Origin of the sequence: Promicromonospora sp. NPDC023805, assembly GCF_040639635.1 — a bacterium.
In the GTDB taxonomy this organism is placed as follows: domain Bacteria; phylum Actinomycetota; class Actinomycetes; order Actinomycetales; family Cellulomonadaceae; genus Promicromonospora.
In genome coordinates this window covers 1-56,322 of the sequence record NZ_JBFAAH010000004.1, presented here as the reverse complement: position 1 = coordinate 56,322, position 56,322 = coordinate 1, and the positions used below count along the sequence as shown (strand labels likewise).

Here is a 56,322-nt window from a genome sequence, read left to right as displayed (position 1 = left end):
CGTGCTGGCGCTGCTCTCCACCCGGCCGGAGACCGCGCGCGCCTACGACTCGCCCACCGGCGTCGCGGTGCTGGTCATCGGCGGTCTCTGCGCCCTGATCGCCTACCGGATGATGCTCCGGATCGGCAGGCTGCCCGCCGAACGCCGGGTGCTGCGGTGACGGGCTGGATGGCAGGGGCGCTCGCCGGTCTCGGCGTCGCCCTGGGACTCCTGATCGTGCTCGCCCGACTGCGGGCGCGCGCCGTGACCCTCGACGAACGGCTCGCGCCGTACCTCCGCCCGCGTGACGCGACCTCGACGCTCCTTCGAGAGGTCAGCCGCACCTCGGCGGTGGTCCGCCTGCTCGGCCTGCACGACGTCGGCGCCCGCCTCGAACGGTTCGGCTCGCCCCGCGTGGAGGTACGGCGAAGGCTCGACCGGGCAGGATCCGCCGAGTCGGTGGACCACTTCCGGGCACGGCAGGTCGTGTGGACGGTCGCCGGGCTGGCCACGGGGCTCGGACTCGCGCTGCTGCTCGCGGCGACCCGCGGGGCGGCGGTCGTGCCGCTGCTGGCGCTCGTCGTCGTCGCCGGCGCATGCGGCTACGTGGCCTGTGACCAGGCCCTCACCCTCCGCGTCCGGCGGCGCGAGGAACGGCTGCTGGCCGAGCTGCCGACCATCGCAGAGCTGCTGGCCCTCGCGGTCGCAGCGGGGGAGAGCCCGCCCGCCGCCCTCGAACGCGTGGCCTCGACGGCACGCGGCGAGCTCGCCGCCGAGATCCGGCGCATGGTCGCCGAGGTGCGCGCCGGCGCGCCCGTCACCACTGCCCTGACCGCGCTCGCGGACCGGTCGGGCCTCCCGCCCCTGTCGCGGTTCGCCGAGGGGGTGGTCGTGGCCCTGGAGCGAGGAACACCGTTGGCCGACGTGCTGCGCGCGCAGGCGCGCGACGTCCGCGAGGCCGGCCGCCGTTCCCTCCTGGAGGCGGGCGGACGCAAGGAGATCCTGATGATGGTCCCGGTCGTGTTCCTCGTGCTCCCGGTGACCGTCGTCTTCGCTGTTTTCCCCAGCCTGGCCACCCTCCGGATCGGGCTCTGACATGACCCTCCAAATGACCCCCTACGAAAGGAAATGACATGCGCGACGGCGATGATCCCGGCTCAGAGGCGGGTTCCGAACCGGACAGTGAACGGGGCGACGTGCCGGGGTGGGTCTTGATCACTCTCATGACGGCGGGATTGGTCGTCGCCCTCTGGGCCATGGCCGGCCCGCTGCTCGAGAACGCGTTCCGGCAGGCGATCAGCAGCGTCACGGGCCAGGGATGAGTTCCGACCGGCCGGAGCACGGCTCCGCCGCGGTCGAGTTCCTCCTGGTGTCCGTGCTGGTCCTGGCTCTGCTGCTCGGCGTGGTCCAGGTGGCGCTCGCGGTGCACGTGCGGTCCCTCGCCATCGACGCGGCCGCGGAGGGCGCCCGTGTGGCGGCCCGCGCCGACCGGGGCCCTGCCGACGGCGTCGCGCGTACGCGTGCGCTGCTGGCCGAAGCCCTGACCGGGGCCTACGCCCGCGACGTCACGGCGGGCCGCACCACGGTCGACGGTCTCGTGGTGACCGAGGTGACGGTCCGCACGCCGCTGCCCGTCGTCGGCCTGCTCGGTCCCGGCGGGACACTCACCGTGCGGGGCCACGCGCTGGCGGAGGCGCGATGACGGCGGGGGAGCCGGAGCGCGGTTCGGCGATGGTCGAGTTCCTCGGGGTCGCGCTGATCCTGCTGATCCCTCTTGTCTACCTGGTGGTGACCCTGGGTCGGGTCCAGGCCGCCGCGTTCGCCGCCGAGGGGGCCGCGAAGGACGCCGTCCGCGCGATGGTGACCGCCGAGTCGTCGGCGGCGGGCGCGGCGCGTGCCGAGGCCGCTGTCGGGATCGCCCTGACGGACCAGGGCTTCGACCGCGGGAGCGGCGCACTCAGCCTGGAGTGCTCCGCCTCCCCGTGCCTGACGCCGGGCGGCGCGGTCAGCGCCGTCGTGCGGGTCGAGGTGCCGCTGCCCCTCCTGCCCGACGCCGTACGCGGCTGGGTGCCCCTGTCGGTCCCGGTAGAGGCAACCCGCACGGGCACGACGGACCGCTACGCCCAACCTCGTCCGTAGTCGGTGGTGGGCGTGACCGTCGCGGCTCTCACGAGCACAAGGCCGCAACGGTCACGCCCTCCACCACGCCGCTCGTGCCGACCTGCCCCCAGTGGCAGGTCGGCGGGTCAGCGGGTCACGGGACCGTGCAGGTCGCCGTCGGGAGGTTGGTGTTGCCGTTCTTGTAGACGGTGATGCCGAAGTTGTTGCCGGCGCCGTTCGGTGTCGCCGTCAGCGTGCCAGAGGTGCCGGAGACGGTGGCGTTCCATGAGTTCTGCAGGGTCTGTCCGCCCTGCAGCTGGATCGAGACCCGCCACGTCGAGCTGCCGGAGACCGCCAGCGAGACGTTGAACCGGTCGGACCAGTCGGTCGACCGGGTGACCGCGACCGTGCAGCCGCCCGGCTGGGGGTTACCGGTGCCGCCTCCGTTCAGAGCGTTGAGCGTGGAGGTGTAGGCGGCCTTCTTGTTGCCGCTGCCGTCGAAGAGCAGCGGGGTGCCGCTGGCGCGCCACGAGTCGGTGTCCCGAACTCCCCAGACGCTGATACCGGTGCAGCGCGAGACGGCGAGGCAGGCCTGGACGACGCGGCGATAGTTGTCCGCCTGCGCGGTACCGGATCCCTCGATGTCGAGCTCGGTGATCTGGACGTCGACGCCCAGTGCCGCGAAGCTCGAGATCGTGGTCTGGTAGTTGCTCGGTACGGGGCTCTGCGCGTTGAAGTGGGACTGCAGGCCCACGCAGTCGATGGGTACGCCGCGGGCCTTGAAGTCGCGCACCAGGTTGTACACGGCCTGGGTCTTGGCGTGCGACCAGTCGTCGGTGTTGTAGTCGTTGTAGCAGAGCTTGGCGTTCGGGTCGGCGGCATCGGCGGCGCGGAACGCGGCCTCGATCCAGTCGTTCCCGGTGCGCTGCAGGTTCGAGTCGCGGCGGGCGCCCGAGGAGCCGTCCTGGAACGCCTCGTTCACCACGTCCCAGGAATGGATCTGGCCCCGGTAGTGGGTGGCGACCTGGGTGACGTGGTTGAGCATGGCGTTCCGCAGGGCGGAGCCGCTCATGTTCTGCATCCAGCCAGGCTGCTGCGAGTGCCACGCCAGCGTGTGGCCACGCACCTGCTTGCCGTTGCTGCGTGCCCAGCTCACGATCCGGTCGCCGTTGGTGTAGTTGAACTGGTTCTGGTTCGGCTCGGTCGCGTCGATCTTCATCTCGTTCTCGGCGGTGATCATGTTGAACTCACGGTTCGCGATGGTCGTGTACACCGAGTCGGAGAGCTTGCCCGCTGAGATCGCGGTGCCGAAGTACCGGCCCGACTCCGCGGCCGCTGCCTGCAGCGTGCTGCCGGCGGCCTGTGCGGTGGTGGCTGCGACACCGCCGGCGAGGACCACCGCGGTCAGAGTGGCGAGCGAGATGGCTCGCAACCTGCGCCGCGCGGGTGGTGTGAGCGTTCGGGTCATCGTTGATCCCTTCGTGCTGGACGGGCCGTCGTTGGCCCGTCGGACGTGGAAAAGGATTTCGATCCACAGTGCTGCCTGTCAAGAGGTTCTGCTAAACGTTTTCAAAGATCAGAGAAAGTGAAACGTTTAGGCCGGCTCGGGGCACTCGGCAGGGCGGGCTGTGGACAACCGCCGCCGTCGTCCGGCAGGTGTGGGCCGCCCGCTGGACAATGAGGGAATGCGCCTCGCGGACCCTGCCATCGCCGCCGGACAACGGGAGAGCGGCCGCATCATGCTGCTGACCTCGGCGTTCGTCGCGTTCGCCCTGATGCTCGTCGCGGTGGTCGCCTCGGCGAGCGCGGTCCACCTGGACCGCAAGACGCTCTACGACGTAGCGGATCTCGCCGCGGCCGACGCCGCGAGCGCGATGTCCCCCGACTCGTTCTACGCGGGTGCCGGTGCGCCCGCCGAAGGCGCTCCGCTCACCCTGTCAGACGCCGACGTGCGCACCGCCGTCGAGCAGTACCTCGCCGAGCACCCGCCGGGCATCCCGCTGGCGGTGACCGGTGCGTCGTCGCCCGACGGTCGCTCGGCCCGGGTGTCCCTCGCGACGGTGTCCCGGCCGCCGCTGCTGCGGTGGTTCACCGACGCGTTCGGCGGCGGGATCAGGGTGACGGCGTCGTCCACGGCACGCGCGTGGTGAGCCGGGTTAAGTTGTGGCCATGAGCGACCTGAACGAGCACGGCACGAACGACCCGGAGGCAGGCACGCGCCTCGAACCCCAGCAGATCTTCGACCTCGCCCGGCAGGGGGCCGACGTCCTGCTGGACCTGGTGGACGCGGGGCTCCCCGTCGACCTGGCCGACGAGTCGGGCAACACGCTGCTGATGCTCGCCGCCTACCACGGACACGCTGACCTGACGGCGGGCCTGGCCGAGCGGGGCGCGGACGTGAACCGGCTGAACCGCAAGAACCAGGCGCCGCTCGCGGGGGCCGTGTTCAAGAACGAGGCGGACGTGATCCGGGTGCTCGTCGAGCATGGCGCGGACCCCGACGCCGGGAACCCGAGTGCGCGGGCGACGGCTCAGATGTTCGGCCGCGAGCTGCCGGAGCCCGGGGCTCACTGAGCAGGCCCCCGCGCCGGCGCCGGATCTTCCGGCGTCGGGCACGACGATGCGCGGGTAACCTTGAACATCGTGGCAACCAACGACTTTCCCGCAGAGATCAAGGCGCTCCGCGCCACCCTCGATTCCATCGAGGCAGTGAGCGACCCCACCGCCCTGCAGGCGAAGATCGCCGAGCTGTCCGAGCAGGCGTCGGCTCCCAACCTCTGGGACGACCCGGACGAGGGCCAGCGTGTCTCCTCCGCGCTCTCGGCCGCGCAGTCCGAGCTCGACCGGGTGGAAAAGCTCCGCGCCCGGATCGACGACGTCGAGACGCTCGTCGAGCTCGGCAACGAGATGGACGACGCCGACTCGCTCACCGAGGCCGAGGAGGAGGTCGTCAAGATCCGCAAGGATCTCGCCGCCCTCGAGGTGCGCACGCTGCTGAACGGTGAGTACGACTCCCGCGAGGCCGTCGTGACGATCCGCTCGGGTGCGGGCGGCGTCGACGCCGCCGACTTCGCCGAGATGCTGATGCGCATGTACCTGCGCTGGGCCGAGCGCCACGGCTATCCCACCAAGGTCGGTGACACCTCGTACGCGGAAGAGGCGGGCCTCAAGTCGGCCACCTTCGAGGTCAACGTGCCGTACGCCTTCGGGAACCTGTCCGTCGAGGCGGGCACCCACCGCCTGGTGCGCATCTCGCCGTTCGACAACCAGGGCCGCCGGCAGACGTCGTTCGCGGCGGTCGAGGTGATCCCGCTCATCGCGCAGACCGACCACATCGACATCCCGGACTCCGAGCTCAAGATCGACGTCTACCGCTCCTCGGGCCCGGGCGGCCAGTCCGTGAACACCACCGACTCCGCGGTGCGGATGACGCACATCCCGACCGGCGTCGTGGTGGCCATGCAGAACGAGAAGTCGCAGATCCAGAACCGCGCTGCCGCCTACCGCGTCCTGCAGTCGCGCCTGCTCCTGCTGCGCAAGGCGGAGGAGGCGGCCACGCGCAAGGAGATGGCCGGCGACATCAAGGCGAGCTGGGGCGACCAGATGCGCTCCTACGTGCTGCAGCCGTACCAGATGGTCAAGGACCTGCGCACGGAGCACGAGTCGGGCAACCCCCAGGCTGTGTTCGACGGCGCCATCGACGACTTCATCGAGGCCGGCATCCGCTGGCGCCGGGGCGGCGGCGAGAGCTGACGGTCGCGCGGGGCGCCTAGCCCTGGATGAATTGCCGCTTGCCAAGCGTTTTGACCGATATGGCGTCCGGACTTCGCGGACCGGGTGAGTTTTGTCGGCGTGTCCGGCCGACACGCCACCGGTTCACCCCCCTAGTCTCGGGCTCGTGATCAGGTTCGAGAACGTGTCGAAGGTCTACGCGCGGGGCGCACGGCCTGCCCTCGACCAGGTCTCCGTGGATGTCGAACGTGGCGAGTTCGTCTTCCTCGTGGGGGCCTCGGGCTCGGGCAAGTCGACGTTCCTGTCGTTGGTGCTGCGCGAGCAGCGGCCGACGCGCGGCCGGGTGTACGTGGCAGGGCGGGACGTCGCGAACCTCTCGGGGTGGCGCGTGCCCACGCTGCGCCGTCAGCTCGGCGTGGTGTTCCAGGACTTCCGCCTGCTGCAGAACAAGACGGTCCACGAGAACGTGGCCTTCGCCCTGCAGGTGATCGGCAAGCCCCGCCACGTCATCCGGGACACCGTGCCCGAGGTGCTGGAGATGGTCGGCCTGACGGGCAAGGGCAAGCGCATGCCTACCGAGCTGTCGGGCGGCGAGCAGCAGCGTGCGGCGATCGCCCGCGCGATCGTGAACCGGCCGCAGATCCTCCTGGCCGACGAGCCCACGGGAAACCTCGACCCCACCACCTCGCTGGGCATCATGCGCCTGCTGGACCGCATCAACCGGACGGGCACCACGGTGGTCATGGCCACGCACGACGACGAGATAGTCAACGAGATGCGGCGCCGCGTGGTCGAGCTGTCCGACGGCGTCGTCGTCCGCGACGAGGCACGGGGCGGCTACGGCGAGCGCGAGGCGATCCTGCCCGACGTCGGCGCGTCGCCGGTGCTCGACTCCCCGGGCAGCGGCACCCGTGCGCCGGTCCAGACCGTGCGGGGGGTGTGACCGTGCGGTTCCAGTTCGTGCTGGGTGAGGTCTTCTCCGGCCTGCGCCGCAACACCACGATGGTCGTGGCAGTGGTGCTCGTGACGTTCGTGTCGCTGACGTTCGTCGGCGCGGCAGCCCTGCTCCAGGCCCAGATCGGCAAGCTGAAGGACGACTGGTACGACCTCGTCGAGGTCTCCGTGTTCCTCTGCCCGCAGGGCTCCGTCGTGCCGACGTGCGCGGGCGGCGAGGCCACCCGCGCCCAGGTCGACGCCGTGCGCCAGATCATCGACACCGAGCTGTCCGACGAGGTCAGCGCCGTCTACTTCGAGTCGAAGGAGCAGGCGTTCGAGGCGTTCAGCGAGCGCTACCCCGACGGCTACCAGGGCACGCAGCTCACCGCCGCCGACATGCAGGCCTCCCTGCGCCTCAAGCTGGCCGACGCCGAGCAGTTCGCCGTCGTGAGCGACGTGCTCTCCGGCCGGGACGGCGTGGAGATCGTGGAGGACCAACGGGCCGTCTTCGAACCGTTGTTCCGAACGCTCAACGTCGCCACGCTGCTCGCGGCCGGGCTAGCCGGCGTCATGCTCCTGGCGGCGGTGCTGCTGATCACGACCACCATCCGGCTGAGCGCTGTCTCGCGGCGCAAGGAGACGGAAATCATGCGTCTGGTGGGCGCGTCGAACCTGTTCATCCAGCTGCCGTTCCTGCTGGAGGGGGCGCTGGCGGCAGTGCTGGGCTCACTGCTGGCCGGAGGTGGGCTCTGGCTCGCCGTCCGGTTCATGGTCAGCGACTGGCTCGAACGGTCGGTCGACTGGGTGGCCTACGTCTCGGAGGTCGACGTGCTCCGCGTCGCGCCTCTGCTCGTGATCATGGCCGTCGCCCTGGCCGCGCTCTCGTCCTTCTTCACCCTGAACCGGTATACGAGGATCTGATGCCTACTTCACGAAGCCTTCGGTTCTGGACCGTCGCACGCAGGACCGTCGCACGCAGGGCCGTAGCACGCAGGGCGGTAGGACGCGGCCCGGTCGCGGCGGTGCTCGCGGCGGTCCTCCTGCTGGGTGGCGCCACCGTCGGGTACGCGGACGACCTCGACGACCGCCGCGCCGCCGCCGAGCGGAAGCAGCAGGCCAAGGAGGACGAGCGTGAGAACCTCGAGGCCGAGCTGGAGCACACGGACACGCAGCTGGCCGACGCCGTCCTCGAGCTGAACCAGGTCGAGGGGCGCCTGCCCGTCGCGGAGGCCGAGCTCGCCGTGGCCGAGGCCGAGCTGGAGCGCGCGGAGCGGGAGGCGGCGATCCTCGCCCAGCGCCTGGCCGACGCGCAGCTGGAGGAGGCGACGGTCACCCAGCTCCTCCAGGACGGCTCCGGCAAGGTCGACGGGGCGCGCGACGACATCGCGCAGATGGCGCGCGAGGAGTTCCGCGGCGCGGGCAACGCCTCGACGATCGGCCTCGTGACCGGCGCGCAGAGCACCAAGGAGTTCATCGACGGGTACTCGGTCTCGTCGTCGGCCGCGCGGATCCGGGCGCGCACGCTCGCCGAGCTGCAGAGCGCCGAGGCGACCGCCCGCAACCTGCAGGCGCGGCTGTCCGCCATCCGCGAGGTGGTCACGGAGCTCAAGCGCCTGGCGGACGAGAACGTACGGTCCAAGGAGCAGGCCAGGCAGTCGGCGGCGGCGCGCAAGGCAGAGATCGTCGAGCTGATCGCCGAGCAGGAGCGGCTCAAGTCCCGTATCGAGCGGCGCAAGCACGTCGCGGTGCAGAACATGCAGGACACCGAGCAGGAGCTCAGCTCCATCGAGTCCGACCTCAAGGGCATCATCAGCGAGCAGCGGGAGCGGGACGAGCGCCTGGCCCGGGAGCAGGCCGAGCGGGAGGCGGAGGGGAACAACACGGGCGGCGGGTCCGGAGGCGGCGGTTCCTCGGGCGGCGGATCGGGCGGTGGCGGATCGTCCGGCGGCGGCACGGGCACCGTGTCGTTCCTCAGCTACCCGACGGCGAGCCCCGTCGTCACCTCCTCGTACGGCATGCGGTTCCACCCGGTGCTGCAGTACTACCGCCTGCACGCCGGAACCGACCTCCGGGCGTACTGCGGTACCCCGATCCTGGCGCCGGCGGACGGCACGGTGCTCTACGCGCGCTACCTGGACGGCCTGGGCAACCAGGTGCTGATCAACCACGGCTACTCGTCCGGCGGCAGCAGCGTGATGACGAGCTCCAACCACCTCACCTCGTTCGCGGTGTCGCCCGGCCAGCAGGTCTCGCGCGGCCAGGTGATCGGGTACTCGGGCACCACCGGCACGTCGACGGCCTGCCACCTGCACTTCGAGGTATACATCAACGGTTCGACGGTGGACCCGATGAGCTGGCTGTAAAAGCCTGGTCCACCGAGGTCGGACGCGTAAACTGGGGCGTCGCGCTGCCCGCATGGGGCATGCCGCACCAGTAGATCCCGGAGGGAGACCATGGCCAAGAAGGACGATCCGCGCAAGATCGTGGCGAACAACAAGAAAGCCCGTCATGACTACGTGATCGAGGACGTCTTCGAGGCCGGGCTCGTGCTGTCGGGTACCGAGGTCAAGGCGCTGCGGATGGGGCGGGCTTCCCTCACGGACGGCTACGCCAACATCGATCGTGGCGAGGCGTGGCTCGAGAACGTGCACATCCCCGCGTACTTCCAGGGCACGTGGAACAACCACGCGCCGCGGCGTCGGCGCAAGCTGCTGCTGCACCGCGAGGAGATCCTCCGGCTGGAGTCGAAGTCACGCGAGAAGGGGCACACCCTGATTCCCCTCGCGCTGTACTTCCTCGACGGCCGGGCCAAGGTGGAGATCGCCCTGGCCCGCGGCAAGAAGGAGTACGACAAGCGGCAGACCCTGCGTGAGCAGCAGGACATGCGCGAGGCTCAGCGGGCGATGCGGCAGAAGGAGCTCCGCTGACCGGTCGCGGTAGCGGCCACGGGTCTGCGGGCAGTAACGGAAATAACGTTCCCGTCTGCGGGGTTGTCGCATAGGATGGAGATGTTCCGCACGGGCGCAGCTCGTGCGGGGCAGTTGAAAACAACATAGGGGCTGATCGGTTTCGACGGTGGTCGTGCTTCGAGGAGAAGCGGGCCGAGGATGCAGGCTTATCTCGTAAACGATGCCTGCAAACACATAGTTGCCGATAACTCGCGCAACGACTTCGCCCTCGCCGCCTGAGCGAGCCCGAAGTCCGTCGGCCTGGGAGATGCTTCCGTCCCAGTAGCCGGCGTCATCTAGGAAGCCACTGCTCGTAGCTCTCGTCATCGGGGCTACGGGAACATTTAGATGACTGGGCCTGTCCGCGAACGTGTCTGTGCGAGTGCGGGGGCCGAGAAAATCCATAGCAGACTGCGCCCGGAGAAGTACTCGAAAAGCGTCACCGGACCCGGGTTCGATTCCCGGCAGCTCCACCCCTATGACAGCAGGCCCGCCTCCATCGGAGGCGGGCCTGCTGTGTTGCCGGCGCGTGGGCAAGCGGCGCGGCCTACTGCCTCGACAGGTCCGAGACGGGTATGGCTACCTCGCGCGACCGCAGGATGCCGGTCACCAAGACCACTGCCTCGTTGCCCGCCCAGCCCCGTCGGACTGCCGTCACGATGCCCTCTGTGCCGCGCTCGGTGCTCGACGCCCCGGTGACCCTCACCATGACGCCTGTGGCGATCCCGTCGCCCATAACTCTCTTCTTTCTGTAGTCAGTTCGGGCCGGGACGATCAATTCACACATGCGTCTGGTAATCGCTCAGCTCGGTGGGTGCCTGAGCCTGCCAGCGGTTTGGTGCGGCGTCAAGATGAATGTGCGATGTTGATTTATGGCGCCAGGTCGCCATCTGTGTCGTGCATTTTCTTACCGCTGAATGGCAATTCTCGTCGCTATCCAACTATGGTTCATGACGCTTCAAAGGTTATTCGCAATTCCGGCCAATCCGCCAGATATCACCCACGGTTGTCCGGCCGGACTACCACCGGAGCGCGGGGTCCCAACGCAGCTGCGCGCCCCCGCGTTCGAGGTCGCTCTGGAAGCCCCTGAGCTCGCGCGCATCGGCGCGCACCGCAGCCGGCTCGACCTTGCGGTCGAGGCAGTAGGAGGCGAGAGCGCCTGCTGCTTCACCGATGGACCACTCGACGGGCTGCAGTCGGTAGCTGCCGTTCGAGATGTGGGTGGTGCCGATGTTCTTGGCAGCCGGTAGCAGGTTCCGCACCCGCTGCGGCAGGAGTGCGCCGAGCGGTATCTCGAACGGCTCCGGCAGCCCGCCGCCGCCTGCGCTGCCGCCGGTCGTGGCATGCCTGTCGATCCAGTAGTAGTGCCCGACCCCCACCGTGTCCGGATAGCGTTCCGCTCCCCGCCCGTCGCGAAGGTTCCGGTCGAAGTCCTGCTCGAGAATCGTGCGCTGCGCTCGAATGCGCCGCGACTCGCGGAAGTACGGCGTCATCGCGAATCCGTCCGCGGTGCCCGTCACCCGCGGCGTGAGTCGAAGGCCCGGCCACCCGATGCCGCCGTCCGGCCTCGGGGCTTCCGTCTGCAGCCAGTAGAGCAGCGACCTGCTGAGCTCCTTGGAACGGTCCCAGTGTGTTGCTGCGTCCTCGGTGCCGAAGAGTGGTCCGCCGACGTAATCGTTCATGGGCCAGTTCACGATCACGATGTCGCTCTCGTACGCGCCGTCCTCGAACTGACGCCGCGCGGCGATGCGGCGATAGTTCCACAGCTCGGGAGCCTCGCCCATGTTGCGATGATCCACGTCGATTCCGAATGGATCATCGTCGGCGTTCACGTTCAGCGTGTACTCGCGGGCGATCGACCCGTCGTGGGCGGCTCGGCGGAACCCCAGCATCTTCTCGCCCCCGAGCTGCGGAGGGCGCCAGTCACGGAAGACGTCGTAGTCGTCCGGACGGCCGATGGTGTGGTCCTCGCCTTCCAGGTGCTCGACCGCGAAACACCACGTGGCGCTCTGCATGTCGAGGGGATCGCCGGTCTCCGGGGCGCCAGGCTCACCGGTCTCGTCTCGACTTTCACGCCCGGTGACGAACTCGACGCCGCCCAGCTCCAGCAGGTCGCCGAGCTCGGTCGCATCGAGAACGAACGGCGCGGTGAGCTCGAGTCCGTTCCCGTCGCGGTCCCGCACCACGACGGCGTTCACGAGGTCACGGTCGGCGTGCACCGCGATGGGTGTCGTGTCGAGCATCAGCGTCAGCTGCCCGGACGCCTCGTACGGGCGCAGCAGGCTGTGGATCACCGCGAGGATGACCTTGGGTTCGACACTCAGCGGGCTGACCCACGCCGCACCTGGGTTGAGATGCTCGTCGGCTCGCGCCGCGGCGGACAGAGGGTAGTAGGTCCGGTAGTGCTCGCGGACGAGGTGGCGGAAGTGCGCGTAGCTGCGGTTGCGGCCGGTCGTCTCGATGCGTCGATGCTCGTCGCTCGGCACCAGCTGGGTGGTCAGCTGCCCCCCCAGCCAGGACGTCCGCTCGGTCATGATCACCGATCTGCCTCGGCGCAAGGCGGCCAGAGCGGCGGATACCCCGCCGACTCCGCCGCCGACGATCAGAAGGTCTGCCTGCTGCTGTGTCACGTAGAACACCTCTCGTTCCCGGGAACTTTAGACATTTTTCTCGAAGAGTTGCAAGTAGAATCTCTATGGCGACGCGTTCGCCATGGATCTCAGGACTCGAAGCGAACCGAAGGGGTGCCCATGCACGCGAAGGAGCGTCGACCGTCGCTCGCCGAGGTCGCGGGCGAGGCGGGTGTTTCGATCTCGACCGTGTCGAAGGTTGTGAACGGCGCGCCCGACGTCGCCGCCGCCACCCGGGTGCGCGTCGAGTCCGTGCTGCGTGACAAGCAGTACCTGTCACCCAAGCAGCGCTCCCGCAGCGACCTGGCCACGGTGGTCGTCGTGCTGGCGAGCTCCAGCATGTCGTCGCCGCTGACGGTGGAGATCCTGCGCGGCACCATGCGTGCGGCGCACGAGGCAGGCGTCGAGCTCGTCCTCCTCGACCTCCCCGACGGGGCGCCCGCTGCGGGGTGGCTGGAGCGCACGAAGCGAAACGGTCCGACGGCGGTCATCGCGTTGAAGTCCCGACTGCGGACCAAGGAGCGGGCGAAGCTCGCGAAGAACGGCGTCCCGCTCGTGGAGGTGGACACCTACCAGCTGCCCGACAGTGACTCCTACTCGGTCGGGGCGACGAACTTCGCAGGTGGGATGGCGGCGACACAGCACCTGCTCGCGCTCGGGCACACACGCATCGGCTTCCTCGGGGGTGTGGCGGACACGCAGGCGTCGCTCGCCCGCAAGCACGGGCACCTCGCCGCGCTCGCTTCTGCCGGGATCGAGGCCGGTGCCGACGTCGTCGGCGAGGGAGACTTCACCTACGAGTCGGGACTGGAGGCTGCGCACGAGCTCCTGAGCCGGACCGATCGGGTCACGGCGATCTTCGCTGCGAGCGACGCTCAGGCCGCCGGCGTGCTGGAGGCCGCTCGCCGGGCTGGACTGTTGGTCCCACGGGATCTGAGCGTCATCGGATTCGATGACCAGCTGGTCGCGCGGATGACGGCACCGCAGCTGACGACCATCCGACAGCCGTCCGAGGCGATGGGCTCGTATGCGGTCGAGGTCGCCCACAAGCTCCTCCTCGGTGTAACGCCCCCCGCGCTCCACACCGACCTCGCGACCGAGCTCGTCGTCCGCGATTCGACGGCTCCGCCGCAACATCTCGAAAATTCTTCTTGATTTTCCCGGGAGTTCTGCTACCTTCTCGCTCAGCGTGCAACGAGGCGCGTCAGGAGTTCGAAGGAGTACTTCATGCGAGCCACTCGATCCCGAGGCGTCGCCATCGCGCTCACCGGAGTTCTTGCCCTGTCCTTCAGCGCATGCGCGGGCGGCGGTAGCTCCAGCACGTCAGGGCCGGTCGATCTGAAGATGGCGCTCTGGTCATCGAACGAGGACCACCTGGCCCTGATGCAGGAGATCGGCGACGCCTATGTGGCAGAGCACGGTGACGAGGTCGCATCGCTCACGTTCGAGCCGGTCACCAACCCGGACTACATCGCAGGCCTGACGACGCAGATCGCGGGCGGCGACATCCCCGACCTCGCCTGGATCCCCGAGGCGAGCGGCCCCGAGTTCGTCGACGCAGGCATCCTGCACGACGTGCGCGACACGCTCGAGGGCACCGACGGGTACGACCTCGGCGACATCCTCCCTGTCGCGCTCGAACCGTGGCAGGACGACGACGGCGGAATCTACGCGTACCCGTTCTCCAACTCGCCGTTCGCGCTCTACGTCAACGAGGACCTCCTGGCGGAAGCCGACCAGCCCGACGTGCAGGAGCTCGTCGGCACACCGGAGTACACGTGGGAGACGATCACCGACGTCGCGGCGGCGACGAACGACGCGACGGGGGCGGTGGGGCTCAACGTGCCGGGTTTCAGCCCCACGAACTGGAGCGCAGTGACCATGCTCGGGAACGCCTGGGGGGCGGCGCCGTGGTCCGAGGACGGCGCGACGTGCGAGTTCGCGTCGCCCGAGATGATCGCCTACCTCACCTGGTACCAGGAGCAGACGAGCCGAGGCGCCATCCCAGCAGTCTCCGGGAATGCCGCGCCTGCCGCCTTCGCGAGCGGCGAAGTGGCGTTCAGCGTCGCCCAGCTCAGCCAGTCGGGCAGCCTCGACGACAGCTTCGAGTGGTCGTTCCTTCCCCTCCCGGCAGGACCTGAGGGCTACCACCCCATCGTCGGACAGGCTGGGGTGAGCGTGCTCGAGCGCAGCGCACACAAGGAGCAGGCGGCCGGGTTCCTCGCCTACCTGACGAACCCGACGAACGCCGAGCTCCTCGCGCAGTTCTTCCCTCCGCCCCGCGCGTCGCTCCTCGACGTGGAGACGCTCTCCCAGGCCGCGCCGAAGCTCTCGCCCGAGGAGATCCAGACGGCCATCATCGACGTGGTCCCTGAGGCGCAGGTGAAGCCGCAGCACGCGGTGCTCTCGCAGTTCACCGACCTGGTCCGTGCCGGCCTCGATCCCGTGTGGGCGGGCGACGACGTGGAGACCGCCGTCACCGGCATCTGCGAGCAGATCTCGCCGACGCTCAAGGGCTGACCCGAATGACCGCACGCACCTCCGAGGTGGACGACAGAAGAGCCGTACGGAGCCGCCGACGGTCCCGTTCGGACGGAAACAGTTGGCTCGGCGTGGCCTTCGTCGCGCCCCAGGTCCTGGGCGTCATCGTCCTGGGGGTCGTCCCCTTCATCTTCGTCATCTGGTACAGCTTCAACGAATGGCGGCCGCTCACCGGCGAGTTGGAGTTCATCGGACTCGACAACTACTCCCGCCTGGCCGCCGATCCGACGTTCTCCGCGTCGATCCTCGCGAGCCTGCTCTTCAGCGCGGGCGTGCTCGTGCTGAACCTCGTGATCGCGATCAGCCTCGCCGTCCTCCTCAACAGGCGGATGAGAGGCATGACGGGGTTTCGCACCATCTTCTTCTCGCCCGTCGTGGTGTCCGTCGTCGCGTGGTCCGTGACCTGGGGCTTCCTTCTCGCGCCTGACGGAGGAATCAACGGCGCCCTCCGCCTTCTCGGGATCGACGGACCGAACTGGCTCGCTGACCCCTCCACCGCGCTGATCTCGCTCGTGGTGGTGCAGGTGTTCAAGGGAGTCGGGATGAACATGGTGCTCTTCCTCGCAGCGCTGCAGGGCGTCCCGGAAGAGCTCCGGGAGGCCGCGCAGCTGGACGGCGCGACGCCGTGGAGATCGTTCTGGTCGATCACCGTCCCGATGATCGCGCCGACGATCCTGCTGACCGGGATCCTGACGACCATCGGCTCGCTCGAGGTGTTCGCGCCCGTGCAGCTCCTGACCGGCGGGGGGCCGGGGAACGCGACAAACGTCTTGCCGTTCTTCCTGTACCGCACGGCCTTCATCAGCCAGCAGTTCGGGTACGCCAGTGCGGTCGGGGTGGTGCTCTTCGCCGTCATCCTGGCCCTGACGATGCTGCAGTGGTCCACGCGCCGAAAGTGGGTGCACGATGAGGTCTGACACATCGCTAGCGAATCGGCATCGTTCGCGAGTCGCCACGATCTCGCTCTACGGGCTGCTCGTGGTGGTCTCTCTGCCCTTTCTGTACCCCACGTTGTGGATGTTCTTCTCGTCGTTCAAGCCCGCGAACGAGATCTTCCTCCAGCCGCCGAGCCTGCTTCCCCGGGACTGGACGCTGGACGGTTTCGCGCAGGTGTTCACCGCGCAGCCGTTCCTCCAGCAGTACGGCAACTCGATGTACATCGCGACCATCGTCACGGCGTCGTCGATCCTGCTCTCCGCGATGGCGGGCTACGCGTTCGCGCGCATCCGCTTCCCGCTCCGCAACGCAGCGTTCACGCTCATGCTCGCGGCGATGATGGTGCCCACCGAGGTGACGATCATCCCGGTCTTCACGGCGGTCAACGCGATGGGCCTCAACGACACCCACTGGCCGCTGATCATCCTGCCGATCTTCGGGCCGACGTCGGTGGTGTCCGTCTTCATCTTCCGGCAGCACTTCCTCTCCTTTCCGAAGGAGTACGAGGAAGCGGCCCGGCTCGACGGGGTGAGCCGAGCGGGTGTCTTCTTCCGCATCGCACTGCCCCTCGCGAAGCCGGCGATCGCCGCGGTCGGGATCATGGCGTTCTTGCGGAGCTTCAACATGTATTTCGAAGCGCTCATCTTCCTGCGCACTCCCGAGAACTTCACGCTCGGGCTCGCGATCACCCGATACCAGGACTTCTACGGAGAGCAGATGTGGAACGCGCAGCTGGGCGCCGCATCACTGACAGTCCTTCCGATCCTCGTGGTGTTCCTCGTCGCGCAGAAGCAGTTCGTGCAAGGCCTGGCGCAGACAGGGATCAAGGGGTGACCTGAGCGCGGCCTCAGCTCCGGTACGGACCGGGCGCCACCGCTGAACGAACCAATCCAGTCACGAGACAAAGGAGTCGAGATGATGCATGAGGACGAGGAACGTCCGCAGTTGCTGCCGGCGCTCAGCCGGCGAAACCTCTTGGTGGGGGCAGGCGCCGCAGCAGCGCTGCTTGCCATCGGGAACGCCGGAGCGTCGCCGGCGACGGCGACCTCGGACGGCACTGTGCTGCCGCTGGTCGCACCGCTCCGGGCTGGGCAGCCCGTACGCAGTCAGTTCGCCCCCGACGAGCAGGTCCTCGCGGCGTATCTGATGATCGTCGCTCCGCTCGCCAACAGCGTCCGAGACGTCGATCCGAACTACGGGTGGATGGAGGACGGCTGGCAACGCAGTCCGAATCAGCCGTACAACGCGCGGATCATGGAGCATGTCGCCACGCTGTCGTGGTTCTACGCCAACGACCGGCCCTGGAATCCGTACTACCGTGACCCCGCTCTGCTGGGGCGTCTGGACGCAGCACTCGGCTACTACCTCTCGCTGCAGCATGCTGACGGGTCCTACCCGGAGTACTCGCCCACCGAGCACCACCTGTCTCCGACCGGCTTCGGGACCGTCGCGCTCTCCGCGGTGCTCCGGGACCTTCGCGCCGCAGGCGATCTCTACGACCGCCGTCTGCAGATCCGCGATGCCATTCGCAAGAGCTCCGCATGGCTTGTCGACACTTCGCGGGCGCACTGGAACCGACCTGTGCAGCTGGTCAACCAGGTGGTCGGGGGACTCTCCGGTGTGGTCGAAGCCGCGCACGTCCTCGGCGAACCGGCCGTCAGCGCAGCGGTGCCGGACCGCCTGCAGATCATCCTCCGGGAGGGTCAAGCGCCTGCCGGGTTCTTCCATGAGCCGCTCGCCCCCGACGCCGGGTACAACTTCGAGGTCATGCTGTCCGACCTCGGTGCGCTGTACAAGCGACTGCCGGATCCGGCAATCGTCCAGCTCGCAGAGCGGTTCGCCGCGTGGTGGGGCTATGTAGTGGTCATGGAACCAGGACGCAACGAGGGGTTCATCCTCTCCGCGACGAGCGCCCGCAACATCATCGCGACCTTCGTGACCACACGCGAGGATGACCTTGACCGGAGCGCGCTCGCTCGCACCCTGCTGCCGCAGGTGCCCGCACTGGGTGCGTTCTTCGCCAGCTCCGAGGAGAAGACGCGGGCACGCGACGCCTGGCGGACATCGAGCGCGCCGGTGTCGCCGAGACGGAAGATGGACTCCTCCCCGCGCCTGCACATGCATGTCCCGCAGGCTCCCCTCGGGATCGCCGGGAACCAGCGAGACGCTCGAGTCGCCGCACTGCGCTATCTGCAGGAGAGCACCTTCACCGAACTTCGCAGAGGCACGCTCGACCAGCAGTACGTGTTCGTCCGACGTCCGGGTTACTACACCGCCGCTGTCTACGGAGTACGGCCGAACACGCTCCAGCGGATGGGGACTAACGCGTTCTGGCACCCCGTCGCGGGCATGCTCGCGCTGACGGTCAACAGCACAGGCCCTGATGACTGGACGACTGTCGCTGACAGCGTGGGTACGGCCTCTTCACGTGGGCCGGTGACCGCGACGCACCACGTCGGGTCGAGTGCCACCGGAGCCGTCATCTCCGCGGACGCGCTGACGGGTTACGAGGGAGTGTTCACCACGAGATACGTGACGGCCGACGCCGCCGTGCGCACCGACGTGACGCACCGTGCCGATGGGATCAGGCGTGTGCTGACCACCCCGGGAGCGTCCCGCGAACGCATCCCCCTCATCATCGGCACCGGAGACCAGGTGGCGTTCGCGAACGGCACGTCGGCGCCCTACGGACAAGAGACGATCACTGTCGCTCGAGGCCTCACCGTCACCCGCGGTGGCATGCGCTTCGTCATCGACTGGGGTGTGGATCGCGAAGCGAGATACGCGCCGATGGACAGGTCGTACCTGGGTAATCGCACCCACCGAATCCTCACGATCAGCTTCTCCGGGACGCTCACCGTCGATCTCCGCGTCGTGCCTGTGGTCTGAGGTCGCCCGGCGGGCGGAACTACCCGATATCGCGCAGCGCCGACTGCACGGCCACCGTGTCGGCGCCGTACCTGTCGTCGGCGTAGCGCTGGATGCTGCCGTCGTCGTAGACGACGGTCACCCAGACGTAGCCGTTCTCGAACGAGCCGCTGAGGCCGCCGAGGTGGTCGAACACCTCGTACTGCAGCTCGGGGGCTTCGGACTCCGGCGTGCCTGGTTCGGCCGCCCCGGCGTTGTCCGGGTCAAGCCGGGGGTCGTCGGGGAGTACGGGCTGCGCGGCCGGGGCCGCGGCGGCCTCGGTGAGATGGAAGGTCGTGCCGTCCCAGGTGCCCTCCACTGTGTAGCGACCCCACGTGGTGCCGTGCGCGGACTCGGCCTCGACGGCGTCCCAGTCCCAGCCGGCGATCTCCGGACCGCCGCACTGGGGCGGGTACGACTCGGCCACGCCGCCCAGGCAGAGCTCGGGCGGGCCGTCACCCTCCTGGAGGACGGTGGTGATGGCCGTGACCTGGCCCGACGCCGCCGGGGCAGGCGGCGCGGTCGCGGTCGGCGCGTCGCCCGACCTGCTGTCGTCCGGCGCGGAGTCGGCGGGACCGCCCTGGGCGGCGCATGCGCTCAGCAGCAGCACACCGGCCAGGCCGGTGCTGAAGAGTCGGCGTGGTGCTCGTAGCGGCTTCATACTCGGCATATGTTTGCGTGACCACGGGACTTGCACGTTCGTCGAGCTTTGGTGGCCGCGGTGTGCGCCGGCGCGTGGCGCCGGTACGACGCCCGGGTGCACGAGTTTCTCGGTAAACGCTTGCCCAATGCGCGGGTACGGGGCTAGCGTGTACACACAAGAATATGTCAAGACATAAGATCAAACGGCCTTCAGCGATCCACCGGCAGCACAGCATCCACCCGGCTACACAGCACAGGCGCTCAGGGTTGAGCGCCGACGAGGAGACACAATGAAGCGTCAGTACCTGACCCGCTCGCTCGCGACCGCGTCGATCACGATCGGCGCACTCGTGCTCGCATCGTGCTCGAGCGGTGGGGGTGGCTCCGATGACGAGGTAGTGCTCCAGCTCATGCAGTCGGGCGACGTCAACCAGGGTGGCGGCTACGCCCAGCTGGCGGAGAAGTACTTCGAGGAGACCGGCGTGCGCGTCGAGGTCGTCGAGGTGCCGAACGACGACCTGCGTACGCGTCTGCGCACGTCAGCGCAGGCGAACGACCTGCCGGCCCTGGCGGCGTCGCCGTCGACCGACCCGGCCTGGACGGAGCGCCTGCTCGACCTGACCGACGTCTTCGACGAGGTCGGTGTCATCGACACGCTCGCGGTCGCCGACCCCGCCGACGACAAGGTCAAGGCGCTGCCGACCACCCTCACCGCCGTCGGCATGTTCCTCAACAAGTCGCTGTGGGACGAGGCAGGCGTCGAGTACCCGACGACGCTCGAAGAGCAGTGGACGTGGGACGAGTACGTCGAGAAGTCGAGCGAGGTCGTCGAGAAGACCGACGCGGAGTACGGCGCCGTCATGGACGGCTCAGCGCACCGCCTGCGCGCCTTCATGTTCGAGTTCGGCAGCGAAGGCGTCACCGAGCAGCCCGACGGCACCTGGGCGCTCGACGAGAAGGGCGCCGAGGCGCTCGGGTACTTCAAGAAGCTGCACGAGGACGGCGTCATGCCGCAGGCCGTGTGGGGCGCCGCCGACGACCCGAGCGCGACGTTCAAGTCGGGTCGCGTCGCGGGCTACATGTCGGGTGTCTGGCAGATCGCCGACTTCCAGGAGACCATCACGGACTTCGAGTGGGTCTCCGTGCCGCTGCCGCAGCAGCCGGTGCGCGCTACCAACTACGGTGCGGCGTCGTGGCTCGTGGCGTTCGACGGTACAGGCGTCGAGGAGGAGACCCTCGCCTTCATCAAGTGGCTGTACTCGGAGGAGAACTACCGCGAGTACTGCGAGATCTCGGGATGCCTGCCCGTGCTGGACGGTCTCGACGTCAGCTACAAGGACGACGCGTACGCGTTCGACCTGTACAACGGTGAGATCGCCGAGTCCCCGGCGATCTCGGCGGTCCAGACGACCGACGGCGTGCTGAACGGCTACGAGGGCAAGGCGATCGACTCCGAGCCCCTCTTCGACGAGACCGTCAAGCTCATCAACGACGAGCAGACGCTCGAGCAGACCGTGGAGAACATCAACAAGGCCTCGACCGAGCAGATGGCCGACTGATCGCGACGCACGAAAAAGGCTCCCCATGACTCTCACCACCTCGGGTTCGTCCTCCTCCTCCGCCGCCCGCGTGGCGGAGGAGGACGGGCGGCGCGTCCGGCGTCGCCGACACAGCCGCTACCTCCTCGCGCCCTTCATCTTCACGGTCGGCACAGCCGTGCTGTTCGCGCTGTTCTTCCTGTGGCCAGGCGTGCTCGGCCTGTCGTACTCGCTCACCGACTACCGCGGGTGGGGAGATCTCGAGTTCGTCGGGCTCGCCAACTACCTCGAGCTGTTCCAGGACAGCGAGTTCTACCAGTCGCTCGGGCGCACGTTCGTGTACGCCGTGTTCTCGGTGCCGGTCGGCTACTGCCTGGCGCTCGCCATGGCGGTGGCCCTCACCTCGAAGGGCGCACGGGGCAAGACGCCGGCCCGCATCATCTTCTTCATGCCGTGGCTCGTGTCGCCGATCATCGCCGGTGTCATCTGGCGGTGGATGTTCGGCGAGAGCTTCGGGTTCGTCAACTACATCATCCAGCTGCTGGGCGGCGAGGCGGTGCCCTGGGCGAGCAACGCCGACCTGTCGCTGTTCGTCGCGGTGCTCGCGTCCGCGTGGGGCGGCGCCGCCTTCAACATGCTGCTGTTCATCGCGGCGATCAGCAACGTGCCGCAGTCGTACTACGAGGCCGCGGAGCTCGACGGCGCGAACGGCTGGGAGCGGTTCTGGTACATCACGCTGCCGTCCATCGCTCCGACCTCCGTGCTCGTCATCCTGCTCTCGTCGCTCGGCTCGATGAAGGAGTTCGCGATGATCCAGGCACTCAACGGCGGTGGGCCCGGCACCCAGAACCGCCTGGTCGTGCAGTACATCTACGAGACCGGGTTCGAACGCTCGCTCGTCGGATATGCGGCCGCGGCTTCGATGGTCCTGCTGGTCATCCTCATGGTCATCGCGATCATCCAGCTCCGTATCAGCAAGAGGAACAACGCATGGTGACGACGGACACGCCCACGGTGGCTCCGAAGAAGTACGCGAAGCCGGGACGGCGCCAGCTCGGCGAGATCCGCCGCAGCATCTTTCCGACCACGATGCTGTGGGTCATCGCCGTACTCATGGCGTTCCCCCTGCTGTGGTTCCTGCTGTCGTCGTTCAAGCCGGGCGGAGAGCTGTTCACCTACCCGCTGTCGTTCTTCCCGCGCGAATGGACGCTCGCGGGATACGAGGACGCCTTCGAACGCGTCGACTTCCTGCGCTACTTCAGCAACACGCTCGTCGTGGCGACCGTGTCGACGGCCATCACGGTGTTCCTGTGCGCGTCGACGGGTTATGCACTCGCCAAGTACAAGAACCCGTGGCTCAACGTCCTCGGCCTGTGCATCCTGTCGATGACCATGCTGCCGGGCGAGGTGATCCTCAACCCGCTGTTCATCGTCGTGCGCGACCTCGGCATGTACAACTCGCTGCTGGGCGTCATCATGCCGTCGGTACTCACCCCGACCGGTGTGTTCATGTTCCGCCAGTTCTTCCTGACGATCCCCGACGAGCTCCTGGATGCCGCGCGCATCGACGGCGCGAGCGAGTACCGCATCTTCCTTGGCATCATGCTGCCGCTGGCGCGGCCCATCATGCTCACGCTCGCGATCGTGTCGTTCCACTGGCGCTGGAACGACTACATCCTGCCGCTCATCATCCTGGGCGATCCCGACCAGTTCACCCTGCAGATCGCCCTGCGTGCGCTCGTCGGCGCCGAGAACATCAACTGGAGCGTGCTGCTGGCGGCCTCGGTGCTGTCGATGATCCCGCTCGTGCTGCTCTACCTCGTGTTCCAGAAGTACATCACCTCGTCGAACATCAACGCCGGACTCAAGGACTGAGCAGTGCACGTACAGGTGTCCTCGATCCTGGGAAGGGTCGACCGGTGGCTCGGCGAGTACCTGGCCGACGCCGTCATCGCCGGGTCCGTGCCGCTCGACGTCGCGGCATGGACCGTGCCGGGCGAGCCGGGCGGCGCGGGCGAACCCGTCGCGTTCGCCGACGTGCCTGATCCCGCGACGTTCGCGCCGGTCGCCCCCGCCTTCGAGTGGGGGCGACCCTGGGGCACCACCTGGTTCCAGGCGTCCGGACGGGTACCGGCGGACTGGGCTCCCGACGACAGGCACCGCGTCGAGCTCTCCCTCGACCTCGGGTTCGACGGCGCGAAACCGGGGTTCCAGTGCGAAGGGCTGGTGCGCACTCCTGCCGGGCGCGTGGTGAAGGGCCTCGAACCCCGCAACCATCACGTGCCGCTCGAGGCGGGTCCCGGCGAGCCGTTCGCCTTCCTCGTCGAGGCCGCCGCCAACCCGGACCTGTCGGGCGGCGACGACTTCAAGGGCGCACGGGCCTACGCGCCGACGCCGCTCGGCGACCCGGGAAGTGCGCCCGACGCGCCGCTGTACCGGCTGGGGCGGCTCGAGATCCGGCGGGTCGACACCGAGGTCGAACGCCTGATCCGCGAGGTGACCGTGCTGCGCGGCCTCGCGCTGGAGCTGAGCGAGCACGAGCCGCGCCGGGCCGCACTGCTGGCGGGCCTGGACCACGCGCTCGACGAGCTCGACCCGGGCGACCCCGCAGCAGCGGCGCCCGCCGCGCGGGAGGTGCTCGCCCCCCTGCTCGCCTCGCCGGCCGCCGCGTCGGCGCACCGCATCGTCGCGACCGGCCACGCGCACATCGACTCGGCCTGGCTGTGGCCCAGCCGGGAGACCGTACGGAAGGTCACCCGGACCTTCGCGAACGTCGTCGACCTGATGGACCGTGACCCCGACGCCGTCTTCACGAGCTCGTCGGCACAGCACTTCGCCTGGCTCAAGCGCCAGGAGCCCGAGCTGTACACCCGGGTGAAGCAGCGCGTCGCGGAGGGCCGCATCGTCCCGGTCGGCAACATGTGGGTCGAGTCAGACGTCAACATGCCGTCGGGGGAGTCGCTGGCGCGCCAGCTGCTGCAGGGGACGCGCTTCTTCGAGCGCGAGTTCGGCGCGCGCAGCGACGTCGGCTGGCTGCCGGACTCGTTCGGCTACCCGGGCGCGCTGCCGCAGCTGCTGCGCAAGGCGGGGCTGCGCTGGTTCTTCACGCAGAAGATGTGCTGGAACGACAGCAACCCGATGCCGCACCACACGTTCCTCTGGGAAGGTATCGACGGCACGCGCATCCTCACGCACTTCCCGCCGAACAACACCTACAGCGGCGACATGCGGCCCACCGAGCTCGCCCGCAGCGTGCGCAACTTCGCCGACCACGCCGGTGCCTCGCACTCGCTCATGCCGTTCGGGTACGGCGACGGCGGCGGGGGACCGACGCGCGAGATGATGTGGGACGCGCGCCTGCAGGCCGACCTCGAGGGCTCGCCGCGGGTCCGGTTCGGCACCGCCGACGTACTGTTCGGCACCATCGAGCGCGAGTACGCGAGCCCGCCCGTCTGGTCGGGCGAGATGTACCTCGAGTTCCATCGAGGCATCTACACCTCGCAGGCACGGACCAAGCGAGGCAACCGGCGCAACGAGCAGCTGCTCGTGGAGGCCGAGCTCTGGTCGGCGAGCGCCGCCGTGCGCACGGGTGCGCCGTATCCGTACGACGAGCTCGACGAGCTGTGGCAGGAGGTGCTGCTGCTGCAGTTCCACGACATCCTGCCCGGCACCGCCATCGCGTGGGTGCACCGGGAGGCAGAGGCCTCGCACGAGCGCGTCACCGAGCGGCTGGAAGGGCTCGTCGACGGCGCGCTGCGTGCGCTCGCGGGCGAGGGGACGCGCAGTCTCGCGGTCAACGCGGCGCCGTTCGCGGCTTCGGGCGTTCCCGCGTTCGGCGGGGCAACGGACGTCGCTGCGGCTGCGGCTGTGGCTGCAGTCGTGCTGCCGGACGGCGGCGTCGAGCTGACCTCACCCGGTCTGCGGGTAGTGATCACCGCGAACGGCCTGATCGCACACGTGGTCGACCTCGCGTCCGGACGCGACCTCGTACCGCCGGGCATGGCGGCGAACCTGCCGCAGCTGCACGTGGACGCCCCGGCCAGGTGGGACGCGTGGGACCTCGACCGGTCCTACCGCGCGAACGCCGTCGACCTCGTCGACGGCACGGTGACCCTGCACGACGACGGCAGCGTGCGCATCGAGCGGGCGTTCGGCAGCAGCAGCCTGACGCAGACGGTGACGGTCGTCGACTCCGCTGTGCACATCCGCACGGAGGTCGACTGGCACGAGCGCCGCCGCATGCTCAAGCTCGCGTTCCCGCTCGACGTCCACGCGCAGGACGCCGCGTACGAGACGCAGTTCGGGTACGTGCGCCGCCCGCTGCACGCCAACACGTCGTGGGACGCCGCACGCTACGAGGTGTGCGCGCACCGGTGGGTGCACGTGGGCGAGCCCGGCTTCGGCGTCGCCGTGGCCAACGACGGCGTCTACGGGCACGACGTCACGCGCGACAGCGTGGACGGCAGGGTCGTCACCACAGTGCGGCAGTCGCTCCTGCGCGCGCCGACCTTCCCCGATCCGGAGGCCGACCAGGGAAAGCACGCCTTCACCACGGTGCTCGCGCCGGCCCCGACGACCGACGAGGCGCTGCGCGCGGGAGCCGTTCTCGGCGCCCCGCTGCGCCGGATCACGGGTGCCGCTGCGCCGGTCCCCGTCGTCACGGTCGCCGGCGTCGACGGTGCGCCGACCTCCGCCGTCGTCTCGGCGGTCAAGCTCGCCGACGACCGCTCCGGCGACCTGGTCGTGCGGGTCTACGAGAGCCGCGGTGCGCGCACCCGCGCGACGCTGCATGCCGACTTCGCGGTCGCCGAGGTGCGCGAGTGCGACCTCGTCGAGACGCCGCTCCCCGACGGGACTGCGGCCGTGGTCGACGGCGGGGGCGACGGCGCGGGCATCGTGCTGCGCCCGTTCGAGGTGCTGACGCTCAGGTTGAGAAGGGAACACGCATGACCGAGGTGGACGAGGCGTTTCGCCGTGCGGTGATCGAGGCAGCGGACGCGGCGGTGGACGGAGCGCTCGCCACGGCGTCGGCCGACGTCGATCCGGGGCACATCGGGCTGTACCGCGCCACGATGCAGCGCATCAAGCTGCTCGTCGCCGCGTACCTCGCCGACGGCGGGCGCCACACCGGGGACGCCGCGCTCGTCTCGCGTGCCGTCGCGCACGCGGAGGCGCTCGCGGGTATGCAGGGGGCGGCCGGCCTGTTCGTCGGCGGGGACAACATCGAGTCGCCGCCGGACACCGGCTTCGCGATCAACGACGTGTGCGACACGCTCGAGCTGATCCGCCGCGCCGCCACGCCTGCGCTGGCGCCGCTCGACGAGCTGCTCGGCGTGATCGCCGATGCGGCGGCGCCCGCCATGGTCGCCGGCGGGGTGCACACGCCCAACCACCGGTGGGAGCTCACGGCGGTACTCGCGAGGCTGCACCGGCGTCGCGCGGACCCGGCAGTCCGTGCTCGGGCCGAGCTCTGGCTCGCCGAGGGGATCGACCTGCAGAGCGACGGGATGTACTCGGAGCGCAGCGCGGTCTACGCGGTGTTCGTGTCGAACCCGTCGCTCGCCCTGATCGGAGACGTCTTCGACCGCCCGGACCTGCACGACGTGGTGGTGCGCAACCTCGAGGCCACGCTCGGGCTGATCCTCCCTGACGGCACCGTCGAGACGGTGCACTCGCGGCGCCAGGACCAGCGCGGCGAGCTGTTCCCGCTCGCGCCGTACCTGGTGGCGTACCGGCGGTTCGCGATCGAGCGCGCACGCGGCGATCTCGCCTGGGCGGCGGAGCATGCCGCCGCGCAGGGCATCATCGAACCCCAGACGGTGCTCACCGAGCTGCTGCTCGACCCGCGCCTCGCGGAACCTCTTCCCGACGCCGAACCGCCTGCTCCGACGCGCCGTGCGGAGTGGGCGGCGTCGCGGCTCCTCGTGGACGCGAACCCGGCGCGGACGCTGGTGCTCTACGGCGGGTCGGACTACCCCCGCCAGCGGCGTATCCGCTCGGGGCTGGCGAACAACCCGACCTTCCTGCGGCTGTTCGCGGGGGAGGTGGTCCTCGACTCGGTGCGCCTGTCCCGCGACTTCTTCGGGCTCGGCCCGTTCCGCGCGGCGGAGATCGAGCACGACGGCTCCGCTGTGGTGCTCGTCGAGCGGCTGGAGGGGAGCTACTACCAGCCGCTCGCGGAAGGTGACCGGCGAGCCGACGGCGCATACGACCTGGCCGACGAGAGCCGGTTCTCCGCGGCGATGTCCTTCGCGGACCGGCGGACCGAGACCGTGGTGCTGCGCACGCGGATCGCCGCGCGGCCGACCGCTGACGGCGTCGAGCTCGAGATCACCACCGACGGGCCAGGGCTGCCGTGGGCGCTCGAGCTCGCGTTTCGCGCCGGCGGTACGTTCGAGGGCGCGGCGGAGATCTCCGACGGCGTCGTGCGGCTCGACTCGGGTACCGCGCGTTACCGCGTGGGTGGTAGCGCCGTCGAGTTCGGCCCGGGCGCGGGCGGAGCAGGGCCGGCCCGCTACCAGCCGGGGGAGGACTACACCTACCTCGGGGCGACCGATGCGGTGGGCGGTAGCCGGGCGTACATCGTCGGCAGCTCTCCTGGGGTCGCGCGCGTCTTCGTTCGCGCCGTCTGAGGGCGTCGCCGATACCGGCGCGCCGTGCCGTCCTGGGCGTGGTTCGTCGGTCGGGCACCGGGCGCCATCGGCTGACCGCGAGAGACTTGGGCAGTGCAGCACGACGACGAAGAGGTCCTGTCCGGAGGGTTCGTCTCGACCGTGACCCGGCGGGGCGACGAGGTGCATCGGTCGATGGCGGAGCGGCACGAGTACGTGCACGAGCTGCTGCGGTTTCTCGAGCAGCGCGGCTGGAGCGGCGCACCCCGGCTCCTGCGGGTCGAGGCGCCCGCGACGGAGGTGCTCAGCTACCTGGACGGTCTCAGCGGGGCGGACGACGCCGTGCGGCGGGCGGCGTCGGACCCGTCCTGCTTGGCCGCGCTCGCGCGCCTGGTGCGCGAGCTGCACGATCTGACGGCCGGCACCTCGCTCGCCGGCGACTCTGAGGTGGTGTGTCACCACGACATCGACCCTCGCAACACAGTGTTCCGGCAGGGGGCGAGCGGGATCAGGCCGGTCGCGTTCATCGACTGGGACCTCGCGGGGCCGGGCCGGCGGATCGAGGACGTGGCGCACCTGGTCTGGCAGGTCGTCCCGCTGGGGCCGGGGACCGAGGTCGGCCGCGCGGCACGGGCGCTCCTGGTGGTGTGCCAGGCCTACGGATCGCTGGACCGATCGGATCTCGTGCCGACCACGCTCTGGTGGCAGCGTCGGTGCGCCGACGGCATCGAAGCCGGTGCGCGGGCCGGTGAACCCGCCATGGTCCGGCTCGTCGAGCTGGGCGTTCCGGACGACGTGCGGCGCCAGGCGGCCTGGACCGCGGAGCATGCGGAGGAGCTCGGACAGCTTCTCTGACATCGGTCTGCCGCGGGTCGACGACGCCGCACGTCCGGGGCACACTGGCAGCGGCGCGGACACCGAGGTCCGACAGCCGGAGCGAAGGGCACCACATGGCCGACTACGCGGACGTCCACCGACGCAGCCTCGCCGACCCCGAGGGGTTCTGGGGCGAGCAGGCAGCCCTGGTCTCGTGGTTCCGCAGGCCCACCCGCGTGCTCGACGCCGACAGCCCGCCGTTCTACCGCTGGTTCCCCGACGGCAGGCTGAACACCTGCTACAACGCGCTGGACCGGCACGTCATCGCGGGGCGCGGCGACCAGGCCGCGCTGATCTACGACAGCCCGGTCACGGAGACCTCCCGGACGGTCACCTACGCGACGCTGCTGCAGGACGTCGCGGCGTTCGCCGGTGCCCTGCGCGACCTCGGCGTCGAGCAGGGTGACCGCGTGGTGATCTACATGCCGATGGTGCCGGAGGCCGTCGTCGCCATGCTCGCCTGCGCGCGGCTGGGCGCCGTGCACTCCGTGGTGTTCGGCGGGTTCGCCGCGAACGAGCTGGCCCTGCGGATCGACGACGCGCAGCCGAAGGTCGTGGTCTCGGCGTCGTGCGGCATCGAACCCACCAGGGTCGTGGAGTACAAGCCGCTGCTCGACCGGGCCCTGGAGCTGGCCGACCACGAGCCGTCGTCGTGCGTGGTGCTGCAGCGGCCGCAGGCCACCGCGACGCTCGTCGAGGGACGGGACCTGGACTGGGTCACCGCCATGCACGCCGGCCGGACCAACCCCGCGCCGTGCGCGGAGGTCGCGGCGACGGATCCGCTCTACATCCTGTACACGTCGGGCACGACGGGGAAGCCCAAGGGCATCCTGCGCGACAACGGCGGCCACGCCGTCGCGCTGGCCTGGTCGATGCGCAACGTGTATGACATCAGTGCCGGCCAGGTCTGGTGGACGGCGTCCGACGTCGGCTGGGTGGTCGGCCACTCGTACATCGTCTACGGGCCGCTGATCGCGGGCGCCACGACCGTGCTGTACGAGGGCAAGCCCGTCGGCACGCCCGACGCCGGGGCGTTCTGGCGGGTCGTCGCCGAGCACGGCGTCGAGGCCCTGTTCACCGCACCGACGGCGATCCGGGCGATCAAGAAGGAGGACCCGGAGGGAATCCTCGTGGCGAGCCACGACCTCTCCTCCCTGCGGCACCTGTTCCTCGCGGGGGAGCGGCTCGACCCCGGCACGTACGAGTGGGCGGGCGGCATCCTCGGCGTGCCGGTGATCGACCACTGGTGGCAGACGGAGACCGGCTGGGCGGTCGTCGCCAACCTGCGCGGGCTGGACCCGATGCCCACCCGGCCCGGGTCGCCGTCGGTCCCGGTGCCCGGTTTTGACGTGCAGGTGCTGCTGCCCGACGGCACGGTCGCGGGGCCCGGGCAGGAGGGCAGCCTCGCGATCAAGCTGCCGCTCCCGCCGGGCACCCTGCAGACGCTGTGGCGCGACGACGCCCGCTACGTGGCGTCGTACCTCGCCGCCTACGACGGCTACTACCTCTCGGGCGACGGCGGCTACATCGACGACGACGGGTACGTCTATGTCATGGGTCGCACCGACGACGTCATCAACGTGGCCGGGCACCGGTTGTCCACCGGGGCGATCGAGGGGGTGCTCGCGGCCCATCCCGCCGTGGCGGAGTGCGCGGTGATCGGCGCCGCCGACGCCCTCAAGGGCCAGGTGCCGCGCGGGCTCGTGGTCCTCAAGGCGGGCGCCGACCCAGAGGGCGTCGCGGCGGAGCTCGTCGCCGCGGTGCGTGACCAGATCGGCCCGGTCGCTGCGTTCAAGGACGTCGAGATCGTCGCTGGGCTGCCGAAGACCCGCTCGGGCAAGATCCTGCGGCGCACCATGCGCCAGCTGGCCGACGGCGAGCACCCGGCCGTGCCGTCGACAATCGAGGACCCGGCAGTGCTGACGGCCCTGGAGCCGGTGCTGCGGCGGGAGTGACATCTGTCATGCGTCGACCGGGCATTCCTCCGGGAGATGTCGTGATCGGCGACACTTACCGGCGCGCGCGTATCGGCCGAGGGTGGGTACATGAGACGAAACCACGTCAGCTCCCCACATCCGGACCCGACCGGTGCGCCGTCCCAGGGCACGTCCGACGACGCGCAGCAGCGCGTCCGACCACGACGAGCGCGCGGCGGGGGTGTTGCCCTGCTGGCCGTGGCACTGGCCGGTGCGCTCGCGGTGCCCGCCGCCGCGGCCGCCGTCCGGCCGGACGGCGCCGAACCTGACGACGCGCCCGCGGCGCAGGTCGAGTGGGGCGAGTGTCCTGCCGACGTCGCGGCCGAGGCGGCTCCCTACGTCCTGACCTGCGCCAAGGTGACCGTGCCGCTGGACTACGCAGACCCCGACGGCGAGCAGATAGCGCTCCAGCTCTCCCGGCTGGCCAGCGACAACCCGGCCGAGCGCCGCGGGGTGCTCCTGCTCAACCCCGGCGGGCCGGGCGGATCCGGGCTCACGCAGTCCACGCTCCTGATGTCGCGTGGCCTGCCCGACAGCGTGCTGGACGCCTACGACCTGATCGGCATGGACACCCGCGGGGTGGGCCACTCGACCCGTATCGACTGCGGGTTCACCGCAGGCGGCGGCTACTTCAGCAACGTCCCGCCGTATGCGGTCGACGACGCCGCGGTCGTCAAGCACGCGAAGGTCGTCAAGGCCGCGGCCGAGCAGTGCGCCGCCCACGACGAGAACGGGCTGCTCCGCCACGTCTCGACGGCCAACATGGCTCGCGACCTGGACAGCATCCGCGCGGCGCTGGGCGAGGAGAAGGCCAGCTACCTCGGCTACTCGTACGGTTCCGCGCTGGGCGCCGCGTACGCGTCGATGTTCCCCGAGACTGCCGACCGGGTGGTGCTCGACAGCAACGTGGGCGACACGCACCTGAACCAGGAGGGCCTGCGCAGGTTCGCCCAGGGGATGGAGCAGACGTTCCCCGACTTCGCCAAGTGGGCGGCCAAGCGGGATACCGCCTACGGGCTGGGCAGGACGCCCGCGCAGGTGCGCGCCACGTACTTCGAGACCGCCGAGGAGCTCGACCGCAACCCGGTGCTGGGGGTCAACGGCGCTCTGTTCCGGCAGGTCGTCTTCGGTGGGCTCTACAGCCCGCTGAGCTACGGCCGTACGGCGCAGACCTGGCAGTCACTGCGGGACGGTGACGCCGCTGCCGCGCGCAGCCTGTTGGACAGCAACCTCCTCGACGGTGTCCTGTCCGACGGCGCCGCCGCCGCCGGAGACGAGGCGTCGCCGCTCTCCAACGCCCTGTCGGTGTTCGCCGCGTCGACCTGCAACGACAGCGAGTGGCCCGAGGACGTGAGGTCGTACCGCCGGGCAGTGGCCGAGGACCGCGAGAAGTTCCAGTTGTTCGGCGCCGCGTCGGCCAACATCCTGCCCTGCGCCTACTGGTCCGAGCCCGTCGAGCCGCCGGTGCAGATCTCCGCCGAGGGCCCGCGCAACGTGCTGATCCTGCAGAACCGCCGTGACCCGGTCACCCCGCTGGCCGGTGGCCGGCGGCTGCACGAGAAGTTCGGCGACCGGTCCCGGCTGGTGACCGTCGACGGCAGCGGCCACGGCGTCTACGCGCTCGGCGACAACGCGTGCGCCCTGAACATCGGGACGACCTACCTGGTCGAGGGCAAGCTGCCCCGGCGCGACGTCGCCTGCCCGGCGGGCTGACGGGTCGGGTAGGCGGGAGCGCGCGGTCCTCCGGGATCGCGCGCTCCAGCCGTCGTCATCCCCGCCGTCGGCACCGGCTCCGCGCTAGGGTGGCGCGGTGCAACGCCCCGGAGACCTTGGCCTCGTCCCGGAACCTGTGTCGACGCAGGTGCCGGGCGGATCGGTGCTGCTGGCGGACGGCGCGGGCGTCGGCGCCGACCCCGTGCTGCGGCCCGCCGCGCGCTGGTGGCGCCGTGTCACGGAGGATGCGTTCGGCCTCGACCTGGTGCCCTCGGCGACCGATCGCAGCTCCGTCGTCTTTGCCCTCGCACCCGACCTGGCGGCCGGCGGTTACCGCATCGACGTGCGTCCTACGGGCCTGGTAGGGGTCGAGGCCGCGGACCTCGCGGGCGCCCACGCCGCCGCCCAGACCCTGCGTCAGCTCGCCGGTCCGGACGCCTACCGCCGCAGCGGCACGGGCCCGCTCGAGCTGCCGGTCGTGCGCATGACGGACCACCCGCGCTTCGAGTGGCGCGGCGTCCTGCTCGACGTCGCGCGCCACTTCCTGCCCAAGCACGACGTGCTGCGGTTCATCGACCTCGCCGCCGCCCACCGGCTCAACGTGCTGCAGCTCCACCTCACCGACGACCAGGGCTGGCGCATGCAGATCCACCGCTACCCCGAGCTGACGCGGACCGGCGCGTGGCGCCACGAGTCGACAGTCGGCACCTGGCGTACCGGCTCGAAGGACGGCCGGCCGCACGGCGGTTTCTACACGCAGGACGACCTGCGCGAGATCGTGGGTTACGCCCGCGACCGGGGCGTCACGGTGGTCCCGGAGATCGACGTGCCGGGCCACGTCGAGGCCGCCGTCGCCGCCTATCCAGAGCTCGGCACGCGCAAGCACCGCAGCGCGGTCCGCACCACGTGGGGCATCAGCCAGGACGTGCTCGACCCGTCCGAGGGCTCGCTCGCGTTCTTCCGGCACGTGCTGGACGAGGTGCTCGACGTCTTCGACGCACCCTGGATAGGCCTCGGGGGCGACGAGGTGCCGCCCACCCTCTGGCGTGAGTCGCCACAGATCGTCGAGCGGGCAGGGGCGCTCGGCCTGTTCGGGCCCGATAGTCGGCCTGACGTCGCCCAGCTGCACGGTTGGTTCGTCGCCCGGCTCGCGGAGCACGTGTCCGACGCCGGCCGCCGCGCCGTCGTCTGGGACGAGGCGATGTCCCCGATGCTGCCGCGCGACGTGATCGTGACCTCCTGGCGCGGCTACGCCCAGGGTGCGGCGGCGCTCGATGCCGGGTACGACGTCGTCATGGCACCTGAGCAGGCCGTCTACCTCGACCACCGGGCCGGGGAGCATCCTGCCGAGCCGATCCCCGTCGGCTTTCTGCGGACGGTCGAGGACGTGTACGCCTTCGAGCCGCTGCCCGAGCCGTTGGCCGGCTCGGCCAAGGGGAGGGGCCGGCTGCTCGGCGCGCAGGCTCAGGTCTGGACCGAGCACCTCGACAGCGCCCGGCGCATCGACTACGCGACCTTCCCCCGGCTCGCGGGGTTCGCCGAGGTCGCCTGGTCGCCGCGGGCCGACCGGACGCAGGGCTCCGCCGCGTCGAAGGAGTTCCTGAGCCGCCTCGAGCGGCGGCACCTGCCCCGCCTCGACGCGTACGGCGTCGAGTACCGGCCGCTCGACGGGCCGCACCCGTGGCAGACCCGGCCCGGCGTCCAGGGCTACCCGCGGGACCTGGCGGCGGAGACCGCCGTCGGTGGCTGGGCAGGGATGGGCGGCTGGCGGGACGACGGCGGGGTCGAGAACCTGCCCGCGGGCGGACCGGCCCCCGAGACCCCGGAGGGCGACGGATGACCGGCACGATCCTGGTCCGCGGCGCCCGCGTGCCGCAGCGCGACGGAACCCTGTCCGAGCCGGCGGACCTGCACGTGGTGCGCGGCAGGATCGCGACGATCACGCGACGCGGCGCGCCGGGCGGTGCCGGACCGGGCGTCGAGCCGGATATGGACGTCCTCGACGCCGACGGCCGGGTGGTGCTGCCCGGTTTCGTGGACGCGCACACGCATGCGGAGGCCGCCGTCTTCGACCAGGACGTGCAGCTCGCGATGCTGCGCCAGGGGATCACCACGGTGGTGACCGGGCAGGACGGCGTCTCGTTCGCCCCGAGCGACCGCGCGACCTACGACTGGGCGAGCACGTACTTCGCCGCCATCAACGGGTTGCACCCCACGTTCGCCGGCGGGTCCGTGGGCGATCTGCTGGGCACCTACCACCGCACCGTCCCGGTGAACGTCGCATACCTCGCCCCGCACGGCACCCTGCGCTACCGGGTGCTCGGGGCCGCGCAGCGGCCGGCGTCCGACGAGGAGGTGGCAGCGATGGTGCGCCTGCTGGAGCAGGCCATGGACGACGGCGCCTGCGGCCTCTCGACCGGTCTCGAGTACGTGCCCGCCGCGTATGCCGACGAACGGGAGCTCATCGCGCTCGCGAAGGTCGTCGCGGCCCGCGGGCTGCCGCACGTGAGCCACATGCGCGGGTACGAGGACAAGGGCGTCGCGGCGCTCGACGAGCTGATGCGGATCGCCCGCGCGTCCGACGTCGCGACGCACGTGTCCCACCTGCACGGCCCCGCCCGTGAGCTCCTGGAGCACGTCGGGGGAGCGCGGGCCGGGGGCCGCGACGTCACCTACGACTCCTATCCCTACCTGCGCGGATGCTCGATCCTGTCGATGGTCGCGCTGCCGACCTGGCTGCCGCTGGCCGATGCCCGCGCGACGGTCGACGCCCTGCGCGACCCGGCGACCGCCGTCCGCCTCGCCGAGCACTTCGCCGGCCTGACCGACCTCTGGCCCCGCATCACCTTCGCGTCCGTCCCCGGCATGGAGTGGGCGGAGGGCCTCACCCTGCCCGATGTCGCCGCGCGGCTCGGGCGGTCCGCCTCCGACACGGTGGTCGAGGTACTGACGGCCACGGAGCTGCGCGCGAGCTGCGTGTTCGCGCAGCCGCCGACCAACTCGCCGGAGTCGGTCCGCGCACTGGCGGGGCACGAAGGACACCTCGCCGGGTCGGACGCCATCTACTGGGGCGGCAGCCCGCATCCGCGCGGCTGGGGCGCGTTCGCCCGGCTGCTCGACGAGCACGTGCGGCGCGGCTCCTGGAGCTGGTGGGACGCGGCGGAGCACCTGTCGGCCCGGGCGGCACGGCGGTTCGGGCTGGCCGACCGGGGCCGGATAGCGCCGGGCGCCGTCGCCGACCTCGCTCTCGTGGACCCCGGCCGCGTCCGCGACGAAGCGACGTACGAGGCGCCGCGCACTCCTGCCGTGGGTATCGAGGACGTGCTCGTCGGTGGCGTGCCCGTGCTCGCGTCCGGGCGGCTCACCGGTGCCACGCCTGGCCACGGGCTGCGCCCGGCCGCTGCCGGGTTCACGGCCTCGGCTCGGAGCTGAGCCCGGACGCGTGCGCGGAGCACCCGGGACACGGCAGGATGTGGGTGTGCTGCGCATCGACGACCCCACGCTCACCTGGCCGCTGCTGACCATCGACGAGACGGCCCTGGACCACAACATCGGGACGGTGGCGGCAGCCTTCGCGGACGCGGGCGTCGAGCACGCGCCGCACGTCAAGACGCACATGTCCCGCGAGATCTGGACGCGGCAGGTCGCCGCGGGGGCGTGGGGAGCCACCGTGGCGACGCCCGCACAGCTCCGGACGGCGCTCGGCTGGGGCCTCCCCGGTGCGGGACGCCGCGCGTTCCTCGCGAACGAGCTCGTCGATCCCCGCGACATCGCGTGGCTCCGGACGGCGCTCACCGACGGCACCGCCGACGAGGTATGGGTGTACGTGGACTCCGGTCGCGGCGTCGACCTGCTCGCGGCGGGTTTCGCCGGCGCCGCACCCGAGGTGACCGCACGGCTGGGCGTGCTCGTGGAGCTCGGCGTCCCGGGCGGTCGTACGGGCGTCCGTACGGTGTCCGACGCCGTGGTGCTCGCGGTCCGCGTGCACGACGCGGGGCTCCGGCTGGCCGGTGTCGCGGGCTACGAGGGGCCGGTCGCGGGTGGCACCAGCGACGAGGAGCTCGCCGCCGTCGGCCGGTGGTGCGACGACCTGCGGGCCGTGGGCGCCCAGATCGGCGGCCTCGTCGCCGGGCCGACCGTGCTGAGCGCTGGCGGCAGCGCGTTCGCCGACGTCGTCACGCACCGCCTGACCGTGCCGGTCCGGGACGCCGCGGGCGTGGACGTGCGGACCCGGGTAGTGCTGCGGTCGGGTGCCTACGTGACGCACGACCACGGCCACTACCTGCGCGCCGACCCGTGGACGCGCCTGGGCGCCGCGGCGCTGCGGCCGGCGATCACCGTCTGGGGCTCCGTGCTGTCCGCGCCGGAGCCGGGCCTGGTCATCTGCGGTCTGGGCCGCCGGGACGTGTCGTTCGACATCGACCTGCCGACGCCGCTCGTCGTGCGGACGCCCGACGCCGCCGGGCGGCTGGGCGCTGCCGACCCGCTGGCGGGCGTGCGCGTGACGGCGCTCAACGACCAGCACGCCTACCTCGCGGTGGACCCGGAAGCCGAGCGCGCGCTGGCGCCGGGCGGCGTCGTCGGGTTCGGCATCTCGCACCCGTGCACGACTCTCGACAAGTACCGCACCGGCTGCGTGACCCGCGGCGACGAGGTCGCCGAGCGGATCACTCTCGAATTCTGACCTGCCGCATCACCCGCTGCCGCACCACTCGAACGAGGAGAACCCGATGACCGCCAAGACCGCCATCTCCACCCCCGACGCGCCCGCACCCGCGTTCACGTTCCACCAGGGCGTGCGCAAGGGGCCGTTCCTGCAGGTCTCGGGGCAGGGCCCCACCGATCCGGCGACGGGGGAGTACGTGCACCTCGACGACGTCGCCGGGCAGACCACGCGCACCCTGGAGAACGTGCGGGCGATCGTCGAGGCGGGCGGCGCGTCGTTCGAGGACGTGGTGATGCTCCGGGTCTACCTGACCACGCGCGACGACTTCGCGGCCATGAACGAGGTGTACGGCGAGTTCGTCGCGAAGTACTGCCCGAGCGGGGTGCTGCCGAGCCGGACCACCGTGATGGTGGGCCTGCCGCGCGAGGAGATGCTCGTGGAGATCGACGCCCTGGCCATCACGGACTGAGCCGCCGACCGAGCAAGGTCAGTCGGTGGGAGCCGGTGCGGGTGTCGCGGTGTCCAGCAGGGTGGGGCCGACCGGGCGGTTCTTGGCGACCTGCTTGCGGACGGCGACGACCACGAGCAGCACCACACCCGCCAGCGCGAGCCAGGGGATGATCGCGCCGAGCACCAGGACGACGACGTTGAACGTGCTCACCAGGGCGCTCCACCCGGCCGACAGGCCGCCGAGGAAACCGCCCGGCCGCGCCTGGGTGGCAGGCGAGCTCTCGGCGACGATCTCGACGTGCAGGGTGGACATCGCCACCTCGTCCGAGAGCCGGTTCCGCTCGGAGACGCGGGAGTCCAGCTCGGCCTGACGCGTGGAGAGCTCGGCCTCGATCTCGATGAGGTCGGACGTGCGGTCGGCGTCGGCCATGAGCTCGCGCAGCCGGTCGGTCGACGTGCGCAGCGCGGCGATCCGGGCGTCGAGGTCCTGCGCGGTGCCCGTGACGTCGATCGTCTCGACGTGGCGGTCGCGCACCTCGCCGAGCTTGTCGAGGGCGTCCAGCGTGGCCGATACGCGGTCGGCGGGGATGCGGAGCGTCATCGACGCGCTGCCCGGCTCGTCCGCGGTCGCCGCGCGCTCGTCGCGCGCCTCGACGCGGCCGCCGGCCTGCTCGACGAGGTCGGCGATCTGCTCCGCGGCGTCGAAGGGGTCGTCCACGGCGAGTGTGGCGTTGCCGGTGGTGATGAGCTCCCGGTCGACGGCTTCCTCCGGCGACTCGGCGAGGCCGACGGCGCCCGCCGCGTCGGCGGCCACGTCACCTTCAGCGAACCCTTCGGAACGCGCGGCGTCGCCGCCGCCGTCGGAGTCGCCGGACTCGCTCGCGCCACCTCCTGAGCAGGCGGCGAGAGAGACCGCGAGGGTCCCTCCGACGACTGCTGCCAGGAGGGCTCGGGCGAGTCGGCGCGCGGGCGTGCCCACGTCCTCCCTGGCTGACCGGTTGCGCTTCATGTGACGAGAGTAGGAGCCAGGCGGTGCCCGACGGTGTCCCACCTGAGAACTGTGATCCCTTTGTGAACTTGTGGGCCTGGTGACCCAATTTTTCTTGGGTTTTGCCCTGCTTTTGATCACGCTGCGGTCACGCCGTGCTCGGCGGCGCCAGGTACGGCAGGCTCGGATTCGTCAGGTACGTGAAGTAATCCGCACACGGTGACGGAGCGCGTCCAACGGCCGGAGCAACGTGACCCAAGTAACAGTCTTGTTACGGGCCGCTCCGGGTGATGGACAGCGACTCTGTTAAGGAGGTCTACTAACAAACATGGCGACGACGACAGAGCGGAACGGCACCGGGCGAGGGCTCGGCGCACGCCTGCGCGCGACGTCCAAGGTGCTTCCCGAGCACGCCAGGGCGCACAACCGGTCCCTGGTGCTCCAGCACCTCTTCCACGAGGGGCCCACTTCGCGGGCCGACCTCGCACGAGCGACCTCGCTCACCCGCGTCACGATCTCGGACCTGGTCTCGGTGCTCATCACCGAGGGGCTGGTGGAGGAGCTCGGCACGCGACCCGGCCAGCGCGTCGGCAAGCCCGCGATCCTGGTCGGCCTCCGTACGGACGCCTACCAGATAGTGGCCGTCGACCTCACCGAGTACGGCCGCATGCGCGGCGCGGTCCTCAGCCTCACCGGCGAGATCATGGTGCGCCGCCAGCTCGACATCGACGGCCGCACCGGCGACGAGCTCGTCGACCTGCTCACCCGCTTCGTCCGCCGGCTGGTAGCCGCGGCGATCCATCCGGTGATCGGGGTCGGCGTCGGTTCGCCGGGCATCATCGACCTGGACGGCCGAGTGGTCGAGGCGCCGAACCGCGGTTGGTACGACGTGCCGCTCGCCGAGATCCTCGGCGACCGGATGGGCCTGCCCGTGCACGTGGCGAACGACGCCAACACGGCGGCGCTCGGCGAGTTCACGTACGGCGGCGGCAGCTCCGGCATGCTCGTGGTCACGGTGGGCGCCGGTGTCGGCGCGGGCATAGTGGTCGACGGCGTGCGGCTGCACGGCCAGGGCGACGCCGCCGGCGAGATCGGCCACGTCACGGTCGTCGATCACGGCGAGTGCGCCTGTGGCCGGGTGGGCTGCCTCGAGACGGTCCTGTCGGTACCGGCGCTGCGGCGCGCGATCGCCGACAAGACCCCAGAAGATTCCGACGCCGCACTGGCGTCGGCAGGCCGGGTGCTGGGTGTGACCCTCGCCCCGGTCGTCAGCGCGCTCAACCTCACGGAGGTGCTGCTGAGCGGTCCACGCGACCTGCTCGACGGTCCCCTGCGCGAGGCCGCGCTGGACACCATCCGTCAGCGCACCATGCCGGCCATCAACTCGGGCCTGCAGCTGCGGATGGCCGCACTCGACGAGGACGTGGTGCTGGCGGGCGCCGCCGTCCTCGTGCTTTCCGCCCAGCTGGGGGTCTCGTGAACAGCACTGTTCACGTGTCGGCGGCAGGCGTCTCATCGAGCTTCCACTCGAGCCATCACCACGCACCGCGACACAAAGTCGTATCCCGGGAGGAATACAAACGTGAACAGAAACCGTCTTGTCGGCGCTGCGGCGTCGGCGATCACCCTGACGCTCGCACTCAGCGCATGCGCTAACGCGGGCGGCGCTGCGGCCCCCGAGGAGACCGGCCCCGGCGAGGTCCGGGTCTGGCTCGTCGGTACCGACACGCCCAAGGAGGCGCGCGACTACCTGAAGAAGACCTTCGAGGAGGAGAACGCGGGCAGCACCCTCGTCATCGAGGAGCAGGCCTGGGACGGCCTGGTCGACAAGTACACGACGGCGCTGTCCGGCTCGGACGCACCCGACGTGGTCGAGATCGGCAACACCCAGGCGGCCGCGTTCACCTCTGCGGGCTACTTCCGCGAGATCACCGCCGACGAGTTCGAGACCCTGGGCGGCACGGACCTGATCCCGGGCTTCGTCGAGGCCGGCGACTGGGAGGGCAAGCACTACGCCCTGCCGTACTACTCGGGTTCGCGCGTCGTCTTCTACTCGAAGCAGGTCCTGGGCGACACCCCGGTGCCGACGACCCTCGACGAGTACGTCGAGACCGCCGTCGACCTGAAGACGGACGACCTGTCCGGCGTCTACTGGCCCGGCCAGGACTGGTACAACGCCCTGCCCTTCATCTGGGAGAACGGCGGCTACATCGCCGAGCAGGCAGAGGACGGCACCTGGGACGCAGGGTTCTCCTCCGAGGGCGGCCTCGCCGGCCTGGAGCAGATCCAGACCATCATGACCGAGGGCAACAACGCCCCGACCGACGCCCAGGAGACGGACCTGCAGGTCCCGTTCTGCGAGGGCAAGGTCGCATTCCTCTCCGCGCCGAGCTGGATCCAGTGGTCCATCAACGCTCCGGAGAAGCCGGAGGACCCCGAGGGTGTCCCGGGCTGCGCCTCCACGTACGGCAAGGACCTCCAGGCTGTCGCCCTGCCGGGCAAGGACGGCGGCGCCGCCCAGGTGTTCGCCGGCGGCTCGAACATCGCGATCGCGCAGAAGTCGGCCCGTCCGGACCTCGCGATGAGCGCCTACGAGATCCTGCTCAGTGACGAGTACCAGACCATCCTCGCCGGCAACGGACTGATCCCGGCCAAGACCTCGCTCTTCGAGGCGGTCGACCAGAAGACCTCGATCGGCAAGGCCGCCGTCGAGGCCGCCGCCAACGCCAAGCTCACGCCCGCCTCGCCCAAGTGGGCGGACGTCGAGGCCCAGGCGCTGCTGCAGACCGCGTTCTCGAGGATCGCCGCCGGCGACGACGTCAAGACCGTTGCCGAGAAGCTCGACGCTGACATCGAGGAGATCCTCAACAGCTGACGCACGTCAGCACAACTTCCCGCCCCGCCCGGTGCGACCCCAGAAACCCGGGCGGGGCGGGACACCACTGCCCGCCTGATGCTCGCGGCCGCTCTTCGAGGGAGAGGTTGTCGGCCGCCTCCGAGGAAGACAGGACATGAGCACCACACTTCTCGAACCCACGGCGCCACCGCGCCAAGAGATCCGGCAGCCACGTCGGAATCCGTTCCTGCCCTGGCTGCTGCTGTCGGCCACGATGGTCGTCCTCGGCCTGCTGACCGGCTACCCGGTCCTTCGCCTGGTCGTCATGTCGTTCCAGGAGTACGAGCGGGCCCAGCTCATGGGCCAGCCCGCCGAGTGGGTAGGGCTCGACAACTACGCGACGGTGCTGACCGACGAGGGCTTCTGGACGGTGCTGCTGCGCAGCTTCGTGCTCATGGTCGTCCTCGTGGTCATCACGATGGTGCTCGGCATGCTCGTGGCGCTGCTCATGATTCGCATCGGCAAGGGCCTGCGGCTCCTGGTCTCCATCGGCCTGCTGCTGGCCTGGGCCATGCCGTCGCTGTCCGCGACCACCGTGTGGGGCTGGGTCTTCGACACGCAGTACGGCGTGGTGAACAACGTGCTCACCGCGCTCACCGGCGACCGGTGGTTCGGCTACTCCTGGCTGCTCAACCCTTTGTCGTTCTTCGTGATCCTGACCTGCATAGTCGTGTGGGGCGCTGTGCCCTTCGTCGCGTTCACGCTGTACGCGGGCCTCACCCAGATCCCGGAAGAGGTCATGGAGGCGGCGCAGCTCGACGGCGCCAGCGCGTTCCAGCGCTTCCGGCTCATCCAGGTGCCCTACGTGCGCGGCATCATCACGGTGCTCGTGGTCCTGTCGATGATCTGGGACCTGAAGCTGTTCACCCAGGTGTTCGTGCTGCAGGACATCGGCGGTGACCGTGACCTGACCAACACCATCGGCGTCTACATCTACCAGCAGGGTATGGCCCAGGGGCACTACGGACTGGCGAGCGCGATCGGCGTCATCTTCGTGATCGTCATGCTGGCCATCGCCTACCCCTATGTGCGGCGCACGCTGCGGGAGGAAGAGCTGTGATCAAGATCCGCAAGCGAATCGCCGACACCGGGTTCGGTGCCCTGGCCCTCGTTGTCTTCGCGCTCTCGGCGTTCCCCGTGTACTGGATGGTCAACACGTCGTTCCTGCCGAACAACCGGATCCGCGGCGAGAACCTGGCGTTCTTCCCGACACCGGACGTCTTCACGCTGGACAACTACCGCGCGGCGATGTTCGGCCAGGTGCGGGCGCCGTTCCCGCCCGCCGTCGTGAACTCCATCGGGGTCACGTTCCTGACCCTCGTCATCACGCTCGTCGTCGGCTTCGTCGCGGCGCTGGCCCTCACCCGGTTCCAGTTCAAGGGCCGCCGCACCTTCATCGTGCTGATCCTGGTGGTCCAGATGATCCCCGGAGAGGCGATGATCATCTCGATGTTCCGGATCATCGACGGCTGGCAGCTGTTGAACACGATCATCGGCCTGACACTCGTGTACACGGCAGGAGTATTGCCGTTCACCATCTGGACGCTGCGCGGATTCGTCAACGGTGTACCCAAGGAGCTGGAGGAGGCGGCGATGATCGACGGGTGTTCCAGAGCCGGTGCGTTCTGGCGCATCACGTTCCCGCTGCTCGCCCCGGGCCTGGTGGCCACCGGCGTCTTCGCCTTCCTCCAGGCGTGGAACGAGTTCGTCACGGCCCTGGTGATCATGCAGCGGCCCGAGTCGATGACCCTGCCGCTCTGGCTGCGCACGTTCGTGCAGGCCACGCAGGCCACCAACTGGGGTTCCGTCATGGCGGCGTCCGTGCTCATCGCGATCCCCGCGGTGATCTTCTTCCTGATCGTGCAGGGCCGGATGACCGGTGGTCTGGTCTCCGGCGCGGTGAAGGGCTGATGGGTAGCAGGTCCGGTACGGGCACGTCCAGCCAGGACGAGCCCAGCGAGCGAAGGGTTGGGATGGGAAAGGTCGGCAAGCGGAAGGGGAGCACCCGGACCGGGTCCGGGCGGGTGCCCGCGTACACGGTCGGCCTCGACATCGGCGGGACGAAGATCCTTGGCGCGCTCCTCGACCCCGAGGGTGAGGTGGTCGGCACCGTGCGGCGGAGCACCGTGCACGGCGCGGAGGGCCTCGTCGCCGGTGCGGCGCAGGCGGTGCGCGACGTCGTAGCGGAGGGTGGGGTAGAGCTCGCGGACGTGGCAGGCGTCGGGCTGGGTATCCCCGGCATCGTCGACCACCGTTCGGGCACCGTGAAGCATGCGGTCAACCTCGGCGTGCACGACGACGAGCTCCCGCTCGCCGAGCTGCTGTCCGCCGAGCTGGGCGGTGTGCCGGTGGTGGTCGAGAACGACCTCAACGTGGCAGCCGTCGGTGCGGCGCACGTGCTCGAACGTTCGGCGGACCAGGCAGGCGGCGAGCGCGGCCACGAGGACCTCGCGTTCCTCGCGCTGGGCACGGGCCTAGCGTCCGGGCTGGTGCTCGAGGGGCAGCTGCGGCGTGGCGTGAGCGGAGCGGCCGGCGAGATCGGGCACGTCCCGGTGGATCCCCTCGGGCCGGAGTGCCCCTGCGGGCAGCGCGGCTGCCTGGAGCGGTTCGCGTCGGGCAAGGCGCTGGAGGCGGCGTGGCCGTCGCGGCACGGCAAGCCGTCGCCGGTGGAGCTGTTCGAGGCCGCGCGCGCGGGCGACCAGGAGGCGATAGTGGTCAAGGACCGGTTCGCCTCCGCTACCGCCTCCGCCGTGCGGCTGCTGGTGCTGACCACCGACGTGCGCCACGTGGTGCTCGGCGGTGGCGTGGCCCAGCTCGGCACGGAGCTGCTGGACGCCGTACAGGACGCCCTGCGGGAGCAGGCCAAGGTGTCGCCGTTCCTCGGGTCGCTCAAGCTGGCGGAGCGGGTCCAGCTCGCGCCGACGCACGTTCCGGTCGCGGCGGTGGGCGCCGCCGTCCTGGGAAGGAGAAGCTGATGGAGGTCGTGATCGCGCCCCCGGGCGAGCTCGCGCGGCTGGCGGCGGACACCGTCGAAGGGCTGGTCCGGGCCAACCCCGAGGCGGTGCTCGGGCTGGCCACCGGCTCGTCGCCGCTCGCGGTGTACGACAAGCTGGCGCGCCGGCACAAGGAAGGCCTCTCGTTCGCGCGCGCCCGGGCGTTCATGCTCGACGAGTACGTGGGGCTGTCCGCGGACCACCCCGAGCGGTACCGCAACGTCATCGAGAAGGAGTTCGCGTCCCGCGTGGACCTCGCGCCCGGGGCCGTGCAGGGTCCGGACGGCCTGGCGGCGGACCTCCCGGCTGCCTGTGCTGCGTACGAGGCGAGCATCGCCGACGCCGGCGGCGTCGACCTGCAGATCCTCGGCATCGGCACGGACGGGCACATCGCGTTCAACGAGCCGGGCTCGTCGCTCGCGTCCCGCACGCGGATCAAGACCCTGACGAAGCAGACCCGCGAGGACAACGCGCGGTTCTTCGGCGGGTCCGTCGACGACGTGCCGCGGCACTGCCTCACGCAGGGTCTCGCGACCATCATGTCGGCGCGGCACCTCGTGCTCCTGGCCTCCGGGCGCGCCAAGGCGGAGGCGGTGCACCAGCTCGTGGAGGGCCCGATCTCGGCCATGTGGCCCGCGACCATCATGCAGCTGCACCCGCACGCCACGGTGCTGGTCGACGACGCGGCGGCGTCCCGCCTGCAGCTCGCCGACTACTACCGGCAGACGTACGCCGACAAGCCCGACTGGCAGGGCCTCTGACTGTCGGGGGTCCTGGCCGTCAGAGGTAGTTGCCCGCCACGGGTGCGGGCTGCCACCGGCCGGACGTCGCCACGTCGGTGACCCGGTCGGTGGTCAGCCCGTCGGGTCCGTGCTCGAGGATCGAACGGCGGGCGACCTCACGCAGGTCGGCGCCCGTCGCGCCGTCGAGGTACGAGGCCACCAGAGCGATGTCGACCGGGGCCTCCGGCGGCAGGAAGAGCCGCAGGATCTCCGTGCGGCCGGCCTGGTCCGGCGGCGGCACCTCGATGATGGTGTCGAACCGCCCGGGGCGCTTGACCGCCGGGTCCAGGGCCTCGGGGTCGTTGGTGGTGGCGACGGTGAGCACGTCGTCCGAGCTGCGCGTGCCGTCCAGGGCGTCGAGGAACTCGGCGAACGACGTGTCGCCGCGCGAGCCCTTTGACGCCACCGAGTCGATCTCCTCCAGCACCACGAGGCACGGTCCCAGACCGCGGATCTCCTCGTACAGCTCGGTCATCCAGGTGCGCAGCACCTCCGCGGTGACGAGCACCACCGTGAGCGGTCCGGCGAGCTCCGTGGCGATCACGCGCGTGAGCTTGGTCTTGCCGACGCCCGGCTTGCCGGCCAGCAGGAGCCCGCGCGAGGTCGTGTGGCCGAGGGCGCGCAGCGCGTCGCGCCGCGTGGTGACGCTCGAGCAGAACAGGTCCACCTCGCGCCAGAGGTCGGCGGGCAGCACGACGTCGCCGCGCACCTGCACGGTGTGCTTGACCGGTGTCAGCTCCACCGCACCGGTCGACGCCCGCGCCGACAGCACACCGCCGCGGTAGGGGTGCTCGTCCTCCAGCGTGCGGGTCAGGTCGGCGAGCACGCGCTCGGCGAGGGCGAGGCCGCCGGGCGGGGTGAAGGCGGTGACCGTCGGGGTCCCGTACCGGTAGGCCACCTCGACAGCCACCGGTGAGTCGTACGCGGACCCGGCCTGGAACAGGACGGTGGCGACGGCGGGCACGCTCACGGAGGTGCCGTTGCCCAGGTCGAGCGCGGCTCGCTGCGGTGCTCCGCCGGGGCCGAACACCGCGACGTCGTCGGGATGGCGCTCGATCCAGCGCTGGAGGGCGTAGGCGTGCAGCCGCTGCAGCGTGCGCGACATGTCGCGCGACACGTTGACCAGCGTGCTCTCGTCCACCTCCCACCTGCGCGCGAGCCACTCGCTCGACGAGCGCGGGTCCCTCGGGCGTTCCGGGATGGGGCGGCCGAGCATGGCTGCCACGGCGGCCACCGCGCGGCGCGCGGCCTCGTCGTTGTCGCCGAAGTCCGGCCAGTCGGGTTCGGGCAGGTCGTCGGTCAGCGTGGTGGCCAGGGTGTCGGCGAGGTCGGGGGCGGCGCCGTCGTCGGGCAGGGTGAGGCTCCTCTCGGGGTGGGGATGTGACATGCAGACAGTTATAGCCGTGGTCACCGACACCACCGCAAGGCTTTCCGCGGCCGGATCACCGGAAGGGGGTCCCGGACCTGCTCCTGAGCGTGTCTCGCAGGAGTGGCTGTCGGTGGTCCCGCGTAGACTTCTCGGCATGACCGAACCACTCTCGAACCCGCAGGACGAGCCCAGTACGCAGGGCGGTACGAGCGTCCTCGAGCGCGAGGAGACCCGGGAGGAGACCGAACCCGGGGACCACGAACGCTTTGCGCACTATGTGCGCAAGGAGAAGATCATGCAGTCCGCCTTGAGCGGCAAGCCAGTGATCGCGCTCTGCGGCAAGGTGTGGGTCCCGGGCCGGGATCCGGGCAAGTTCCCGGTCTGTCCCACGTGCAAGGAGATCTACGAGGGTCTTCGTGACCCGCAGGACGGCGGCGAGGGCGACTCCACCAAGTGACGAGCCAGCCGCAGCAGCTGCCCCACACACCGTCGTCTGCGGCCGCATCGTCGCTCAGCCCTGCCTTTCCACGCCGCGCCCCCTGGGGCACGGCGTCGAGTCTGCGCGCCTGGCAGGCGGAGGCCCTGGAGCTCTACCGCGAGAAGAACCCGCGGGACTTCCTGGCCGTCGCCACGCCCGGCGCGGGCAAGACGACGTTCGCGCTCCGCATCGCCACCGAGCTCCTCGAGCAGGGCATCGTCCGGCGGGTCACGGTCGTCGCGCCCACCGAGCACCTGAAGACCCAGTGGGCCGACGCCGCCGCACGTGTCGGCATCCGTATCGACCCGCACTTCAAGAACTCGCAGGGCAGGCACGGCTCGCACTACGACGGCGTAGCGGTCACCTACGCGCAGGTGGCCGCCAAGCCCGCGCTGCACCGCGCCCGCACGGAGGCCGCGCCCACCCTCGTGATCCTGGACGAGGTTCACCACGGCGGTGACGCCCTCAGCTGGGGCGATGCCGTCCACGAGGCCTTCGAGGTGGCGGACCGCCGGCTGGCGCTCACCGGCACCCCGTTCCGCAGCGACACGTCCGCCATCCCGTTCGTGGAGTACGAGGCCGACCGCGAGGGCATCCGCCGCTCGAAGGCCGACTACACCTACGGCTACGGCGAGGCGCTGCGCGACCACGTGGTCCGCCCCGTCCTGTTCATGTCCTACGCGGGCGACATGCGCTGGCGCACCAAGATGGGTGACGAGGTCAGCGCCCGGCTCGGCGAGGCCATGACCAAGGACATGACCGGCCAGGCGTGGCGTACCGCCCTGGACCCGGAGGGGCAGTGGGTCCCGTCGGTGCTCGCGGCCGCGGAGAAGCGCCTCACCGAGGTGCGCCGCACCGTGCCCGACGCCGGTGGCCTGGTCATCGCCACCGACCAGGACAACGCGCGCGCCTACGCGAAGCACCTGCACGAGATCACCGGCAAGCGCCCCGTCGTCGTCCTGTCCGACGACGAGGGCGCGTCCGGGCGCATCGAGGAGTTCGCGCAGGGCGACGACCGCTGGATGGTGGCCGTGCGCATGGTGTCGGAGGGCGTGGACGTGCCCCGCCTCGCCGTCGGCGTGTATGCCACCAGCGCCTCGACGCCGCTGTACTTCGCGCAGGCGATCGGCCGGTTCGTGCGCGCCCGCAAGCGCGGCGAGACCGCATCGATCTTCCTGCCGAGCGTGGCGCCGCTGCTGAGCCTGGCGGGCACCATGGAGCAGGAGCGCGACCACGCGCTCGACCGGCCGCGTACTGCCGAGGAACAGGGCATCGAGTACGACCCGGAGGCCGCGCTCGTCGCGGAGGCCAACAAGGAGGAGAAGGCGTCGAGCGAGCTGCTGGGCTCGTTCCAGGCGCTCGAGGCCCAGGCCTCGTTCGACCGGGTCCTGTTCGACGGCGGCGAGTTCGGCACGAGTGCCGACCTCGGCTCCGCCGAGGAGCAGGACTTCCTCGGCCTGCCCGGCCTCCTGGAGCCGGACCAGGTGGCGACCCTGCTGCGCCAGCGCCAGGCGGACCACCTCAAGGCCCGCGGGGGAGCGCCGACCGCCCGACAGGCGGAGAACGACCGGTCGGAGCAGGAGCACCGCCGCGCGGCCGAGTCGCGCAAGGAGCTGTCCAAGCTCGTCTCCGCCTGGGCAAAGCGCAGCGGGCAGCCGCACGGCATGGTGCACGCCGAGCTGCGCCGCACGTGCGGCGGGCCGGAGGTGCCGCTCGCGACCGCCGACCAGCTCGCCGCGCGCGTGGCCCAGGTCCGGCGCTGGTTCGTCGGACAGAAGTAGCGCTCGGACGAGCCGACGACAGGAGCGCGAAGATCCGCATGCTGAGACAAGATGCCGCCTGGGCCCCGTTCACACCGCCCAGGCGGGTTCGCTGGCCTACCGTGAGTGCATGACCGACGAGCTTCGGGGCATCGGCGCCTCGCTCACAGACTCGTGGCCTGCTTTCGACAACGGTGTCGAAGAGCCACGGCCGCTGCCCGCAGCACCCCTGCCGTCGGTGCGTCCGTCGGTCGCGCTCCTGACCGACCGCTACGAGCTGACCATGCTCCAGGCGGCGCTCGCGGACGGCACGGCGCACCGGCACTGCGTGTTCGAGGTGTTCACGCGACGCCTGCCGGCAGGCCGCCGGTACGGCGTCCTCGCGGGGACCGGCCGCGTTCTGGAAGCGCTGCCACACTTCGTCTTCGAGGACGCCGAGCTGGCGTACCTCGAGCAGAACGGCATAGTCGACCGCCGGACGCTCGACTACCTCGCGAGCTACCGGTTCTCCGGCACCATCCAGGGGTACGTCGAGGGCGAGGTGTTCTTCCCCGGCTCGCCCGTGCTGCAGGTGGAGGGCACCTTCGCCGAGGCCGTGCTGCTGGAGACCCTGATCCTGTCGATCCTGAACTACGACTCGGCGGTGGCATCGGCGGCGTCACGCATGACGAGCGCAGCGGGCGGGCGTCCCGTGCTGGAGATGGGCTCGCGGCGCGCGAGCGAGCAGGCTGCTGTCGCGGCCGCGCGGGCCGCGGTGATCGGCGGTTTCGCAGGTACGTCCAACCTCGAGGCCGGGATGCGGTACGGGCTGGACACCATCGGCACCGCCGCGCACTCCTTCATGCTGCTGCACGACACCGAGCGGGACGCGTTCGCGTCACAGGTCGCGTCGTTCGGCCCCGGCACCACCCTGCTCGTGGACACGTACGACGTGAAGCAGGGTGTGGCGACCGCAGTCGAGGTGGCGGGCACCGGGCTGGGCGCAGTGCGTCTCGACTCCGGCGACCTCAGCGGCCTGGCGCAGGAGGTGCGCAGGCAGCTCGACGAGCTCGGCGCCCGCGACACGAAGATCGTCGTCACGTCCGACCTCGATGAGTACGCGATCGCGTCCCTGGCCTCCGCGCCCGTGGACGTGTACGGCGTCGGGACGTCGGTGGTCACCGGGTCCGGCGCGCCGACCTGCGGCATGGTCTACAAGCTGGTGGCGCGCGCCGACTCGTCGGGAGTGCTCCAGCCGGTGGCCAAGGCGTCGGCGAACAAGGCGTCGGTGGGCGGGCGCAAGGCCGCCGCCCGGCGCTACGGCCGCGACGGGCACGCCATCGAGGAGATCATGGTGACCGGCCCGGACACCGCGGTGGCCGAGTGGACGCCGCAGAGCGACGACCTGCGCCCGCTGCTCGCCCCGATGGTCGTCGACGGCGCCGTCGACTCGCGCTGGGTAGGGCCGTACGGGGTCTCGAACGCGGCGATCAACCACGGCATGGTGCGCGCCGAGCTGCCGCGCAGCGCGCGTCGGCTGTCCGACGGAGACCCCGCGATCCCGACGGTTGACCTGCGTCTGGACGACCTCCTCTACTGACTGCGGGGCGCGAGGTCACAGCCAGGCGACAACTTCGCGAAAATCTTGGACAGGAGTGTCCAGCCGAGGGACGAAACCGCCTAGAGTGAGACCTGTGACTTCTTCCCCACCGCCGCTGCTATCGCCCATGGGGTCAGCCGGGACGGCCGTCGAGGAGGACACCGAGACGGACATCCTCGCGGGGGTCGCGGACCCGTGGGTGACTATCGTCTGGAACGACCCGGTGAACCTGATGTCGTACGTGACGTACGTCTTCGAGAGCTACTTCGGGTACCCGCGCGTCAAGGCAGAACGGCTCATGACTCAGGTGCACAAGAACGGTCGCGCAGTCGTGTCCAGCGGTGGGCGCGAGCGCATGGAGGTGGACGTGCAGGCGATGCACGGGTTCGGCCTGTGGGCGACGCTGCAGGAGTCGGGCGCGCGGGGAGCCGCATGACACCGTTCCGCGCCATGCGGCGGGGTTATGAGGCCAGGTTCGAGCCGGTGGAGCGGGTCGTCCTGGCTCGGGTGGCGCGCGATGTCGCGGACATGCTCCGCGAGGAGGCGGGCCTGGACCTGTTCCCCGACGACGACATAGCCGGCCTCTCGGCGCACGCCGGCCCGGGCAAGGGGCAGGCGTGGGCCAACGGCCTGCTCGCCCCGGACGAGCTGACCGATGCCGACCTGGCCCGGCTCACCGGGGTGACGGGGGTGGGCCGCATCCCGACAGATCCCGCCGCACGGCGGTTGCTGCCGGACGCGAGCAAGGACGACTCGGACATCGCCGACGAGTTCCGCCGGCTGACCCAGAACGACGTCGCCCAGGCGAAGGTGGACCGGCTCGAGGCGTTCGCCGCGCTGCTCGACCTGCCGACGGGCGAGGACGCGCCCTCACCGCTGGGCAGGCACGGCGCCCCGCCGCCGGTGCGGGTGCCGCGCGAGGACGCCGAGCAGTTCGCGGGGGCACTCACGGACGTGCGCCTCGTGATCGCCGAGCGGCTCGGACTCAAGTCCGACGAGCAGGTCATGCAGCTCACCGACGAGATCATGTGGGACAGGCAGGCCGGTCGCGAGATCCCGGTGGCGACGGACGGCCGCGCGGCCCGGCGCTTCTGGTCCGGGGTTTTCGTCGCAGCGGGCTACGCGCAGGAGACCCTGATGGACGTGATGCTCAGCGAGCTGCGGGGGCGTCGTCCGCCGGGTTCCGCTGCCTCAGGGCTTTGACCGAGTCTGACGCGCTGACCTGCCGCAACGTGTCATGCGTCACGCGTGGCGCGGCTCACGAGCACCGGTGACGACGCGTTGTCGTCGCTAGGCTTCACCCCGTGAACGACGCGCCCATCGGGATCTTCGACTCCGGCCTCGGCGGCCTCACGGTCGCGCGCGCCATCCTGGACCAGCTGCCCAACGAGCAGGTCCGGTACCTCGGCGACACCGCGAACAGCCCCTACGGCCCCAAGCCCATCGCCGCCGTCCGCGCGATGGCGCTCGACGCCATGGACCGGCTCGTGGCCGCCGGCGTGAAGATGCTGGTCATCGCGTGCAACACGGCGTCGTCGGCGATGATGCGCGACGCCCGCGAGCGGTACACCCAGCGGCACGGTATTCCAGTGGTCGAGGTCATCCTGCCGGCTGCCCGCGCCGCCGTGACGACCACGCGGTCGGGCCGGATCGGCGTCATCGGCACGCGCACCACCATCCAGTCGCGTGCGTACGACGACGCGTTCCACGTCACGCCCGGCCTGACCATCACGAGCCAGGCCTGCCCGGAGTTCGTGCGCTTCGTCGAGGAGGGCCGCACGTCGGGCCCGGAGGTGCAGAAGTTCGCGCACGAGTACCTCGACCCGGTGAAGGCCGCCGGCGTCGACACGCTCGTCCTCGGCTGCACGCACTACCCGCTGCTCGCGGGCGCCATCTCCTACGTCATGGGCGAGGAGGTCACGCTGGTCTCCAGCGCCGACGAGACCGCCAAGGACGTGTACCGCACCCTCGTCGCGCACGACCTGGAGCGCGCGCCCGACGCCGGCGCGCCCGTGCACCGGTTCCTGACCACCGGTGACCCGGCGCCCTTCGGGCAGCTCGCCAGCCGGTTCCTCGGCCCTGAGGTCTCACTCGTGGAGGCCGTCTGATGCGCCTGATCCCTATCGGTGTCTCCGGTTCGTTCCCCGGGCCGGCGACCCCAGCGTCGTCGTACCTGGTGCGCGTCACTGCCGCGGAGGCGGCCGCCGCAGGCCACGAGGCGCGCGACTGGAACGTGCTGCTCGACCTGGGCAACGGCGCGTTCGGTGCCCTGCAGCGGTTCATGGACCCCATGGAGCTCGACGCGGTCTCGATCTCGCACATGCACCCCGACCACTGCGCCGACCTCTCGGGCCTCTACGTGTACCTGCGGTACCACCCCGAGCACGGCTCGTTGCGTACGGGCCGCAAGGAGCAGCCCCTGCCCGTCTTCGGCCCGTCGAGCGCCGAACGGCACGTCGCGCTGTCGTACGGGCTGAGCGAGGGCGAGTCGATGGAGAACGACTTCGACTTCCGGTCCTGGGCCGACCTCAAGCGGGTCGAGATCGGGCCGCTGACCATCGAGCCGCACAGGGTCTTCCACCCGGTCGAGACGTACGGCGTGCGCGTGACCGGCCCGTCGGCGGCGGGCGGCACGACGACGCTGGCGTACACGGGGGACACCGACGCGTGCCCCTCTGTGGTCGAGCTCGCGCGCGACGTCGACCTGCTGCTCAGCGAAGCCGCGTTCCTCGAGGGGCGCGACGACGTCGTCGAGCGCGGCATCCACCTCACCGGCAAGCGCGCCGGCCAGGTGGCGACCGACGCCGGTGCCCGCCGTCTGCTGCTGACGCACCTCCCGGTCTGGAACGATCCGGCGGACTCCCTCGCGGAGGCGCGCGGGACGTTCGCCGGCCCGGTCGACATCGCGGAGCCGGGCACCGTCTACGAGGTGTGATGTCGGCTAGAAACCGACCCACGGCAGGAACCGGCCGGTAAGCAGCACCATCGTCCCGGACCAGACGGCCAGGACGATCGCGACGGCTGCCACCCAGGGCCGCCGCCGTGCGAACACCGCACCAGCGTCAACACGGGCGAACGGGCCAGGCTCGGGAAGGCTCGCCGGTCGTTAGGGTGGTCGCATGACCTCCAGCACCGACATCGTCCGCGCCGACGGGCGCGCCACCGACCAGCTCCGCCCCGTGAAGATCACCAGGGGATGGCTCGACGAGGCCGAGGGGTCGGTGCTCGTGGAGTTCGGGCGGACCCGCGTGCTGTGCGTCGCCTCGTTCACGGAGGGCGTGCCGCGCTGGCGCAAGGGCTCCGGCGAGGGCTGGGTCACCGCCGAGTACGCGATGCTGCCGCGCGCCACCAACGAGCGCAGCCCGCGCGAGTCCGTGAAGGGCAAGATCGGCGGCCGCACGCACGAGATCTCGCGGCTCATCGGCCGGTCGCTGCGCGCCGTCGTCGACATGAGCGCGCTCGGCGAGAACTCCATAGTGCTCGACTGCGACGTGCTGCAGGCCGACGGCGGGACCCGCACCGCGGCGATCACCGGCGCCTACGTGGCGCTCGTCGACGCCATCGCGTGGGGGCGCAGGCACGGGCACGTCAAGGGCGGCAAGCAGGTGCTGTCCGACACGGTCTCCGCGGTGTCCGTCGGCATCATCGACGGCACGCCGATGCTCGACCTGCCGTACGTCGAGGACGTCCGCGCGGAGACCGACATGAACGTGGTCGTCACGGGCGGCGGCAAGTTCATCGAGGTGCAGGGCACCGCCGAGCACGCGCCGTTCGACCGCGCCGAGCTCGACGCGCTGCTCGACCTCGCGGTGGGCGGTACCGCCGAGCTCGCCAAGATCCAGCAGGACGCGCTCGCGCGGGAGCTCTGACCGCGGGCCGGGCGGCGGCTGGCATGATCGGGGCATGAGTTCCTCGACAGTGCCGCCCGCCGCCCGGATCGTCCTCGCGACCCACAACGCCAAGAAGGTGGGGGAGCTGCGGGCGATCCTCGCGGCGTCCGGCCTCGACCTGTCGGACGGCGCTCTGGTCACCTCGGGCGAGGTCGGCGCGCCGGAGCCCGTCGAGGACGGTGTGACGTTCGCCGAGAACGCGCTGATCAAGGCCCGGGCCGTGTGCGCGGCGACCGGGCTGCCGGCCGTCGCCGACGACTCAGGGCTGGCCGTGGACGTGCTGGGCGGTGCGCCAGGGATCTTCTCGGCCCGCTGGGCGGGCAAGCACGGAGACGACCAGGCCAACCTCGACCTGCTGCTCGGCCAGCTCGGGGACGTGCGCCCGGAGCACCGTCAGGCGGGGTTCGTGTGCGCAGCGGCGCTGGTCACGCCCGACGGGCGTGAGGAGGTCCGCCTCGGCGAGATGCGGGGCCTGCTGGCGACCGAGCCGCGGGGGACCAACGGGTTCGGCTACGACCCGATCCTCGTCCCGGACGAGGCCGCGCCGGGCGACGCGAGCGCGGACGGCGACCGCCGTCGGACCGCTGCCGAGCTGGAGCCGGAGGAGAAGAACGCGATCTCGCACCGCGGCAAGGCGTTCCGCGCGCTGGCCCCGGTAGTCCTCGAGGTGCTGGGCGCCGGCTCGCGCTGAGCGCAGTCAGCCGGCGGACCGGTCCTGGGCCGCGCCGCCGCGGCGCAGCGCCGTCACCAGCGCACGCCAGCCGAGCATGGTGATCGCCAGGAACACCGCGGTGACGAGCGCGAACGACCAGGCCAGACCCTGGCCCGATACGCCGCGCAGCATCAGCCCGCCGAACACGGTCAGGAACCAGATCAGCACGCCCGTCGGCCAGACGCGGTCCGGGTTCTGCCAGGCGCGGGTCATGACCCAGCCGAGTGCGGCGGCCAGGGCGAACGGCCACACCACGCGTCCGAAGGCGGCGAGCAGCGACCCGTCGTGCGACGCGATACCGATGAGGGTGAAGGCGAGGACGGCGACGGCGTCGGCCACTGCGGCGGGCCAGACGGGCACGGTGCGGGAAGCGGTGGTGCTCACGCGTCGAGAGTAGTCCGGGGGCGCGTGCGACCCCGCATCCGGGCGGTCCACGAGCGACGAAGATTCACCCGGGTTAAAAGTTTACATGTCGGACATATATAACCCTTGCACTCGAATCGTCCAAGCCTCAGGATCACTCCGCCCGCTATGTGGCGGACCGTGTGATCTAGGAGGCAGGCATGCGAAGCAACCTCTCCCGCAATCTTCTTGCGGGTCTGGCAGCTCTGGCACTTGGTGGGAGCGTGACCCTCGCGTCGGTCGCGCCGGCAGTGGCCCAGCCGAGCGACACCACCGGCAGCAACGTCGCGGTGCACGCCGCTGCGACGACCCGGGCGGCGCACGACAAGGTGGTCGACTACTGGACCCCCCAGCGGATGCGCAACGCCGTACCGGCGGACATCCTCGTCGCCGGCAAGGACAAGTCCTCAGCGGGCGACGCGGTGGCCGTGGGCAAGCCGACGGTCGTCCGCCAGGCCGCGCCCGCCGCGGTCGCCGACTTCACGGGTGGCTACTTCTCGGGTGGCGGCGAGGTCCGTGACACCACGGGCAAGGTGTTCTTCACGCTCGGCGGAACGAACTACGTCTGCTCGGGCAGCGCCGTGACCTCGGGGAACAAGGACGTCGTCCTCACCGCCGGGCACTGCCTCAACGAGGGCCCCGGCGCCTACGCCACGAACTGGGCGTTCGTCCCCGGCTACGACGACGGCGCCCGGCCGTACGGCACCTTCACGGCCCGTCAGCTCATCACGACCACCCAGTGGCGCGACAGCGGTGACTTCGACTACGACTTCGCCTTCGCCATCGTGAACACGGTCAACGGAGCGCACCTGACCGACGTCGTGGGCGGTCAGTCCATCGGCTTCAACCAGACGCGCGGCCAGTACATGTACTCGTTCGGCTACCCGGCCGGCAGCCCGTACGACGGCTCGGACATCGCGTGGTGCCACGGCACCGTCGTGCAGGACACCTACGGCGGCAGCGCCGACCAGGGCCTGAACTGCAACATGACCGGTGGCTCGTCCGGCGGCCCGTGGTTCGTCCGGTACAGCGAGAGCACCGGCCTCGGCACGCTCAACTCGGTGAACTCCTTCAAGTACACCCAGGGGAACCTGCGGAACTACATGTTCGGCCCCTACCTGGGCACTGTCGCCCAGTCGCTGTACAGCACCGCCGCAAGCCGCTGATGCGCTGACCCGGTTACCGCTGACACCCGCTTTCAGATGGCGACTGCTCCAGAAGTAGGTGAGATGTCCTCCTAGAAGGCGCCATCTCGGAGGTGCGTTGCCATGGAACGCTTGACTCGCGGTGGC

The 56,322-nt window shown here is 70.5% G+C and carries 52 protein-coding genes and 1 other RNA gene (1 of these 53 only partly in view); 46 read left to right on the top strand and 7 right to left on the bottom strand.

Features of this window, described 5'->3' with window-relative positions; genetic code table 11:
• The 5 genes in view from AB0F70_RS06440 to AB0F70_RS06420 are tightly spaced (at most 38 nt apart) and all read left to right on the top strand, a layout consistent with a single transcriptional unit that may run on beyond the window.
• A protein-coding gene (locus AB0F70_RS06440; RefSeq protein WP_357444914.1) for a type II secretion system F family protein crosses the window boundary here: on the top strand, positions 1-160 show its 3' end. The gene continues 698 nt to the left of window position 1, outside the view; 160 of the gene's 858 nt are visible here — the last part of the coding sequence; its start codon lies off the left edge, out of view; it ends in the stop codon at positions 158-160.
• A complete protein-coding gene (locus tag AB0F70_RS06435) occupies positions 157-1,074 on the top strand; it encodes a type II secretion system F family protein (RefSeq protein WP_357444911.1) in 918 nt (305 codons plus the stop codon). The genes AB0F70_RS06440 and AB0F70_RS06435 overlap by 4 nt, the downstream gene beginning before the upstream one ends.
• Positions 1,075-1,112: 38 nt before the next feature.
• Positions 1,113-1,301: a hypothetical protein gene (locus AB0F70_RS06430; RefSeq protein WP_357444908.1), complete on the top strand. Its 189-nt coding sequence runs from the start codon at positions 1,113-1,115 to the stop codon at positions 1,299-1,301.
• Positions 1,298-1,681, top strand: a complete 384-nt coding sequence (locus AB0F70_RS06425; protein WP_357444905.1) for a TadE/TadG family type IV pilus assembly protein — start codon at positions 1,298-1,300, stop codon at positions 1,679-1,681. The genes AB0F70_RS06430 and AB0F70_RS06425 overlap by 4 nt, the downstream gene beginning before the upstream one ends.
• The gene (locus tag AB0F70_RS06420) at positions 1,678-2,118 is read left to right on the top strand and encodes a pilus assembly protein (protein ID WP_357444902.1); all 441 of its coding nucleotides are present in this window, start codon (positions 1,678-1,680) and stop codon (positions 2,116-2,118) included. Before AB0F70_RS06425 ends, AB0F70_RS06420 begins: the two co-directional genes overlap by 4 nt.
• Positions 2,119-2,233: 115 nt before the next feature.
• On the opposite strand, the gene AB0F70_RS06415 is transcribed toward AB0F70_RS06420, so the two are convergent.
• Positions 2,234-3,547, bottom strand: a complete 1,314-nt coding sequence (locus AB0F70_RS06415) for an endo-1,4-beta-xylanase (RefSeq protein ID WP_357444899.1) — start codon at positions 3,545-3,547, stop codon at positions 2,234-2,236.
• A gap of 217 nt (positions 3,548-3,764) precedes the next feature.
• Here AB0F70_RS06415 and AB0F70_RS06410 point away from each other — a divergent pair, with 217 nt between their 5' ends.
• From AB0F70_RS06410 to ssrA, 8 genes are all read left to right on the top strand, one after another.
• Entirely contained in the window at positions 3,765-4,229 is a 465-nt protein-coding gene (locus AB0F70_RS06410; protein ID WP_357444896.1) for a hypothetical protein, read from the top strand.
• A 19-nt stretch (positions 4,230-4,248) separates the two neighbouring features.
• Positions 4,249-4,653, top strand: coding sequence for an ankyrin repeat domain-containing protein (locus AB0F70_RS06405; RefSeq protein ID WP_357444893.1), 405 nt, complete (start codon positions 4,249-4,251; stop codon positions 4,651-4,653).
• 69 nt (positions 4,654-4,722) lie between these two features.
• Positions 4,723-5,832 (top strand): peptide chain release factor 2, encoded by a 1,110-nt coding sequence (gene prfB / locus AB0F70_RS06400; protein ID WP_357444890.1) that lies wholly within the window; start codon positions 4,723-4,725, stop codon positions 5,830-5,832.
• 145 nt (positions 5,833-5,977) lie between these two features.
• Positions 5,978-6,754, top strand: a complete 777-nt coding sequence (gene ftsE / locus AB0F70_RS06395; RefSeq protein WP_357444888.1) for a cell division ATP-binding protein FtsE — start codon at positions 5,978-5,980, stop codon at positions 6,752-6,754.
• A gap of 2 nt (positions 6,755-6,756) precedes the next feature.
• Entirely contained in the window at positions 6,757-7,668 is a 912-nt protein-coding gene (gene ftsX, locus AB0F70_RS06390; RefSeq protein ID WP_357444885.1) for a permease-like cell division protein FtsX, read from the top strand.
• Positions 7,668-9,110, top strand: a complete 1,443-nt coding sequence (locus AB0F70_RS06385) for a peptidoglycan DD-metalloendopeptidase family protein (protein ID WP_357444882.1) — start codon at positions 7,668-7,670, stop codon at positions 9,108-9,110. Before ftsX ends, AB0F70_RS06385 begins: the two co-directional genes overlap by 1 nt.
• A 90-nt stretch (positions 9,111-9,200) precedes the next feature.
• On the top strand, positions 9,201-9,674 hold the full coding sequence (smpB, locus tag AB0F70_RS06380; protein WP_357444880.1) for an SsrA-binding protein SmpB: 474 nt from the start codon (positions 9,201-9,203) through the stop codon (positions 9,672-9,674).
• A gap of 128 nt (positions 9,675-9,802) precedes the next feature.
• Positions 9,803-10,171: a transfer-messenger RNA gene (ssrA, locus tag AB0F70_RS06375) on the top strand.
• 71 nt (positions 10,172-10,242) lie between these two features.
• Here the strand turns inward: ssrA and AB0F70_RS06370 are convergent.
• On the bottom strand, positions 10,243-10,431 hold the full coding sequence (locus AB0F70_RS06370; RefSeq protein ID WP_357444877.1) for a hypothetical protein: 189 nt from the start codon (positions 10,429-10,431) through the stop codon (positions 10,243-10,245).
• Positions 10,432-10,714: 283 nt separating this feature from the next.
• The gene (locus tag AB0F70_RS06365) at positions 10,715-12,325 is read right to left on the bottom strand and encodes an FAD-dependent oxidoreductase (protein WP_357444874.1); all 1,611 of its coding nucleotides are present in this window, start codon (positions 12,323-12,325) and stop codon (positions 10,715-10,717) included.
• 120 nt (positions 12,326-12,445) lie between these two features.
• Between AB0F70_RS06365 and AB0F70_RS06360 the strand changes: the two genes are divergently transcribed.
• From AB0F70_RS06360 to AB0F70_RS06340, 5 genes are all read left to right on the top strand, one after another.
• Entirely contained in the window at positions 12,446-13,480 is a 1,035-nt protein-coding gene (locus tag AB0F70_RS06360) for a LacI family DNA-binding transcriptional regulator (RefSeq protein WP_357444871.1), read from the top strand.
• Between the two features lie 72 nt (positions 13,481-13,552).
• Positions 13,553-14,845, top strand: a complete 1,293-nt coding sequence (locus tag AB0F70_RS06355) for an extracellular solute-binding protein (protein WP_357444868.1) — start codon at positions 13,553-13,555, stop codon at positions 14,843-14,845.
• 92 nt (positions 14,846-14,937) lie between these two features.
• Entirely contained in the window at positions 14,938-15,783 is an 846-nt protein-coding gene (locus AB0F70_RS06350; protein WP_357444865.1) for a sugar ABC transporter permease, read from the top strand.
• Positions 15,773-16,636: a carbohydrate ABC transporter permease gene (locus tag AB0F70_RS06345; protein WP_357444862.1), complete on the top strand. Its 864-nt coding sequence runs from the start codon at positions 15,773-15,775 to the stop codon at positions 16,634-16,636. Before AB0F70_RS06350 ends, AB0F70_RS06345 begins: the two co-directional genes overlap by 11 nt.
• 81 nt (positions 16,637-16,717) lie before the next feature.
• Complete coding sequence (locus AB0F70_RS06340) at positions 16,718-18,691, top strand: twin-arginine translocation signal domain-containing protein (RefSeq protein ID WP_357444859.1); 1,974 nt, start codon at positions 16,718-16,720, stop codon at positions 18,689-18,691.
• Positions 18,692-18,710: 19 nt separating this feature from the next.
• Here AB0F70_RS06340 and AB0F70_RS06335 read toward each other — a convergent pair whose 3' ends face one another.
• On the bottom strand, positions 18,711-19,370 hold the full coding sequence (locus AB0F70_RS06335) for a hypothetical protein (protein WP_357444856.1): 660 nt from the start codon (positions 19,368-19,370) through the stop codon (positions 18,711-18,713).
• A 271-nt stretch (positions 19,371-19,641) separates the two neighbouring features.
• Here AB0F70_RS06335 and AB0F70_RS06330 point away from each other — a divergent pair, with 271 nt between their 5' ends.
• From AB0F70_RS06330 to AB0F70_RS06275, 12 genes are all read left to right on the top strand, one after another.
• Positions 19,642-20,910, top strand: coding sequence for an extracellular solute-binding protein (locus AB0F70_RS06330; RefSeq protein WP_357444853.1), 1,269 nt, complete (start codon positions 19,642-19,644; stop codon positions 20,908-20,910).
• Positions 20,911-20,935: 25 nt separating this feature from the next.
• Positions 20,936-21,886: a sugar ABC transporter permease gene (locus tag AB0F70_RS06325; RefSeq protein ID WP_357444850.1), complete on the top strand. Its 951-nt coding sequence runs from the start codon at positions 20,936-20,938 to the stop codon at positions 21,884-21,886.
• Positions 21,880-22,764 (top strand): carbohydrate ABC transporter permease, encoded by an 885-nt coding sequence (locus tag AB0F70_RS06320; RefSeq protein WP_357444847.1) that lies wholly within the window; start codon positions 21,880-21,882, stop codon positions 22,762-22,764. Before AB0F70_RS06325 ends, AB0F70_RS06320 begins: the two co-directional genes overlap by 7 nt.
• 3 nt (positions 22,765-22,767) lie before the next feature.
• Positions 22,768-25,839, top strand: a complete 3,072-nt coding sequence (locus AB0F70_RS06315) for a glycoside hydrolase family 38 C-terminal domain-containing protein (RefSeq protein ID WP_357444844.1) — start codon at positions 22,768-22,770, stop codon at positions 25,837-25,839.
• Positions 25,836-27,521 carry a hypothetical protein gene (locus AB0F70_RS06310; RefSeq protein ID WP_357444841.1) on the top strand — a complete coding sequence of 562 codons (1,686 nt, stop codon included), beginning with the start codon at positions 25,836-25,838 and terminating at the stop codon, positions 27,519-27,521. Before AB0F70_RS06315 ends, AB0F70_RS06310 begins: the two co-directional genes overlap by 4 nt.
• A 93-nt stretch (positions 27,522-27,614) precedes the next feature.
• Entirely contained in the window at positions 27,615-28,355 is a 741-nt protein-coding gene (locus AB0F70_RS06305; protein WP_357444838.1) for a phosphotransferase, read from the top strand.
• 95 nt (positions 28,356-28,450) lie between these two features.
• A complete protein-coding gene (locus AB0F70_RS06300) occupies positions 28,451-30,331 on the top strand; it encodes a propionyl-CoA synthetase (protein ID WP_357444835.1) in 1,881 nt (626 codons plus the stop codon).
• 90 nt (positions 30,332-30,421) lie between these two features.
• A complete protein-coding gene (locus AB0F70_RS06295; protein ID WP_357444832.1) occupies positions 30,422-32,065 on the top strand; it encodes an alpha/beta hydrolase in 1,644 nt (547 codons plus the stop codon).
• Positions 32,066-32,162: 97 nt separating this feature from the next.
• Positions 32,163-33,905 (top strand): beta-N-acetylhexosaminidase, encoded by a 1,743-nt coding sequence (locus tag AB0F70_RS06290; protein WP_357444829.1) that lies wholly within the window; start codon positions 32,163-32,165, stop codon positions 33,903-33,905.
• On the top strand, positions 33,902-35,497 hold the full coding sequence (locus tag AB0F70_RS06285; RefSeq protein ID WP_357444826.1) for an amidohydrolase family protein: 1,596 nt from the start codon (positions 33,902-33,904) through the stop codon (positions 35,495-35,497). The genes AB0F70_RS06290 and AB0F70_RS06285 overlap by 4 nt, the downstream gene beginning before the upstream one ends.
• A 46-nt stretch (positions 35,498-35,543) precedes the next feature.
• Entirely contained in the window at positions 35,544-36,749 is a 1,206-nt protein-coding gene (locus AB0F70_RS06280) for an alanine racemase (RefSeq protein WP_357444823.1), read from the top strand.
• Positions 36,750-36,795: 46 nt separating this feature from the next.
• A complete protein-coding gene (locus AB0F70_RS06275) occupies positions 36,796-37,200 on the top strand; it encodes a RidA family protein (protein WP_357444820.1) in 405 nt (134 codons plus the stop codon).
• An 18-nt stretch (positions 37,201-37,218) separates the two neighbouring features.
• On the opposite strand, the gene AB0F70_RS06270 is transcribed toward AB0F70_RS06275, so the two are convergent.
• Positions 37,219-38,190 carry a DUF4349 domain-containing protein gene (locus AB0F70_RS06270; protein WP_357444817.1) on the bottom strand — a complete coding sequence of 324 codons (972 nt, stop codon included), beginning with the start codon at positions 38,188-38,190 and terminating at the stop codon, positions 37,219-37,221.
• A 307-nt stretch (positions 38,191-38,497) separates the two neighbouring features.
• Between AB0F70_RS06270 and AB0F70_RS06265 the strand changes: the two genes are divergently transcribed.
• The 6 genes from AB0F70_RS06265 to nagB all read left to right on the top strand — a co-directional run bounded on the left by AB0F70_RS06265 (position 38,498) and on the right by nagB (position 44,819).
• Positions 38,498-39,649, top strand: coding sequence for an ROK family transcriptional regulator (locus AB0F70_RS06265; RefSeq protein ID WP_357444814.1), 1,152 nt, complete (start codon positions 38,498-38,500; stop codon positions 39,647-39,649).
• Between the two features lie 102 nt (positions 39,650-39,751).
• A complete protein-coding gene (locus AB0F70_RS06260; RefSeq protein ID WP_357444811.1) occupies positions 39,752-41,044 on the top strand; it encodes an extracellular solute-binding protein in 1,293 nt (430 codons plus the stop codon).
• Positions 41,045-41,180: 136 nt separating this feature from the next.
• Positions 41,181-42,125, top strand: a complete 945-nt coding sequence (locus AB0F70_RS06255) for a sugar ABC transporter permease (RefSeq protein WP_357444806.1) — start codon at positions 41,181-41,183, stop codon at positions 42,123-42,125.
• On the top strand, positions 42,122-42,976 hold the full coding sequence (locus AB0F70_RS06250; protein WP_357444803.1) for a carbohydrate ABC transporter permease: 855 nt from the start codon (positions 42,122-42,124) through the stop codon (positions 42,974-42,976). Before AB0F70_RS06255 ends, AB0F70_RS06250 begins: the two co-directional genes overlap by 4 nt.
• Before the next feature lie 62 nt (positions 42,977-43,038).
• Positions 43,039-44,040, top strand: a complete 1,002-nt coding sequence (locus AB0F70_RS06245; RefSeq protein ID WP_357444800.1) for an ROK family protein — start codon at positions 43,039-43,041, stop codon at positions 44,038-44,040.
• Positions 44,040-44,819 (top strand): glucosamine-6-phosphate deaminase, encoded by a 780-nt coding sequence (gene nagB, locus AB0F70_RS06240; RefSeq protein ID WP_357444797.1) that lies wholly within the window; start codon positions 44,040-44,042, stop codon positions 44,817-44,819. Before AB0F70_RS06245 ends, nagB begins: the two co-directional genes overlap by 1 nt.
• 19 nt (positions 44,820-44,838) lie before the next feature.
• Here nagB and AB0F70_RS06235 read toward each other — a convergent pair whose 3' ends face one another.
• Entirely contained in the window at positions 44,839-46,227 is a 1,389-nt protein-coding gene (locus tag AB0F70_RS06235; RefSeq protein WP_357444794.1) for an ATP-binding protein, read from the bottom strand.
• Between the two features lie 136 nt (positions 46,228-46,363).
• Between AB0F70_RS06235 and AB0F70_RS06230 the strand changes: the two genes are divergently transcribed.
• The 9 genes from AB0F70_RS06230 to rdgB all read left to right on the top strand — a co-directional run bounded on the left by AB0F70_RS06230 (position 46,364) and on the right by rdgB (position 54,607).
• Positions 46,364-46,666 (top strand): DUF3039 domain-containing protein, encoded by a 303-nt coding sequence (locus tag AB0F70_RS06230; protein WP_357444791.1) that lies wholly within the window; start codon positions 46,364-46,366, stop codon positions 46,664-46,666.
• Positions 46,663-48,468, top strand: coding sequence for a DEAD/DEAH box helicase (locus AB0F70_RS06225; protein WP_357444788.1), 1,806 nt, complete (start codon positions 46,663-46,665; stop codon positions 48,466-48,468). Before AB0F70_RS06230 ends, AB0F70_RS06225 begins: the two co-directional genes overlap by 4 nt.
• Positions 48,469-48,577: 109 nt before the next feature.
• Positions 48,578-50,026, top strand: coding sequence for a nicotinate phosphoribosyltransferase (locus AB0F70_RS06220; protein ID WP_357444785.1), 1,449 nt, complete (start codon positions 48,578-48,580; stop codon positions 50,024-50,026).
• A gap of 127 nt (positions 50,027-50,153) precedes the next feature.
• Positions 50,154-50,462, top strand: coding sequence for an ATP-dependent Clp protease adapter ClpS (clpS, locus tag AB0F70_RS06215; protein WP_116674082.1), 309 nt, complete (start codon positions 50,154-50,156; stop codon positions 50,460-50,462).
• Positions 50,459-51,229, top strand: coding sequence for a DUF2017 family protein (locus tag AB0F70_RS06210; RefSeq protein ID WP_357444782.1), 771 nt, complete (start codon positions 50,459-50,461; stop codon positions 51,227-51,229). The genes clpS and AB0F70_RS06210 overlap by 4 nt, the downstream gene beginning before the upstream one ends.
• Positions 51,230-51,330: 101 nt before the next feature.
• A complete protein-coding gene (gene murI, locus AB0F70_RS06205; protein ID WP_357444779.1) occupies positions 51,331-52,134 on the top strand; it encodes a glutamate racemase in 804 nt (267 codons plus the stop codon).
• On the top strand, positions 52,134-52,961 hold the full coding sequence (locus AB0F70_RS06200) for an MBL fold metallo-hydrolase (protein ID WP_357444776.1): 828 nt from the start codon (positions 52,134-52,136) through the stop codon (positions 52,959-52,961). The genes murI and AB0F70_RS06200 overlap by 1 nt, the downstream gene beginning before the upstream one ends.
• A gap of 184 nt (positions 52,962-53,145) precedes the next feature.
• Positions 53,146-53,895, top strand: a complete 750-nt coding sequence (rph, locus tag AB0F70_RS06195; protein WP_357444773.1) for a ribonuclease PH — start codon at positions 53,146-53,148, stop codon at positions 53,893-53,895.
• A gap of 34 nt (positions 53,896-53,929) precedes the next feature.
• Entirely contained in the window at positions 53,930-54,607 is a 678-nt protein-coding gene (gene rdgB, locus AB0F70_RS06190) for an RdgB/HAM1 family non-canonical purine NTP pyrophosphatase (RefSeq protein ID WP_357444770.1), read from the top strand.
• Positions 54,608-54,613: 6 nt separating this feature from the next.
• Here the strand turns inward: rdgB and AB0F70_RS06185 are convergent, their stop codons facing one another.
• Positions 54,614-55,012 (bottom strand): DUF3054 domain-containing protein, encoded by a 399-nt coding sequence (locus tag AB0F70_RS06185; RefSeq protein WP_357444767.1) that lies wholly within the window; start codon positions 55,010-55,012, stop codon positions 54,614-54,616.
• Positions 55,013-55,191: 179 nt separating this feature from the next.
• Between AB0F70_RS06185 and AB0F70_RS06180 the strand changes: the two genes are divergently transcribed.
• Complete coding sequence (locus AB0F70_RS06180) at positions 55,192-56,196, top strand: trypsin-like peptidase domain-containing protein (protein ID WP_357444764.1); 1,005 nt, start codon at positions 55,192-55,194, stop codon at positions 56,194-56,196.
• Positions 56,197-56,322: the final 126 nt, after the last annotated feature.

What these genes read in the sequence shown, in the direction of transcription:
- AB0F70_RS06430 (WP_357444908.1), top strand. Translation starts at nt 1,113, where the DNA reads ATGCGCGACGGCGATGATCCCGGCTCAGAGGCGGGTTCCGAACCGGAC.
- AB0F70_RS06425 (WP_357444905.1), top strand. Translation starts at nt 1,298, where the DNA reads ATGAGTTCCGACCGGCCGGAGCACGGCTCCGCCGCGGTCGAGTTCCTC.
- AB0F70_RS06420 (WP_357444902.1), top strand. Translation starts at nt 1,678, where the DNA reads ATGACGGCGGGGGAGCCGGAGCGCGGTTCGGCGATGGTCGAGTTCCTC.
- AB0F70_RS06415 (WP_357444899.1), bottom strand. Translation starts at nt 3,547, where the DNA reads ATGACCCGAACGCTCACACCACCCGCGCGGCGCAGGTTGCGAGCCATC.
- AB0F70_RS06410 (WP_357444896.1), top strand. Translation starts at nt 3,765, where the DNA reads ATGCGCCTCGCGGACCCTGCCATCGCCGCCGGACAACGGGAGAGCGGC.
- AB0F70_RS06405 (WP_357444893.1), top strand. Translation starts at nt 4,249, where the DNA reads ATGAGCGACCTGAACGAGCACGGCACGAACGACCCGGAGGCAGGCACG.
- AB0F70_RS06385 (WP_357444882.1), top strand. Translation starts at nt 7,668, where the DNA reads ATGCCTACTTCACGAAGCCTTCGGTTCTGGACCGTCGCACGCAGGACC.
- smpB (WP_357444880.1), top strand. Translation starts at nt 9,201, where the DNA reads ATGGCCAAGAAGGACGATCCGCGCAAGATCGTGGCGAACAACAAGAAA.
- AB0F70_RS06370 (WP_357444877.1), bottom strand. Translation starts at nt 10,431, where the DNA reads ATGGGCGACGGGATCGCCACAGGCGTCATGGTGAGGGTCACCGGGGCG.
- AB0F70_RS06360 (WP_357444871.1), top strand. Translation starts at nt 12,446, where the DNA reads ATGCACGCGAAGGAGCGTCGACCGTCGCTCGCCGAGGTCGCGGGCGAG.
- AB0F70_RS06355 (WP_357444868.1), top strand. Translation starts at nt 13,553, where the DNA reads ATGCGAGCCACTCGATCCCGAGGCGTCGCCATCGCGCTCACCGGAGTT.
- AB0F70_RS06345 (WP_357444862.1), top strand. Translation starts at nt 15,773, where the DNA reads ATGAGGTCTGACACATCGCTAGCGAATCGGCATCGTTCGCGAGTCGCC.
- AB0F70_RS06340 (WP_357444859.1), top strand. Translation starts at nt 16,718, where the DNA reads ATGATGCATGAGGACGAGGAACGTCCGCAGTTGCTGCCGGCGCTCAGC.
- AB0F70_RS06335 (WP_357444856.1), bottom strand. Translation starts at nt 19,370, where the DNA reads ATGAAGCCGCTACGAGCACCACGCCGACTCTTCAGCACCGGCCTGGCC.
- AB0F70_RS06330 (WP_357444853.1), top strand. Translation starts at nt 19,642, where the DNA reads ATGAAGCGTCAGTACCTGACCCGCTCGCTCGCGACCGCGTCGATCACG.
- AB0F70_RS06325 (WP_357444850.1), top strand. Translation starts at nt 20,936, where the DNA reads ATGACTCTCACCACCTCGGGTTCGTCCTCCTCCTCCGCCGCCCGCGTG.
- AB0F70_RS06320 (WP_357444847.1), top strand. Translation starts at nt 21,880, where the DNA reads ATGGTGACGACGGACACGCCCACGGTGGCTCCGAAGAAGTACGCGAAG.
- AB0F70_RS06310 (WP_357444841.1), top strand. Translation starts at nt 25,836, where the DNA reads ATGACCGAGGTGGACGAGGCGTTTCGCCGTGCGGTGATCGAGGCAGCG.
- AB0F70_RS06300 (WP_357444835.1), top strand. Translation starts at nt 28,451, where the DNA reads ATGGCCGACTACGCGGACGTCCACCGACGCAGCCTCGCCGACCCCGAG.
- AB0F70_RS06295 (WP_357444832.1), top strand. Translation starts at nt 30,422, where the DNA reads ATGAGACGAAACCACGTCAGCTCCCCACATCCGGACCCGACCGGTGCG.
- AB0F70_RS06285 (WP_357444826.1), top strand. Translation starts at nt 33,902, where the DNA reads ATGACCGGCACGATCCTGGTCCGCGGCGCCCGCGTGCCGCAGCGCGAC.
- AB0F70_RS06275 (WP_357444820.1), top strand. Translation starts at nt 36,796, where the DNA reads ATGACCGCCAAGACCGCCATCTCCACCCCCGACGCGCCCGCACCCGCG.
- AB0F70_RS06270 (WP_357444817.1), bottom strand. Translation starts at nt 38,190, where the DNA reads ATGAAGCGCAACCGGTCAGCCAGGGAGGACGTGGGCACGCCCGCGCGC.
- AB0F70_RS06265 (WP_357444814.1), top strand. Translation starts at nt 38,498, where the DNA reads ATGGCGACGACGACAGAGCGGAACGGCACCGGGCGAGGGCTCGGCGCA.
- AB0F70_RS06255 (WP_357444806.1), top strand. Translation starts at nt 41,181, where the DNA reads ATGAGCACCACACTTCTCGAACCCACGGCGCCACCGCGCCAAGAGATC.
- AB0F70_RS06245 (WP_357444800.1), top strand. Translation starts at nt 43,039, where the DNA reads ATGGGAAAGGTCGGCAAGCGGAAGGGGAGCACCCGGACCGGGTCCGGG.
- nagB (WP_357444797.1), top strand. Translation starts at nt 44,040, where the DNA reads ATGGAGGTCGTGATCGCGCCCCCGGGCGAGCTCGCGCGGCTGGCGGCG.
- AB0F70_RS06235 (WP_357444794.1), bottom strand. Translation starts at nt 46,227, where the DNA reads ATGTCACATCCCCACCCCGAGAGGAGCCTCACCCTGCCCGACGACGGC.
- AB0F70_RS06230 (WP_357444791.1), top strand. Translation starts at nt 46,364, where the DNA reads ATGACCGAACCACTCTCGAACCCGCAGGACGAGCCCAGTACGCAGGGC.
- AB0F70_RS06220 (WP_357444785.1), top strand. Translation starts at nt 48,578, where the DNA reads ATGACCGACGAGCTTCGGGGCATCGGCGCCTCGCTCACAGACTCGTGG.
- clpS (WP_116674082.1), top strand. Translation starts at nt 50,154, where the DNA reads ATGGGGTCAGCCGGGACGGCCGTCGAGGAGGACACCGAGACGGACATC.
- AB0F70_RS06210 (WP_357444782.1), top strand. Translation starts at nt 50,459, where the DNA reads ATGACACCGTTCCGCGCCATGCGGCGGGGTTATGAGGCCAGGTTCGAG.
- AB0F70_RS06200 (WP_357444776.1), top strand. Translation starts at nt 52,134, where the DNA reads ATGCGCCTGATCCCTATCGGTGTCTCCGGTTCGTTCCCCGGGCCGGCG.
- rph (WP_357444773.1), top strand. Translation starts at nt 53,146, where the DNA reads ATGACCTCCAGCACCGACATCGTCCGCGCCGACGGGCGCGCCACCGAC.
- rdgB (WP_357444770.1), top strand. Translation starts at nt 53,930, where the DNA reads ATGAGTTCCTCGACAGTGCCGCCCGCCGCCCGGATCGTCCTCGCGACC.
- AB0F70_RS06180 (WP_357444764.1), top strand. Translation starts at nt 55,192, where the DNA reads ATGCGAAGCAACCTCTCCCGCAATCTTCTTGCGGGTCTGGCAGCTCTG.